Annotated in this window: 23 protein-coding genes (2 of these 23 running past the window's edge); 12 read left to right on the top strand and 11 right to left on the bottom strand. The window is 67.5% G+C overall.

The window, feature by feature from the left end; all coding sequences use genetic code 11:
• From AQ611_RS26570 to AQ611_RS20025, 6 genes are all read right to left on the bottom strand, one after another.
• Positions 1-4,540 carry the start of an SDR family NAD(P)-dependent oxidoreductase gene (locus AQ611_RS26570; protein WP_102720063.1) on the bottom strand. Its footprint begins 5,549 nt before the window's first position, so 4,540 of the gene's 10,089 nt are visible here — the first part of the coding sequence; it begins with the start codon at positions 4,538-4,540; its stop codon lies off the left edge, out of view.
• Positions 4,530-20,153 (bottom strand): non-ribosomal peptide synthetase, encoded by a 15,624-nt coding sequence (locus AQ611_RS25780; protein WP_069235803.1) that lies wholly within the window; start codon positions 20,151-20,153, stop codon positions 4,530-4,532. The genes AQ611_RS26570 and AQ611_RS25780 overlap by 11 nt, the downstream gene beginning before the upstream one ends.
• Entirely contained in the window at positions 20,150-31,267 is an 11,118-nt protein-coding gene (locus AQ611_RS20040; RefSeq protein ID WP_069235802.1) for an SDR family NAD(P)-dependent oxidoreductase, read from the bottom strand. The genes AQ611_RS25780 and AQ611_RS20040 overlap by 4 nt, the downstream gene beginning before the upstream one ends.
• A 146-nt stretch (positions 31,268-31,413) precedes the next feature.
• A complete protein-coding gene (locus AQ611_RS20035) occupies positions 31,414-33,153 on the bottom strand; it encodes a fatty acyl-AMP ligase (protein WP_146011715.1) in 1,740 nt (579 codons plus the stop codon).
• A gap of 60 nt (positions 33,154-33,213) precedes the next feature.
• Positions 33,214-34,539 (bottom strand): cytochrome P450, encoded by a 1,326-nt coding sequence (locus tag AQ611_RS20030; protein ID WP_197517154.1) that lies wholly within the window; start codon positions 34,537-34,539, stop codon positions 33,214-33,216.
• 834 nt (positions 34,540-35,373) lie between these two features.
• Positions 35,374-36,603 (bottom strand): response regulator, encoded by a 1,230-nt coding sequence (locus AQ611_RS20025; protein ID WP_231936074.1) that lies wholly within the window; start codon positions 36,601-36,603, stop codon positions 35,374-35,376.
• A gap of 147 nt (positions 36,604-36,750) precedes the next feature.
• On the opposite strand from AQ611_RS20025, the gene AQ611_RS20020 reads away from it, so the two are divergent.
• Positions 36,751-37,245 carry an acyl-CoA thioesterase gene (locus tag AQ611_RS20020; protein WP_059514284.1) on the top strand — a complete coding sequence of 165 codons (495 nt, stop codon included), beginning with the start codon at positions 36,751-36,753 and terminating at the stop codon, positions 37,243-37,245.
• Positions 37,246-37,319: 74 nt separating this feature from the next.
• Here AQ611_RS20020 and AQ611_RS20015 read toward each other — a convergent pair whose 3' ends face one another.
• Positions 37,320-38,711: a sensor histidine kinase gene (locus tag AQ611_RS20015; RefSeq protein WP_069236420.1), complete on the bottom strand. Its 1,392-nt coding sequence runs from the start codon at positions 38,709-38,711 to the stop codon at positions 37,320-37,322.
• A gap of 416 nt (positions 38,712-39,127) precedes the next feature.
• Positions 39,128-39,613, bottom strand: coding sequence for an aminoacyl-tRNA deacylase (locus AQ611_RS20010; RefSeq protein ID WP_059514291.1), 486 nt, complete (start codon positions 39,611-39,613; stop codon positions 39,128-39,130).
• A 321-nt stretch (positions 39,614-39,934) separates the two neighbouring features.
• Between AQ611_RS20010 and AQ611_RS20005 the strand changes: the two genes are divergently transcribed.
• From AQ611_RS20005 to AQ611_RS19980, 6 genes are all read left to right on the top strand, one after another.
• Entirely contained in the window at positions 39,935-40,144 is a 210-nt protein-coding gene (locus tag AQ611_RS20005) for a hypothetical protein (protein WP_059514294.1), read from the top strand.
• 190 nt (positions 40,145-40,334) lie between these two features.
• Positions 40,335-41,681: a TolC family protein gene (locus AQ611_RS20000; RefSeq protein WP_069235798.1), complete on the top strand. Its 1,347-nt coding sequence runs from the start codon at positions 40,335-40,337 to the stop codon at positions 41,679-41,681.
• A 10-nt stretch (positions 41,682-41,691) separates the two neighbouring features.
• On the top strand, positions 41,692-43,149 hold the full coding sequence (locus tag AQ611_RS19995) for an efflux RND transporter periplasmic adaptor subunit (protein WP_069235797.1): 1,458 nt from the start codon (positions 41,692-41,694) through the stop codon (positions 43,147-43,149).
• Between the two features lie 53 nt (positions 43,150-43,202).
• On the top strand, positions 43,203-46,460 hold the full coding sequence (locus tag AQ611_RS19990; protein ID WP_069235796.1) for an efflux RND transporter permease subunit: 3,258 nt from the start codon (positions 43,203-43,205) through the stop codon (positions 46,458-46,460).
• A 4-nt stretch (positions 46,461-46,464) separates the two neighbouring features.
• A complete protein-coding gene (gene irlR, locus AQ611_RS19985; protein ID WP_059514306.1) occupies positions 46,465-47,148 on the top strand; it encodes a heavy metal response regulator transcription factor IrlR in 684 nt (227 codons plus the stop codon).
• Positions 47,145-48,545, top strand: a complete 1,401-nt coding sequence (locus AQ611_RS19980) for a heavy metal sensor histidine kinase (protein WP_069235795.1) — start codon at positions 47,145-47,147, stop codon at positions 48,543-48,545. Before irlR ends, AQ611_RS19980 begins: the two co-directional genes overlap by 4 nt.
• Positions 48,546-48,665: 120 nt before the next feature.
• Here the strand turns inward: AQ611_RS19980 and AQ611_RS19975 are convergent, their stop codons facing one another.
• Complete coding sequence (locus tag AQ611_RS19975) at positions 48,666-48,941, bottom strand: DUF4148 domain-containing protein (RefSeq protein ID WP_069235794.1); 276 nt, start codon at positions 48,939-48,941, stop codon at positions 48,666-48,668.
• A gap of 573 nt (positions 48,942-49,514) precedes the next feature.
• Here AQ611_RS19975 and AQ611_RS19970 point away from each other — a divergent pair.
• The 5 genes from AQ611_RS19970 to AQ611_RS19950 all read left to right on the top strand — a co-directional run bounded on the left by AQ611_RS19970 (position 49,515) and on the right by AQ611_RS19950 (position 54,689).
• Positions 49,515-49,712: a hypothetical protein gene (locus tag AQ611_RS19970; protein WP_059514314.1), complete on the top strand. Its 198-nt coding sequence runs from the start codon at positions 49,515-49,517 to the stop codon at positions 49,710-49,712.
• 286 nt (positions 49,713-49,998) lie between these two features.
• Positions 49,999-51,036: a sugar ABC transporter substrate-binding protein gene (locus AQ611_RS19965; protein WP_069235793.1), complete on the top strand. Its 1,038-nt coding sequence runs from the start codon at positions 49,999-50,001 to the stop codon at positions 51,034-51,036.
• Positions 51,033-52,697: a sugar ABC transporter ATP-binding protein gene (locus AQ611_RS19960; RefSeq protein WP_069235792.1), complete on the top strand. Its 1,665-nt coding sequence runs from the start codon at positions 51,033-51,035 to the stop codon at positions 52,695-52,697. Before AQ611_RS19965 ends, AQ611_RS19960 begins: the two co-directional genes overlap by 4 nt.
• Complete coding sequence (locus tag AQ611_RS19955) at positions 52,694-53,725, top strand: ABC transporter permease (protein ID WP_059514320.1); 1,032 nt, start codon at positions 52,694-52,696, stop codon at positions 53,723-53,725. Before AQ611_RS19960 ends, AQ611_RS19955 begins: the two co-directional genes overlap by 4 nt.
• On the top strand, positions 53,718-54,689 hold the full coding sequence (locus tag AQ611_RS19950; protein WP_059514323.1) for an ABC transporter permease: 972 nt from the start codon (positions 53,718-53,720) through the stop codon (positions 54,687-54,689). Before AQ611_RS19955 ends, AQ611_RS19950 begins: the two co-directional genes overlap by 8 nt.
• A gap of 249 nt (positions 54,690-54,938) precedes the next feature.
• Here the strand turns inward: AQ611_RS19950 and AQ611_RS19940 are convergent, their stop codons facing one another.
• Together AQ611_RS19940 and AQ611_RS19935 are read right to left on the bottom strand one after the other, a co-directional pair.
• On the bottom strand, positions 54,939-55,730 hold the full coding sequence (locus AQ611_RS19940) for a hypothetical protein (protein ID WP_069236419.1): 792 nt from the start codon (positions 55,728-55,730) through the stop codon (positions 54,939-54,941).
• Positions 55,731-55,827: 97 nt separating this feature from the next.
• A protein-coding gene (locus tag AQ611_RS19935) for a TonB-dependent siderophore receptor (RefSeq protein WP_069235790.1) crosses the window boundary here: on the bottom strand, positions 55,828-57,671 show its 3' portion. It continues 727 nt past the right edge of the window; the window shows 1,844 of its 2,571 coding nt (coding positions 728-2,571); the start codon falls outside the window, past its right edge; its stop codon occupies positions 55,828-55,830.

Raw genomic sequence — 57,671 nt, 5'->3', positions numbered from 1 at the left:
CGCACGGGCCGCGCCATTCGACGCGCTCGATCGAGAACGGCAGCAGCGGCCGCGTGTCGTCGCCGGCGCCGGCGAACGCGGCGGTTGCCTGCAATGCGCCGTCCAGCAGCGTCGGCGGCATGCCGAACGGCGTCAACAGTGCCGCCGTCTGCGCCGCGTCCACTTCGAGCCGCGCGAGCGCGTGATCGTCGGCCGCGCGCAACGCCACGATGCTCCGGAACGCCGCGCCATAGCCGTAGCCGGCGCCGCGGTAACGTTGGTACAGCGCGTCGCCCGACACCTCCCGGCCGCAAGCGGCCGATAATGCGGCGAGATCGTGCCGGCGCGCATGCGCGTCGACGAGCGATGCGCTCGCCTGAGCATACTGTCGCTGCGCGTCGTCGCCGTCGGCGCAACGCAGCGCCCACGCGCCGGCGCCGGGTTCGCCGCGCACCTCGATATCGAGCGAGAGCGCGGCATCGCGCTGCCACGCCGGCTGCAGCCACGCGAGATTGGCGAGCTGAAGCGCGCGCGTGCCGCCCGGCCGCATGCCGCTCGATGCGGCGGCCGCCGCGAACATCTCGATGAAGGCCGCGGCGGGCAGCAGCCGTTCGCCGTCGATGCGATGATCGTCGAGGACGAATTCGCGGCCATCGAAGCGGCTGCTGAAACGCTGCAAGCCGACGCGCGACGTGTTCGTGTGCAGCAGCGGATGCAGCCGGCCCGGACGAACAGCGTCGGGCGCATACGCATCGGGCGCGGCTCCGCCCGACGGCTCGAGCAGATCGGTGACCCAATAGCGTTCGCGCGCGAACGGATACGCGGGCAACCCGATCTTGCGCGGCCGGGGCTCGTCGTACCCCGCCAGCCAATCGATTTGCGCGCCGTCGACCCACGCGCTCAACGCGGCATCCAGACCGTCGCGCGGCGAAATTGGCGGCTGGTCTGCGCGTGCCGCGCGGGCCTTGCCCGTGCGCACGTTCGCGGCGGCCGCGTCGCCCGCGACGTAGGCGGCAAGACGCGCGCCCAGATCGTCCAGCGACGACGTGATCAGCCCGAGCCGCTCGCTCATCGCCTCACGGCCGGTTTGCAGCGTATAGGCGATGCGCGGCAGTTCCGCGTCGCGCCAGCCGTTGCGCCGCACCGCGAGCAACAGCCGTTCGGCCGACTGCCGCAACGCCGCCTGCGTCTTCGCGGACACGACGATGGCCACGGGCTGCTGCGTGCGTGCCGGCTCGGCAGGCTCCGCCCGAGGCTCGACATATTCCTCGATCAGCACATGCGCGTTCGCGCCGCCCGCGCCGAACGACGAAATCCCCGCGATGCGCGGCAACTCCGTGTCGACGCCGTGCACCGGCACGACCGGCCGCGGCCACGGCGCCAGCTCGCGCTGCACGCGAAACGGGCTGTGCTCGAAGTCGATGTTCGGGTTGAGCGTCTCGGCGTGCAGCGAAGGCGCGAGCTGCCGATGCCGCATTTGCAACAGCACCTTGCTGATTCCCGCGATGCCCGCCGCGCTCTCGCAATGGCCGATGTTCGACTTCACCGAGCCGATCGCGCAGAACTGCCGATCCTGCGCGTCGCCGCCGAACGCGCGCGCGAGCCCCGCTATTTCGATCGGATCGCCGAGCGCCGTGCCGGTGCCATGCGCCTCGATGTAGCTGACCGCGCGCGGCGCGATGCCCGCCTTCGCGAGCGCGAGCGCGATCACGGCTGCTTGCGCGGCCGGATTCGGCACCGTGTAGCCGTTGGTCTTGCCGCCGTGATTGAGCGCCGACGCGCGAACGATCCCGTAAATCTGATCGCCATCGGCGATCGCGTCGCGCTTGCGCTTGAGCAGCACCGCGCCGACGCCCTCGCCGGGCACATAACCCTCGCCGCCTTCGCCGAAGCTTTCGCAGCGCCCCTTCGCCGACGCGAAGCCGCCTTGCCCAAGCATCAGGTACTTGTTCGGATGAATCGACACGTTGACGCCGCCCGCAATCGCCATCGCGCATTCGCCGTCGCGAATGCTGCGGCACGCGAGATGCAACGCGGTGAGCGACGACGAGCACATCGTGTCGAGCGCGAGGCTCGGGCCTTGCAGATTGAACAGATACGACACGCGATTCGCGATCGACGCCGGATGGCCCGGCACCGCGAACGGCTGTCCGCGCGCGGCGGACTCGGCGCCGAACAGCGGATATTCCTCGTACATCACGCCGACGAACACGCCGACGTGCCGCCCCTTGCCGCCTCCCGGCGCGCCCGGCAGGCTCGCTCGAGTGTAGCCCGCGTCCTGCATCGCCTCATACGCGCACTCGACGAACAGCCGTTCCTGCGGCTCCATGCCGACCGCTTCGCGCGGCGAGATGCCGAAGAAAAGCGGATCGAACTTGTCGACGTCGTCGATGAATCCGCCGTGCCGGCAATATGTCTTGCCGATCTTGTTGCGCTCGGGATCGTAAAAGCGCGCGTGGTCCCAGCGCTCGGGCGGGATCTCGCGAATCATGTCGCAGCCGCCGGACAAGCGTGCCCAGAACTCGTCCATGTCGCGCGCGCCCGGATAGCGGCCGGCCAGGCCGATGATCGCGATGTCGTCGTCGGAGGCGCCGGCCGCGTCGGAAAGCGCGGGCGCGGCGGCGCTCGCAGCCGGCAGCGCCGGCTGGCCGGCTCTCTGGGCGTCGAGCGGCGCGGACGCCGACGCGTCGAGCATGGCGCTTGCATCGCGCGGCTCGGGCTGTACCGGCGGCACGCGCGCGTCAGCCTCGTCGGCCTCGTTCGACGGACCGGCCATGCTCTGCCGCTCGGCCGCGATCGCGTCGCCCAGCCGCTGCGCATGCGCGCTCACGAAGTAATCGACCAGCTCGCCGAGCGTCTGATGCTCGAAAAAGAGCGTCTTGGACAAGCGGCCGAACGTTTGCTCCAGATCGTCGGTGAGACGGATGATCATCAACGAATCGATCCCGTATTGCTCGAGTTGCGCATGCTCGTCGAGCGTGCCGTCATGAAGACGCAGAATCCGGGCGAAGCGGTCTCGAAAGAAGGCGAGCGCGCGCTCGCGCAGCCCGGCGTCCGGCAATGGAGGCGATGCGGTCGGACGGGCCGGCGCGCTCGATGCGGCCGGCGTAGCTGACGTAGTTGATGCAGTTGATGCAGTCTGCACGGTCGGCGCGCGCCCGAACTGTTCAGCGCCGGCCGCCGGCCGCGATGGCGTCCCGGATGCCGCGCCATCGTCCGGCATCGACGCGCCGGCATCATCGGCCGCCTTGCGCGGCAACGTCCGGACCGCCAGGCCGTGCAGCAGCGCGACGGCCTGCCCGCGCGCGTCGAGCAAGTCGACATCGATGCGGCGCACCACGCCCGTCGCCGTGCCTGCCCGATAGCGAACCCATGCCCACAGCGGGCCGTCGGGCACCGGCGCCGCGAGTTCGAAGTGCTCGAGCGAGAACGGCACGGCGGCACCCGGATCTTCGACGTCGAGGATATCGAGGCCAAACGCCGCTTGCAGCGCCGAATCGAAGAGGCCGGGATGCACGACGAACGATTCGCCCGCTGGCATGCGTGGATCGCGCAGTTCCGCGAGCACCCCGTCGTTGCCTGCCCACAGGCGCTCGATGCACTGATGACCCGGCCCGTATTCGAAGCCAGCTTTCGCGAGCCGCGGATAGCAGTCTGCGCCGTTCAGTTCGAGCTTGGCGCGCGCGCGCAGCGCGTCGAGATCGATGCGCCCGCGCGCCGGCTCGTCGCGCGGCTCGGCGGCCTCGCCCCGGCCGTGGACGACATCCGCTCCGGCGGGGCCGTCCGACACGAGTTCGAGCAGCCTGCCGCCCGCCGCCGGCTGAATACGCACACGCACGGTCATCCCGCTCGCGTCAGCCCATGCGGGCTGCAACCAAACGACGTCGCGCAGCACGAGCGGCGGTATCGGCTGGCCGGCGGCCCGCAGCGCACGGCCGAACAGTTCGAGATACATCACGCCGGGCAGGATCGGCCGGCCGTTGACGCGATGATCGCGCAGATAGAAAGCGCTGGCGTCGAGCCGGCATTCGTATGCCGCATCGATCGGGCCCGGCCCGTCGCCCGCCGCGTCGCGCGCCGCCGGCGTGCCGGACGGCGACGCCGCCGCCCAATGACGGCGCCGCTCGAACGGATAACCGGGCAGCCTCACGCGCTTGACGCCGCCCGTCGCGCCGAGCCGCGCCCACGGAATAACCGCGCCGCCCGCCCATGCCGCGGCGAGTTCGGCTGCGCTTGCGCGGCGGCAGCGCTCGACGTCCCATTCGGGCGCGCCGGCATCGCGCGCGATGCCCCGGACGATGCCCGGATGCGCGGCGTCGGGCGCGGCGGCGAAGGCGCGAAGCTGCGCGCACAGCGCATCGAGCGATGTCGCACAGAACGCGACGCGGACCGGCAGCGCCTCGCGCCCCACCTGCAACGTATGCGCGACGTCGTCGAGCGCGAGCGAGCGGGTATGCGTCAGGTGCGCGCGCAATTGTTCGGCCATCACTGGCAGCGTGTCGGCCTCGACGGCGGACAACAGCACGAGCCGAGGCTCGCGGTCGGCAATGTCATTCAGCATGATGATTTCCCGGAAATTCTTCGAAGAGCACGTGTGCGTTCGTGCCGCCGATGCCGAACGAACTCAGTCCGGCAAGACGCGGCGCGCCGCGCTCGGACGGCCACGGCGCCGCGCTCGACGGCAGGTGAAACGGCGTGCCGTGCAGATCGATGTAAGGGTTTGGCGTCGCGCCATGCAGATTCGGCGCGAGCGTGCGGTGCCGGAGGCTCAGCACGATCTTCAGCGCGCCGGCGATTCCCGCGGCGGCTTCGAGATGGCCCACGTTGGTTTTGACGGCCCCGAGCGCGCAACGCGCAGCCGGCCCGCCCGACGCGTCGCGCCAGACTTCCTTGAGCGCGTTGATCTCGATCGGATCGCCAATCGGCGTGCCCGTGCCGTGCGTCTCGACATAGCTCACGTCGCCCGCGCGTATGCCCAGACGCCGGTAAAGCCCGGACACGAGCGCCGCCTGCGCGGCCGGGTTCGGCGCCGTCATCGAGTTCGCGCGGCCGCCGTGATTGACCGCGCTGCCGCGAATCACCGCGTGCACCGGATCGCCGTCGGCCAGCGCGGCCGCGAGCGGCTTCAGGATCATCGCGCCCGCGCCCTCGCCGCGCACGTAGCCGTCGGCGTCGGCCGCGAACGTGCGGCAGCGGCCGCTCGGGCTCAGCATCCGCGCTCTGCCCATCGACAGCGTGATGCGCGGTTCGAGCAACACGTTGACACCGCCGACGATCGCCAGACGGCAGTCGCCACGGCGAATCGCATTGATACCTTCGTGAATCGCGACGAGCGAACTCGAACAGGCGGTGTCGAGCGCGACGCTCGGGCCGCGCAGGTCCAGCAGATACGACACGCGGTTCGCGATCATGCTGTGACCGTTACCGAAATTCGCGAGCGGATCGACTTCGCCGCGCGTCATCAGCATGCTCGCGTAATCCATCGAGCTTGCGCCGACGAACACGCCCACCGAGCGCTCCGGCAGCGAACGCGGCGCATAGCCCGCGTCTTCGAGCGCATGCCAGGCCGTCTCGAGAAAGAGCCGATGCTGCGGGTCCATGTATTCGGCCTCGAGCGGCGACAAGCCGAAGAACGCGGGCGAAAATTTGTCGACGTCGTTGACGAAACCGCCCCATCGCAGCGCATCGCCGCCGGGCTGGCCCGCGTAGTCGCGCCAGTTCCAGCGTTCGGCCGGCGCCTCGCGGATCAGATCGACGCCATCGCGCAGGCTGCGCCAGAAGCTGTCCAGATCGTCGCAACCGGGCATCACGCCCGCGATGCCGATCACCGCGATCGCGCCGTCGGCCGCGGCGGGTAAAACCGGCGTGGCGCCGCGCACGCCGGGCATCGGGGCGGCCGCGAGTATCGGCGCGATGGACGCAACCGGAGCGGCGACGGGCGGCGCGACCGGAATCGCGGCGTCTGCGAGGCCCGACGTCGATGCCATCGACGTAATCGCGGCGTCTGCAGGCATCGGCTCGACGGGTTCGAAGGACGATGCCGGCGTGGCGAAGGCCGTCGGCTGGGCCGTCGGCTCGTCGATGGCCGTGGATGTCGCCGTTGCTGTCGGTCCCGACGCAGCCGCTGATATTGCCGCCGATGCCGCCCTATCGGACGCAGCAGCGGCCACGCTCGCCAGCCATTTGCGCGTGGTGCCGTGCCGGTAGAAGTCGGCGGGCGTGCCGCGCGTGCCGAAAGCGCCGTTCAACGCATCGGCCAAACGGACGAAACGGAACGAATCGAAGCCAAGCTGATGAAAGTCCTGATCCACATCGAGCGTTTCGGCCGGCACGCCAAGCACGCTCGCCACGACCGCGAGCGCACGCGCTTCGTCGCCGGACACCGCGCCGCCCGTCGCGCCGGCGTCGAACGGCAAAAGCCGCGCGTCGGCCGCGCGCACGCTGGCCCGATCGAGCTTGCCGCTCGCCAGGCGCGGCAGCGCCGCGACATGGTGGAACCGGCCGGGCAGCAGCGCCAAGGGCAGCGTGCGCGCGAGATGCGCGCGCAGCGTGGCGCCGTCTGTCGGCTCGCGCAGCTCGACGAACGCTTCGAGCGCGATACCGTCGACGCCCGGCGCGACGATCGCGTCGACGACGCTCGCGTGCGCACGCAGCGCGGCCTCGATTTCTCCAGGCTCGACCCGTTGCCCGTTGACTTTCACCTGGCGATCGCGCCGTCCGATCAGCACGAATTCGCCGTCCGAGCGCCGGTAGCCGAGATCGCCGCTGCGGAAATAGCGCTGCGGGCCGGCGCCGTCCGGGTCGACCGTGACAAAGCGTGTGTCCGACGCGGCCGATTCTCCGGCATAGCCTTCGGCGAGCGCGAGCCCGCCGACCAACACCTCGCCTTCGACGCCGTCGGCGCAGAGACAGCCGCGAGCGTCGACCACGAGCATGCGCACGCCATCGATCGGCCGCCCGATCGACACGATGCCCGACTCGTCGCGACCGACGCGCTTGCAGCTCGCGTCGGCGCTCATCTCCGACGAGCCGTACAGGTTGACGAGCACCGCATGTTCGCAGCAAGCGTGAAACGCGTCCGCCAGATCGCGCGGCAACGGCTCGCCGCTGCTGAAGCAGAGCCGCAGGCTAGCGAGCGAGCGCGCGGCCTGCGGCTCGCGCAGCAACACGCGCAGCAGCGATGGAATCGCGACGATGCGCGTCACGCGGTGCCGCGCCAGCTCGGCGGCGAACCACGCCGCGCCGCGTTCGCGCAATGGCCGGTCGCCGAGAATCAGCGTCGGAATGCCCCGCAGCAGCGGCGAGAAGAGTTCCGCGACGTGATCGACGAAATTCAGCGACGTCTTTTGACAGCAGACGTCGTCGTCCGCATAAGGAAATGCCCGCCAGCCCCATTCGAGCCGATTCAGCGTGCCGCGCACGCTGCCGCGCACGCCTTTCGGCTTGCCGCTCGAACCGGACGTATAGATCACATAGCAGCACGTCTGGCCGGCGTCGGGCTCGCCCGCGCCCGTCGACGCGTTGGGCATGCCGGGTGCGGCGCGCTCGTCGAGCGCGTCGGCGTCCACGCACGGCAACGCGCCCCAAAACGGCCCGCTTTCGAGACGGCCGCGCGCGGCCGCATCCGTTACCAGCAGCGCCGCGCCGCTATCGGCGCTCATCTGCGCCAAGCGCTCGGCGGGCAGCGCGGGATCGAGCGCCAGATAGGCCGCGCCCGTCTTCCATGCGGCGAGCGCGGCCGCGACGAACGCGAAGCCCGGCTCGAGCAGCAGCGCCACCACGCGATCCGCGCCCGCGCGCGGCGGCCATGCCGCGCGCATCGCGCGGGCGAGTCGATTCGCGTAGGCATCGAGCGACGCATAGTCGAGACGGCGCCCATCGTGGATCAACGCAGTGCCCGACGGCGTGCGCGCAACCTGTGCGTCGAACAGCGCGACGAGCGCGCGCGTATCGACAGCCGCGCGTTCGCCATCGGACGACGCCGGGCCGTCAGCCGCAGGCAGCGCCGCATCCCGCGCCGCATCCGCCGGCCACCGCGCGAGCAGCGCCAGATAGTCTGCGCGAATCGACTCGATCCACTCCGTCGAATAGACGGCCGCATCGAAGTGGCACAGCAGCGTGACGCCGCGCGCCGTTTCGAGCGCCTCGAATGCGAGAGGAAAATCGACCTGCTGGCGCACGTCCATCACCGGCCGCATCCGGACCGGCGTATCCGCGAGCCGGCGCTGCATCGGGCGAATCCAGTTTTGATACATGAACACGGCGTCGAACAGTGGCTGCTCCGGATGCCCGAGTGCCTCGTGCAGACACGCATATGGGTAATGCCCGTGCTCGAACGCGTCGAGCAATTCGCGCTGCAGCGATCGCAACCGTTCGACCGGATCGTGCGGCGCACGCGCGTCGACGGGGATGACGAGCAGGTTCACGAAATAGCCGATCAGATCCTCGAAACGTTCGTGCGGCCGCCCGAAGAACGGCGTTGCAATACGCACGTTCTGGCCATGCGCCGCGTCGCCGCGCTCGCGCAACACCGACGCGAAAGCGGCCAGCATCACGCAGTAGCGGCTCGCGCCGCTGCGCGACGCCAGTGCGTCGAGCCCGTCGAGCGTGGCGGCCGGCACGTCCGCCACGAGCGTGAGCCGGCCGCCTTCCCCGCTTGCGCACGCGTCGTGCCCGCCCGGCAATCGCAACGGCTCGCGCTCGCCGCCCAGCCGCCGCAGCCAGAACGCGCGTGCGTGCGCGCCGTCGGCGCTCGCGAGCCAGTCGCGCTGCCACGCGGCGAAAGCCGCGTAGCTTGCGCGCGTGGCCGGCAACTGCGCGTGCGCGCCCGCTTCGTAACAGCGGACGAACGCGTCGAGGAAAACCGGCAGCGAGCTGCCGTCGAAAACCGCGTGATGGAACGTGAAGAGCACCACCGTCTGATCGCCGGCCGCACCCGGCACGACGTCGACGCGCAACAGTGCGTCGCGTTCGAGATCGAACGGCTGCCGCGCGAGTTCGCGCAGCCATTGCGTCAGCGCGGCTGGCGAGCCGCTCCATCGCGGGTGCGCCGTGCAACGCGGGCTTGCGTGCGTGCCGATGCGCAACCGAAGCGCATCGCCGTCCAAATGAAAATTGGCGCTCAGCAGCGGATGCTGCTCGAATACGCGTCCGGCCGCGGCGAACACGCGCTCTGGTTCGACATCGCCGTCGATCTCGAACGCATACGGCACGTTGTAGCCGACGCGCGCCGGATAGTGACGCTGCTCGATCCACAAGCCGCGCTGCCCGATGCTGCACGGATAATCGCGTTCGCCGGACTCGTCCGGGCCACCCGGCCCGCCTGACGAAACCGCCGGTTTCGCCGTGCGGCGAAGCGTTGCGGGAAGACGTTCGGCCAGTTCCGCGAAAGTACGGCAATCCGTCAGTTCCGCGAGCGTCAGGCGGGTTCCGTATGCGTCGTTCAAGCGGTTGCGCAACATCACCGCCAGCAGCGAATCGACGCCGTACTGCCGGATCGGCCGCTCGAAATCCAGCTCCTGCGGCGCGAGTTGCAGCAGCGCGCTGAGCATCGAGCGCAATTCGGCATGCGAATCGTCGGCGGATGGCGAACCGGCGTTATCGGCGTCATTGCGCTCGCCGGCGGCGCGCTCAACGCCAAGCGACGCAGGTTCGGCCGCTGCGTCAGCCCCGCCCGGCAATGCCAGCCAGCCGGCCGCGGGCGGCAGCCGACAAATCCGCTCGTCGAACGCATAGCCCGGCAGATGCAGCCGGCGCACGCCGTCGAGCGGCGGCTGCGCGCCGATGTCGATGCCGCCGCACCACAAGCGGGCGAGCATCGCGTCGTCGCCGGTGTCGCGCACGGTCCGCACGAGGGCCTCCACGGCGGCGCTGCCCACGAAGGTCGCGCGAATCCAGTCGGCGCCTGCGGCGTCGCCGACGTGCAGACCAGCGTTAGGCTCGCCGTCGACGAATGCCCGCAGTGCGTCGATCGCGCCGCCGACATCCGGCGCGACGACGGCGAGCCGGCACGGGAACGCGGTGCGCCGCCACAGCGTCGCGGCGAGCGACGCCAGATCCGTGTCGGGCGAACGCTCGAGATACGCCAGCAGCGCGCGCGCATTACCGAGCAGCGACGCGTCGCTCTTCGCGGACAGCGGCAGCAGCCTCGGCCGGCTCGCCGTGTCCCGAGCGGGCGCGGCCGGCGCGGCGGCGCTCTCCTCCAGCACGGCGAACGCATTGACGCCGCCGAAGCCGAACCCATGCACGCCCGCCCGCCGCACCGCCGACGGGCCGGCCGGCCAATCGCGGCACGCCGCGCGGATGCTGAACGGACTGCGCTCGAGCGGCACATGCGCGCCCGGCCCTTCGAAGCCAGGCACGCCCGGCCGCACGCGCCGGCGCAGCGCAAGCGCGGTCTTCATCAGCGCGGCGATGCCCGACGCAATCTCCGCATGGCCGATCACGGGCTTGAGGCTGCCGAGCGCGCATTGGCCGTCGGACGACGGACCGAACGCCCACTTGAGCGCCTGGAATTCGATGCTGTCGCCGATCTCCGACGCGATGCCGTGCGCTTCGACATACGTCAGCGAAGCAGCCGGCACGTCCGCGCGTTCGAGCGCCTGCGCGATCGCCGTTTTCATGCCCTGCGCGTTCGGCGCCGTCAGCGATACGCCCTTGCCGCCGTGCGCGACGCCCGTACCCTTGACGATCGCGTAGACGTCGTCGCCATCCGCGAGTGCGACGTCGAGCGGCTTGAGCACGATCACGCCGACGCCTTCGGCGCGCACGAAGCCGTCCGCGCCCGCCTGAAACGAGCGCGCGCGGCCGGTCGGACTCAAGAAGCCCACCGCGCCGAGATTGATCGCGCCAAGCGGCGACAGCACCAACTGCACGCCGCCCACCAGCGCCTGCTCGCACTCGCCCGCATCGATCGCGCTCATCGCGCGATGCAGCGCGACAAGCGACGACGAGCAACCCGTGTCGCAATGCTCGCTCGGCCCGCGCAGGTTCATCAGATGCGACAGGCGGTTGGCGACCATCGACGACGACAGCGCCGACGCGACGAGCGGACTGCCCACCGGCAGCTGCGCGGTATATGCATACTCGGATGCGCCGATCGCCATGAACACGCCGGTTCGCCGCTCGGCAAACGCCTTCGGCGCGATGCCCGCGTCGTCGAGCGCAAGCCACGCGTGCTTGATGAGCAGGCGCTGCTGCGGGTCCATCACGGCGGCTTCGTAAGGAGACAGATCGAAGAACAACGGATCGAATGCATAGACGTCGTCGATGAAACCGCCCCACTTCGACAGCGTGCGCGGCGACGCGCCGTCGCTTTGGCCGAAGCACGCGCGCCAGTCCCAGCGCTCGGCCGGCACTTCGCCCGTGCAATCGACGCCTGCCTCGATGTTGCGCCAGAACGCGTCGAGCGACGGCGCGCCTGGAAATTGCCCGCTCATGCCGACGATCGCGAGATCACGGCGGCGCGGCGCGCGGGATCCGGGCGACGCTTCGCGCTCGGGCGACGCGCCCGATGCGGCGGCCACGCTCTCGGCTGCGACGCGCTCGGTCCGCGGCGCGGCCGGTTCGACGGCGCGCGCCGCCGCGTCTTCCCGCGGGCTGCGCGCATCGCCGCTCGGCCCGCGCGCGCACGATACCGACCTGTGCTCGCCGGGCGTCCCGTCGAGCCCGACGTATGCGGCTGCGGCGGTTGCCGTTGGGGCCGCGCCGGTTTCGGCGGTTTCGGCGGTTTCGGCAACTTCGGCAACTTCGGCAACTTCGGCAACTTCGGCAACTTCGGCAACTTCGGCAGCTTCGGCAACTTCGGCAGCTTTGCAAACTGCGCCGTCGCGCTCGACCGGACGTATCTCGTGCTCGCTGTGCGTGCGCACCTGCGCGACATGCCGCGCGAGCTTGTTTAGCGTGTTGAATTCGAATAACGCACCGGCGACGAGTTCGACGCCCAGCGCGTCGTTGATCTGCTGCACGAGCTTCACGCCGACGATCGAATCGAGCCCGTAATCGCCAAGCGATTCGTCCGGATCGATATCGGCGGGCCGCTGCTGCAACGCTTCGCAGATGACGCGCAGCAAGACCGCGCGCACGGCGTCCACGGCGTCGGGCGACGGCGGCGCGGCGGGCGCCTCCATCGCATGCGCGCGGCCGGCATTGCGTGCCTCGCCGCTGTCGCGGGCATCGCCGCCGGCGAGCGGAACGTCTGCCACGCTCGTCGGCGCCGCGCCGCCGCCGGCGGGAGCGGGGGCAGGATCGCCGCCGTCCGCCCAGGCGGAATCGCTGCCGTGCGCATCTTGCGGTGCGCCTGGGTCGGGCCACGCTTCGTCGTCGCGCCGCGGCCCGATTCCGTAGCCTGCGGCGTCGCCGGTCACGATTTGCAAATCGCTGCCGTGCAGCCGCTCGCAAGGAAACGCGATGCGCTCGTAGCCCTGATCCAGCAGCACGTCGCGCCAGCTCGCCGCCGACAGCGCCGGGCCGTATGGCTCGCGCAGCTCGCCGTCGCCAAAGCGCCACCAGCCCTCGAGCAGGCCGAACGTCAAATGCGAGAACAGCGAGTTCCCGGACAGTTCGAGCAACAGCAGACGACCGCCGTGCTTCATCAGCGACTGCATGTGCCGAACCGACGTCCGAATGTCCTGCGTCGCATGGACGACGTTCGCGGCGATGACGAACTCGTAGTGCTCGGCGGCGAACCCCTGTTCGAACGGATTCTTTTCAAGATCGAGAATCTTGGTCGTCAGATACGGATGCTCGCCGCGATAGCGCCGCTCGGCGCGCTGCAAAAACAGTTGCGACAGGTCAGTGAAGCAGTATTCGTCGACATGCGCGGCGAACGGCTTGAGCGCGCGCAGCACATGCTCGCTACAGCTTCCGGTTCCCGCGCCGACTTCCAGCAGCCGGACCCGCGCGTCGGGGTTCGCGGCGACGATCGCCTCGATTCTCGCCGCGACGAGTGCGGCGACAACCGTGCCGTAATAATGAACGACGGGATTTTCCTTATAGATCGATTCGACGAGCGCCATCGAGCTGGCCGAGAAAAACACGTCGGTTGCCTTCTTGCGGCCGGCGAGCACATCGGGCGTCGCTTGCAGCGCAACGTCGATGAAGCGCGTCACGGACGTCATGAACGGATCGCCCGCCATCCCGGCCCGGGTGGCTTCCCAGCGCGGCCCGCCATTCGCCGCGCGTGCCTCGAGGTCCGCCGACACGATCAGCGCGTCGCCTTCGATCATCACGTCGTCGCGATCGGCGAGAATCCTGATGCTCGCATCCACCCAGCGCACGAGATAGTTGCCGCGACCCAGCGCCGCGCGCAACGCGTCGAGCGAATAGCGGCCGCGCCGGCCGTCTGCCGCCAAGCCGGCCTCGGCGGCGAACGCGGCGATCTGCCGCCACAGCAGCGCGCAAAGCAGCGGCGCGATGTCGTCCACCCGGCCGTAAATCACATCGATCATGTCCTGGGCCTGCGTCAGCCCGGCCGGCTGCGGCGCGTCGTGCGCCGGCACGGCCGCCGGCGCCTTCGCGTGCAGCGCCATGTCGCTGAAGTGCAGCGGCGCAGCGCCGCCCGCATGGACGATGCTGAACGCCGCGAGCCGCTCGAACGGCTGCGTGAGCAGCATATCGAGCAACGCCATGCCGCTGGCCGGATCGAGCGTGCCGAATCCCGCGCGCGCCAAGTGCCGCCGCGCGCCGTGAGCGTCGTCGCGCAGCTGCGGCGTCTCCCAATGCCCCCAGTGGATCACCTTCGCCCGCCCCGCGCCGCGCTGGTTCAATTGATCCGCGAACGACGCAATGAAGGTGCCGCCCGCCGCATACGCCGCGCAGTTCGGATTCAGATAGAACTCGTTGACCGACGAGAAGAACAGCAGAAAATCGAGCGCGCCGACATCGAACGCGTCGACGAGATTCAACGCGACCGTCACCTTCGCCGATAGATTCCGCTCGAACGCGTCCGCGCTTTGCCGGTGCAGCGGCTGGTTCTCGTGCAGCATCGCCGCATGCACGACGCCATGCACGTGCGCAAAGCGCGCGCGGATTTCGTCGCGGGCGCGCGCCAATTGACGCGCATCGGCCGCATCGGCCTGGATATAGACGGGCGCAGGGCCGAGCGCTTCGAGCCGGCGGATCGCGGCGGTGATCGCGTCATCCTGCGCGCGGCGGCCGATCCACACGAGTTGCGCGCGATGCGCGCGCATCATGTGCTCGCTCCAGTCCTGGCCGATCGCGCCCGCGCCGCCTACCACCACATAGACACCGCCCTCCCGGCCGCCCGGCGCCGCCCGCGCGACGAGCGCATCGTCGACGGGACGCAGCGCCGGGCGGAACCAGTCGCCGCGGCGGCGCGCCCACGGCCGGCCGCCGCGCTCGAACGGCAGCGCGTCGAGCGCGCGCGCCGCCGCTTCGTCAGCGCCGTCAGCATCATCGAGATCGACGATCCGCGCCCGCCAATGGGGATGCTCGTTGACGACCGTGCCGACGAGGCCATGCACGCCCGCGTGCGTCGCCGTGACAGGGTCGCCCGCGAGAATCGCGACGGCCCGCCGCGTCACCACCGTCAGCTTTAACGGCTTCGACCCATGCGCGCCGCCGAGCGCGCGCAGGAACGCCGCGCCCCAGAGCACGCCCCAACGCTGCTGCGCGGCCATCTCGGCCGGCGTGCCGGGCGCGTCGTCAGGCAGCAGCCAGACCCAGTGATCGACGTCCGGATGTGCCCGCACCAGCCGCTCCAGCGCAGCGGCGTCACCGTGTTGGCCCGGATCGACGCGCCGCGCGTGCATGAACGGCAGCGGCACCTCGCGCCCGGCGCAGACCACGACCGTCAAGCCCGCGTCGTGCGTGCCGCCCGGCATGACCGCGCAACGCTCCCAGCACGGCACGGCGGCCACCACGCGGCCGCGCGCGATAGGCACAACCGACGTGTTCGATGCAACCGATGCGCGGGCCGCGGCCGCGGCCGGCGCGACGCGGGATACAGGAGCGGCCGTGCTCGACGCCGTGTCGGCATCGCGTGCGGTGAATGGCATGTCGATGAGTTCCCTTGCGGTGATGAATGGATAAGTCGGAAGATGAACGCGCGGCGGCCGCAGCGGCCCGCGCGCCCAGCGGACCTCGCCGCCCGCCGCCCAATGACGGGCGAGCGCGTGCGCATCGTCGTGCGCATCGAGCGTGCCGGCAGGCGGCACGCTGCGCTTCGTATCGCCGACGTGGACGGCCGCGTCGGCATCGCCTGCGACGAACGACGCCAGCGCGCGGCGCACGTCGTCCCAATCGCGCGCGACGATCGCCAAGCGATGCGTCCACGCGACGCGTCCGGTCTGCAGCGTGTACGCGGCCGCGCGAAAGTCCGGCAGCGGGCCGCGGCGCCGCGCGAAGGCGAGCATCTGCTGCGCGGCGGCAGCGAGCTTGTCGCGCGTCTTCGCCGACAGCACGACGCATGCCGCGCGCGCGCCGGTCGCGGCGCTCGGCGACGTTGACGTTGACGTTGACGTTGACCGCACATCGTCGGCGCTTCTGAACAGCGCGTGCGCATTCGTGCCGCCGACGCCGAACGAGCTGACCGCGGCATAGCGCGGCTTGCCGTCGCGGCTCGGCCACGCGCGCGCGCGCTCGACAAGCGCGAACGGCGAATGCTCGAGGTCCAGCCGTTTGGCGGGCGCGTCGACGTGCAGCGTCGGCGGAATCATGCCGTGGCGCAGGCTCAGGATCGCCTTGATCGCGCCTGCCAGCCCCGCCACGGTGTCGGTGTGGCCGATGTTGCTCTTGACCGAACCGAGGCCGCAACGCTCGCCGTCGCGCGCGCCCGTGCCTGTGTCCGTGCCGAACGCGTCGCTGAGCGCTGCGAACTCGATCGGGTCGCCGAGCGCCGTGCCGGTGCCGTGCGTCTCCACATAGCCGACGTCGGCGGGCGCGACGCCCGCGCGCGCGAGCGTGCCGCGGATGACCTCCGCCTGGCCGGCCGCGCTCGGCGCGAAGAAACCGGCCTTCAGCGCGCCATCGTTGTTGACCTGCACTTCATCGAGCCATGCGTAGACGGCGTCGCCGTCCGCGAGCGCGAGCTCGGCGCGCTTGAGCAGCAGCACGGCGACGCCCTCGCCGCCCACCATACCGTCCGCTGCGTCGTCGAACGCGCGGCACTGGCCGTTGCTCGAGAAATTGAGGCCTGGCTGGTGCAGATAGCCCGCCATCGGCGCGGCGAACACGTTGGCCGCGCCGACGAGCGCATAGTCGGCCGCGCCGCTGCGGATGCTTTCGAGCCCCGCCTGGAGCGCGACGAGCGACGACGAGCAATTGGACTGCACGAACACGCTCGGGCCCGTCAAGCCGAGCTTGTGCGAGATCATCGTGGGAATGCTGCCGCCCTGCGCCATCAGCCAGCGCACGTATTCGTCCGCCTCCTCGATCCAGTACGCGCCGCGTGCGGCGTCCGTGTCGCCGGATGCACCCTGTCCCGCCGACATATAAACCGCCGTGCGCGGCGCGTCGGACGGCACCTGTCCCGCATCCTCGAACGCACGCCATGCATGCATCAGCAAGTGCCGGAATGCCGGGCTCATGAAGCCGGCGTCGCGCGGCGACAAGCCGAAAAACGCGGCATCGAACGCGCCACGGTGCTCGATCACCGCTTTCGCCGGCACGAAACGTGGATTCCGGCGCGTGGCCTCCGGCACGCCGAGCGCTTCGAGTTCCGCGTCGCTCCAGCGCGTCACGCATGCGCGGCCGTTGCAGAGATTCGCCCAGAATGCGTCGACGTCCGCGCTTTCGGCGAATTCGCACGATATGCCGATCACCGCGACACTGCGCGAGCGCGCGTGGCCGCTCATCGGCGCACCGGGCGCTTGCGAGGCCGGGCTCGGCCGGGCGTCGCCGGCTACGCGGGCGGCCGTGGCCGCGCCGCCGTCGGCATCGGCTTGCTCCGTTGGCTCCGTTGGCGCTGCACGCGCGGTCGCGCCCATTTCGTCGAGCACCGCGCCAAGGCGGGCGATCGTCGGATGCCGGAACAGCAGGGTCACTTCGATCTTGCGTCCGATACGCTCGCCAAGCCGCTGCGCGACCTGCACGGCGCTCACCGAATCGCCGCCGAAATCGAAAAAACCCGCCGCGTCGTCGTCGATCGGATAGCCGAGCACCGCCTCCCAAGCCGCCCGCACGAGCGCCGCGCCCGCGCCGCCCTCTGCGCCGGGACGCGCGGGCGCGGACGCGGACGCGGCATCGTCGGCGGCCGGCTGCAGCGGCCGTTCGATCAGCGCGCGGCGATCGATCTTGCCGTTGGCGGTGGTCGGCAATCGCGTGTCGAACACGATGCGCTGCGGCACCATGTACGCGGGCAAATGCAAGCCAAGCTCGGCCTTGAGCGCCGCGGGCGACACATCGCCCGAGCGCGGCACCACATACGCGACAAGGCACGGCGGCCGCGACGGCGCTTCGTGCAGCACGACGGCCGCCGCATCGAGCGTGCCCTGCCGGATCAGGCAGGCCTCGATCTCCTCGACGTCGATCCGGTGGCCGCGCAGCTTGATCTGATGATCGCGGCGGCCGAGGCAGCGCACGTCGCCGTCGCCGTCGCGCACGGCGAGATCGCCCGTCAGAAACATCCGCTCGCCCGGATGGAACGGATCGTCGACGAACTTCTCGGCGGTCTGCGCGGGCAGCCGGTGATAGCCCGCCGCGAGCCCCGCGCCCGCGATCGCGAGTTCGCCGGGCGCGCCGGGCGGCTGCATCCGGCGGTGCGCGTTCAACACGTAAAGACGCGTGTTCGCGATCGGCGCGCCGATCGTCACGCGGGACGCGCCGTCGAGCCGCTTCGCGCTCGACCAGATGGTCGTTTCGGTCGGTCCGTACAGGTTCCAGCAGCGCGCGCCGGATGCGGCCAAGCGCGCGAGCAGCGCGGGCGGCAGCGCCTCGCCGCCGCACAGCACCTTCAATGCGGGCGACGGATGCCAGCCGACCTGGAACAGCATCTGCCAAGTCGTCGGTGTTGCCTGCATCGCGCTCGGCCGCACCGTCTCGACGAACGTCTTCAGCCGCTCGGCATCGGCCGCGACATCCGCATCGCACAGCACGCACTCGGCGCCGCGCACAAGCGGCAGAAACAGTTCGAGCGCGGCGATATCGAAGCTGAAGGTCGTCAGCGCAAGCATCGTGTCGCCCGCTTGGACGTCGAGCAACTCGCCCATCGCGCCCAGGAAGTTGTTCAGCGCGCGATGCGTGACCATCACGCCCTTGGGCTTGCCCGTCGAGCCGGACGTATAGATCAGGTACGCCAGCGCGTCGTCGTCGAGCGCGGCCCGTTCCGGCACGATGCTGTCCGCATAAGCGGCGATCCGTTCACGCTCGCGATCGACAAAGAGCGTCGGGCAGCCGGGCGTCCAGTCGCGCTCGATCGCCGCCTGCGTGAGCAGCAGCGACGCGCCGCTATCGTCGAGCATGTAGCGCTGACGCTGCGCCGGGTAGCGCGGATCGAGCGGCACGTAAGCGGCGCCGCTCAGCGCGACGCCGAGCGTCGCGCGCAGCAGATCCGGCGAGCGTTCGACGCAGATCGCAACCTTCGCGCCGGGGCCGATGCCGCGCGCGCGCAGGTAATTGCCGAGCGCCGTCGCGTCGCGCATCAGTGTCGCGTAGTCCAGCGCGACGTCGCCATGGCGAACCGCGATCTTCTGCGGCGCGTGCGCCGCCTGCCCGGCGATCCATTCGACGAAATGCGCGATGCGCGGTATCGGCCGAGCCGTCGCGTTGCAGCGCTCGATCAGCGCCCGCTCGCCGTCGGTCAGGATGTCGTGATCGGCAAGCGGCCGGGCCGGATGCGCGAGCACGCCGTCGAGCAGACGCAGAAAATGCGCGACGATCCGCTCGGCGCGCGTGCGATCGTAAAGCTCGCCCGCGTATTTCAGATTGAGCGTCGCGCCGCCCGCGCGTTCGATCACCTCGAGTTCCAGCTCGTATTCGCCCTCCTGCCGGATGTCGTCGATCATCCGGACGCCGAGCGGCGCCGCGTAATCGCGCTCGATCTGCTCGAGCCAATGGCCGTGCGCGAAATTCTGATACGCGAACGCGACATCGAAGAGCGGCCGCTGGCGCTCGTCGCGCGGCACCTTCAGGGCCTTCAGCAGCGCCGGAAACGGGTAGTCCGCGTGTTCGAGCGCGTCGAACAGCGTCTCGCGCAGATCGCGCAGGTAATCGAGCGCCGGGACGTCCTGCACGTTCCGGCTGCGGATCGGCAGCATGTTGACAAAGTAACCGACGCAGGCTTCGAAACGCGCCTCGGGCCGGCCAAGCGCCGGCATGCCGACGACGATGTCCGCGCGCTGCGCGTATCGGCTCAGCAGGCCGTTGAACACGCCGAGATACAGCACCGCCCGTGACACGTCGTGCGCGTCGCAGAACGCGGCGACGCGCGCATGCAGCGCGGGCGGCACGGCTGCCCGCAGGCTGCGGCCGTCGAACGATGCCTGCTCGCCGCGCGGCTGGTCCGTCGGCAGCGCGAGCGGCGCGGGCGCACCGTCGAGCGCGTCGCGCCAATGGTCGAGATGGCGCTCGCCTTGCGGAGCGTCGAGCATCGCGCGCTGCCAATCGACGAACTCGCGAAACGTCGCGGCGGCCGCCGCCGCGCGAGGCGGCGCGCCGCGCAACAGGTTCAGATACGCATCGAACAGGTCGTTCAGAAACAGCACGGCGGAGGTGCCGTCGAACACGATGTGATGAACGCGGATCAACGCATACCAGCACGCGTCGCCGGCGCGATGGATCTCGGCGTCGATCAGCGCATCGCCTTCGAGCGGCAGCGGCCGTTTGGCCGACGCGCGCAGGCGCTCAACCATCTCGCCGCCGCCGCCGGCGCCCGCGTCGTGCACGCGCAGGCCGAAGCCCTCGGGCGAGCGGGGTTGCAGCGCCGGCTCGCCTTGCACGTCGGCGAGCCGGGTCGTCAATAGCGGATGCGACGCGAGCGTGTGCCGATAGGCGCGCTCCAATGCGGCGACGTCAAGCGGCCGTTCGCAGCGAAACGCGAGTGGAATCACATAAGCGCCGATGTCGGGCCAAGTCTTGTGCAAGGCCCACAGGCCCTTCTGCCCGACCGACAGCGGAATCGGCGCAAACGCGAGCAGCGCGCGCTTCAGTTCGTCGGTGGAAATCTCGCCGGCCCGGTAAGCGGCGGCAAGTTGCGCATGGGTATCGACAGCATTCATTTCAGCAACTCCCTGACTTCTGCGAGCGATGGATCGAGACCGGCGATTCGATCGAGCATGTCGAGCACGCGCTCGTCCCGGAATCGCGCGAACGCGCCGGCTTCGTGCGCCGCGCGCGTGGCGGCGCCGGCGTGCATGCCGATGTGCCGGACGAGCGCCGCGATCGACGGGTTCTCATGGAAGGTTCGCGGCGTCAGCTTCACGCGAAAACGGCTCTCGAGCGCATGACCCAGCTTGAGCGCGAGCACGGAATCCATGCCGTACTGGCGCAACGGCTTGTCGTCGAGAATCTGCGACGGCGCGAAGCCGAGCTGGCGTTCGACGAACCCGCGCAGGAACGCGCGGACGGTTTGCGCGTCCGCCGGATCGGCCGCCGATGACGGCGTGGCGGTTGGAAGCGACGACGATAGCGATGACGTCGCCGCTTCCGGCGCGATCGGTGCCGAAGCGGGCGCGCCGCCATCGGCTCCATCGGCGGCCGCGGGATCGCGTGCGGCCCAGCATGAGATGCGCGCGAACGGGGTCGTCGGCAGCGTGATGCGGCGCCCCACGTCCGGGCGGCCGCCGTCGAGCTGCGCGCCCGCGGCCCAGGCCGCCGCGACCTCGCGCAGCGCATCGACCGTCGGCTGAGCGGGCCACACGATGCGCCTGCGCGGATCGAGCACCGGGTGGTCGCCGCGATAGCCGTTGGCCACACCGGCGGCCGATGCATCGAGTGCCGCGCGCAGTTCGTCGCGCGACGTCACCACCCACGCGACGCGCGATTCGAGCTGCGCGCGGCCGGCGAGCAGCGTAAACGCGATGTCCTCGATCCGCGGCGGCTCGGGGGCGTCGAGGGTTTGCCGCAGCGCGGCTTCGAGCTGCGCGAGCCGCGCCGCGTCGGGCGCGGACAACACGACGAGATGCGCGCGGCCCGCACGCGCCGCCGCAGCAGCCGGTCGCGGCGGCGCCTCCTCGACGATCGCGCACGCGTTCGCACCGTTGATGCCGGTCGTGCTGACGAAACCGTAGCGCGCGCTGCCCGCCGGCGCGTCCCATGCTTGCCGGCGCCGCACGGGTGCGACAACGCCCGGCGCCGAGAAATCGACGTATTCGTTCGCCGTCTCGAAGCCGTGCAACGCTGGCACGCTGCGATGGCGCAACGCCGTCATGAGCGCGAGCAGATCGACGACGCCGGACGCCGCGAAGCTATGGCCAAGCACCGGCTTGGTCGACGTCAATGCGCACGGCGCGCGGAACACCTGTTGCAACGCGTCGATCTCGACGGAATCGCCCAGCCGCATGCCGATGCTGTGCGCGAGCACCACCCCGACGTGCTCGGCGGCCAGTCCGGCCGTATCGAGCGTGGCGCGGAAAAGCCGCACCTGGCTCGCCGGATTCGGCGCGAGCATGCCGTTGGTCCGGCCGTCGTAATTGATCGCGGTGCCGCGAATCACGCCGTGGACGCGGTCGCCGTCGGCCAGCGCGCGCGACAGCGGCTTGAGCACGACCGCCGCGACGGCCTCGGCCGGCACGAGGCCCGTCGCGCGATCATCGAACACGCGGCATGCGGGCTCGGCCGCAAGCGCGATCGCAGCGGCGAGGCTGCCGAGTTCGCGCGCGGACGCCATCACGCTGACTGCGCCCGCCAGCGCGACCGAGCATTCACCGTTCTGCAGCGCGCGGCACGCCTGATGCACCGCGACGAGGCCCGACGAACACGATGCGGTGACGCTGCAATTCGGCCCTTTCAGATCGAGCGCATAGGCGATCCGCGCCGGCAGCGTCGCATTGCGGTTCGCGGTGATGTATTCCCGGCGCGCGAGCTGCTCGCCATACAAGCTTTCTTCCGCGCCGACGAACACGCCGCAATCGCTGCCCCGGATCGCGTCCCCGACATAGCCCGCATCCTCGAACGCATGCCAGGCCGTTTGCAGGAACAGGCGCTGCTGCGGATCGATCTCGGCCGCCTCGTTCGGCGACAGCTCGAAGAACAGCGGATCGAACATCTCGACGTCGTCGAGAAAGCCGCCGTACAGCCGCTCGCGCGCGGCGAAGCCCAGGCTCGACGCACGCGGGCCTTCGAGCGTCGAGGCGGCGCGAATCCCCGACATGCCGTCCGCCCAGTTGCGCCACAGCGCATCGATCGATTCGGCCCCCGGAAAGCGGCCGCTCATGCCGATCACCGCGATCGGCTCGTAGCGCGGCGCGGCGCGGGGAGCGTCGCGTGCCGCCACATCCGGCGCCACATCCGGCGTCGCGGATGCGTCATCGCGCACCGGCGAATCCGGCGTCGCATCCGCCGGCGCCGGCGCATCGCGGCGTGCATCGGGATGCGACCGCTCGGCGGCTGCCGTCCCCGGCGGCTGCGCCGAGTGAGCCGAGACGCATGCCTGCGCGAGATGGCCAATGAGATCGTCGACGCTCGGGTTGGCGAAGAACGTCGCGGGCGTCACGCGCACCCCGAGCGTTTCGCCCAGCCGCTTGCCAAGCGCCGCGAGGCGGATGGAGTCGAAACCGAGTTCGACCCAGTTGAGCCCGGTGCGCACGCGCTCGGCGGGCAACTTGAGTTGGGTTTCGATGGCGTCGAGGACAATCGCGCGCAGCGTCGCCTCGTCGGCGTTCATCGCGGCGGCTGGCACCGGCGACGCGGGCGGCGCATCCGCTCCGGCCGCGGCCGCTTCGTTCAACGCTGCCGCTTCGTTCAGCATGCCCGCGCGGCGGCGCAACGGATTGCCGTCGCCGACGAGCACGATCGCCTGGCGCGGCGACGCGGCGAGGATGCGCTCGAAACATGCCAGCCCCGCGTGCGTCTCGAGATAATCCTGGCCGCTGCTCGCGAGATAGACCCGCTCGCGACGTTCGCCGCCCAGCCCCATCGAACCGTCGCGCCACAGCGGCCAGTTGATCGCGATATGCCGGGTGGGACCGTCCGGCTGCGCAAGCGCATGCGCGGTCTGGAAGCGGTTGGCGACCGCGTAGCTGCACGAGCCGAAATCGCCGAGCACGGCGGACGACGACGAAAACTGCACGAGCCAGCGCCAGCCTTCGCGCTCGGCAAGCCGCGTCAGCACGCGCGCGCCGTGGACCTTCGGCGCGAGCACGCGCCGGTAGTCGTCGAAATCGATCGATTCGATCGTCGTTGTCGGCGCGATGCCGGCCGCGTGAATCACGCCGTCGATCCGGCCGAACCGCGTCTTCGCCAATTGGATGGCGGCTCGCATCGCCACTTCGTCGCCCGCGTCCGCCTGCACATACAGCACGCGCCGTTCACCGCGATCGCAAGCATCGAGCTTGCGATTCTGCTCCGCGTCCAGCGCGGAGCGGCCGGTCAGCACGACGTTCGCGCCCTGTGCATGCAAGTGACGCCACAGCAGCGTGGCGAGCGCGCCCATGCCGCCCGTGACGAGCCAGGTCTGCCCGGCGCGCCCCGCATGCGGCCCGGACGGCGCATCGGGCAGCGCGAGCGGCTCGACGTCGGCGACATGACGCACGCCGTCCCGGTACAGCACGCTCTGCATCTTCTGCGCGCGCGCCTCGGCGATCGCGCGTCGCGCGAACCAGTCGGCAAACGGCGCACCGCCCGACGCCGCCGTATCGTGACACGCAAGCAGCGCCGCATCGGTTTGCGGCAACACCATCGGCAGCGACCGGCAGAGGCCGATCCAACTGTCCACCTGGGGTTGCAGACGCGTCTGCTTGCAGCGCGCGAGCAGCAGCAAACGCGCAACGGGCAGGCCGGCCGCGATCATCCCCTGGATCGTGTACAGCAGCGCATGATCGCGTTCGCAGTAGTAGACATCGCACGCGGCGAGCGCGTGATAGCAGACGTCGACGGCCGGCCAGCGCTCGCGCACCGCCGCGAATGCGTCGCGGTAATCGTCGGCGGCCTCGCCGCGCAGCGCGATCCGGTCCGGGCTTGCGGCGGCGGCATCCGCGCAGACGATGAACAGCACGTCGGCGCCGGGATGCCCTTGCGCGACGACGGGCGCCAGCGCATCCGCCGCCGCGGACGTATCGACGATGCACAGCACGCGCCGCGCGGCGTCGGCTAACGCCGCGCCGGGCGCCTGCGGCCGCCAGGTTTCCCGGTACAGGTACACCGGCGCGGCATCGGCCGGCGGCGCGGCACACGGCAGGCTTGCCTGCGGCGGCGCGACGCGATCGCGCGGCTCATCGGCCTGCGCCTGCGCCAGCGCCTGCGCCGTCAAGTGGCGGATATCGTGGCTCGGCGCGAGCCAATAGCGTTCCCGCTTGAACGGATAGGTCGGCAAGCTGATCCGGCGCGGCTCGCGGATATGCCATGCGTTCCAGTCGACGCGCTCTCCGGCCGCCCAGTCGGCGACGAGCCCATTCAGCGAGCGCGCATCGCCGGGCGCGACGACGCGCGCTTGCGTCGACGCGCGATCGCGCGGCCGCCCGCTGCCGAACGCGAGCCCATCGAGCGTCGCCCAATCGGTGTCGACGATGCGCGCGAGCCATGTGGCCAGCGCGCCGATCGAGTCGACGACGAAGCCGAGCCTCACATCGAGCATTTCCCGGCCGACTTGCAGCGTGAACGCGATCGCATGCAGCCTGTCGTCACCGAGCGCCTCGTCGCGAATTTGCGCGAGCAGCGCGCTCGCGCGCTCGCACACTTGCTCGCGGCTCTGCGCGGACAATACGATCGCCTGAGGCCCGGGCGCCGCCAATGACGCGTCGTCCGGCAAATTCGCCTCCGCGATGACGGCGTGCGCGTTCGCGCCGCCCGCGCCGAACGACGACAGCCCCGCGATCCTCGGCAGCGTCCATGCGCGGCCGTCACGCTCGACGGTCGGCCGCGCCCACGGCTGCGCGTGCAGCGGCAAGCGAAACGGCGTGCGCGCGAAGTCGATGCGCGGATTGACCGGCTGCGCGTGCAGCGTCGGCACGAGCGTTCCATGCTTCATTTGCAGCAGAATCTTGGTCAGTCCGGCGAGACCCGCCGCGCTCTCGGCATGGCCGATGTTCGATTTCACGGAGCCGAGCGCGCAGGTCGAACCGTCCCGCCGCACGCCGCCGTAGATACCGGTGAGCCCCTTGACCTCGATCGGATCGCCCAGCGCGGTGCCGGTGCCATGCGCCTCGACGTAGCTGATGCTGTCCGCGTCGACGCCCGCGCGCGCCAGCGCGCGCTCGATCACCGCGCTCTGCGCGCGCGGGCTCGGCACCGTATACCCCGACGTGCGCCCGCCGGCGGCGACCATCGTCCCCTTGACGACGCCGTAGACGTGATCGCCGTCGCGCTTGGCCGCGCGCAGCGGCTTCAGAAGCACGACGCCGACGCCCTCGCTGGCGACGAAGCCGTCCGCGCCGTCACCGAACGCGCGACATGCATCGCCGCGCGACAGCATCTGCATGTACGACAGGCTGGCCAGATGCGCCGGATCGGTAATCAGATTGACGCCGCCGACGAGCGCGCTCGCGCACGTGCCGGCGTGCAACGCCTCCGTCGCGAGATGCAGCGCCGTCAGCGACGACGAGCACGCCGTGTCGATCGTCATGCTCGGCCCTTGGAAGTCGAACACGTAAGACACGCGATTCGCGATCGACCACGCGCGCGGCGCGAGCGGATAGTCGCTGTTCATCGCGCCCGCGAACACGCCCACCTCGCCCGCCGCGTTGAGGCTCTCGGGCGTATGGCCCGCATCCTCGATGCATGCATACGCGTATTGCAGGAACAGACGTTCCTGCGGGTCGATCAGCTCGGCTTCGGCGGGCGCGATATGGAAAAAGTCGGGATCGAATTCGTCGTGCCCGTCGATGAAGCCGCCCCAGCGCGAATAGGAACGGCCGACTGTCTCCGGATCGTCCGTATGTAGTGCGCGCCAATCCCAGCGGCTAGCGGGAATCTCGCGAATGCAATGCACGCCGTCGCGCAGATTCGCCCAGAAGGCGCGCAGATCCGAGGCCTCCGGATAACGCCCGGACACGCCGACGATCGCGATGTCGTCGTCGCGCTCGAGTGCGAGGAGCGGCGGCGCCGCGTCCTGGCGGGAAGGCACCGGGGTTGTCGTCGGCAGCAGCGGCGGCGATGAATCGCCGCCGACGGCCGCCGCTTCCGGCGGCCCGGACCTCGCATCGCGTCGAGCTTCAGTTTCGCTACCGGCCTGGGCGCCGGCGTATAGCACCGCGCAACGCGCCGCGTCGCGCTCGAGGAAGTGATCCGCCAATTCCTCGATGGTTTGCAGATCGAACAACAGCGTGCTGTCGACGCCGTCGAACACCGCGCCGAGCGCATTCGTGATGTGAACGCCGGAAATCGAATCGACACCGTAGTGCACGAGCGGCGTGCTTTCGTCCAGCGCGTCGAACGGCACTTCGAGCGCGTTCGCCACCAGCGTCTTCATGTAGGCGATCATCGCGGCGCGCGGCGCGTCCGCTACGTGCCCGGTGACATGCGCATGCGGGCCGATTTCGTCGCTTCGTACCGCGAAGGCGTCCACGGCAGAGCGCGCCGCCGGGTCGGCGGATTGCGCCGCGGGTTCGGCCGACTCATGCGCGGGGAACGCATCCGGATGCGTCGCAAGAAAATGATCGGCGAGATCCTCGATCGTTTGCAGGTCGAACAGCAGCGTGCTGTCGACGTCGCCGAACCGTTCGTTCAGCGCGCTCGTGATGTGAACGGCGGAAATCGAATCGACGCCATAGCGCACGAGCGGCGTGCTCTCGTCCAGCGCGTCGAGCGGCACCTCGAGCGCGCGGCTCACGAGCGCCTTCATATACGCGAGCGCGGCGCCGCGACGCTCGCCGCCGCCAGATGCGGTTGCAGCCGGGCCGCGCGCCGGCGGGGATGCGTTCGCCAACGGCGCGGCGGCGGCCGGCAGCGGCGCCCGCGCGTGCGACGCGTTCTGCACGGCGGCAAGCGCGACGCCACGCTCGCCAAACGCGCGCGCAACGCCGCCATCGTCGACGCGCAGCGCCGCGAGTTGCCGCTGCGCGTCGTCCAGCACACGCGCGACGTCACGGCGCGGATGCGCGCGCCCGTCCACGATTTCGACGGCCTCATCGAGCCGTGCCGACGGAATGATCGCGACACGCGCCAGCTCGAACATCCGGATAAAACCCATCTGCGGCAGCGAGCCGCGCAGCAGCTGCTCGAGCGCCGCCATGCTGTCCGCGATCCGCACCGACGCCACGCCGATCGCCGCCATGCGCCTGCGGTAATGTTCGGAAGCACCCGCGCCGAACTCGCTCCAATAGCCCCAGTTCATCACCTTGACCGGGAACCGGCCGGCGCGGCCCAGATAGTGCGCGAACGTATCCTGGAACACCGAACCGGCCGCGTAGTTGCTCTGCCCCGGCATCTTCAGATAACCGGCAAGCGACGAGAAAAACAGCATGAAATCGAGTGCATCGCCGCCGAACGCGCTCGCCACGTTGACGCTCGTCGCCACCTTCACGTCGAGCACCTGCGAGAACTGCGCCTCGTCCATCGTCATGATGCCCTGGTCGCGCAGCACGATGGCCGAATTGATCACGCCATGCACCGCGCCGAAGCGCGCGACGATCTCGTCGCGAACGCGCGCGAGCGCGTGCGCGTCGGTCGCGTCGACCTGCCAATAGGCGGGCTGGCGGCGCGCGGCCGCGAACCCGGCGAGATCCGCTTCGACACCCTGCGCGAGGCCGCGCCGGCCCAGCCACACCACCTGCGCGTCGTAACGGTCGATCAGATAGCGGCTCAACACCCTGCCGATGCCGCCCGCCCCACCGACGATCACGTACACGCCGCGTTGGCGAAACACCGGCGCTTCGTCACGCAGCGTCTCGCAACACGGCAGAAGCTGCTGCCGATACCATGTCCCCGCGCGCCGGCTCCACGCCTCGCCGTCCCGATCGAACGGCATCGACAGAATCTCGTGCATCGGCCGTGGCTCGGAGAGATCGAGATCGACGAGACGGAACCGCCACGCGCGCATCTCCTTCGCGAGCACGCCGACGAAACCATGCACCGACGCATGCGTCGGCTCGAGCGGCTCGTCATCGAGCACCGCCTGCGCGCCATGGGTGACGATCGTGAACGCGAGCGGCTTGGTGAGATAACCCTGTGCGATCAGCGCCTTCGCGAGCCGGAACAGCACGCCTACGCCGTGCTGCTGCATCCGTGCGATGTCCTCGCCTGCGCCTGCGGACGGCGCAATCCATACGATCTCGTCGACGGGCCCTTCGCGCTCGAGCAGTGCCGCGCATGCGTCGATGCTGCCGAGCGCGTCGTGCCCGACGCGCACCCGACGCGCTCCGTATTGCGCCAGCTCACGATCCGCCGCGTCGTCGCCGCCGATCTGCCAGACGAGGGCCGGACGCGCGCCCGTCTGCGGTTGCCATGCGGCGCGCACCCAGCGCATCGCGAGCGGCACGTTCAGCTCGCCGCGAGCGGCGGTGCCGTCGGCGGCGCCGGACGGCGCATCGGCCGCGCGCACCCGCGCGAAATTCCGGATCTTCAACGTATCGAAGCACGCGCACAGCTCGCCTTGCGCGTCGAGTAGCGCGATGTCGAACGTATCGTCGCCTTCCGCGCGCGACGCGATGCACCACATATCGGTGCCGCAGCGCCGATGCAGATCGGCGCGCGCGAGCGAGAAAGGCACCGGCACCCAGTCGCGCGCATCGTCGAGATAAAAACCGATGATCGACTGCAGCGCGCCGTCGCCGATCGACGGATGCAGCCAGTAGTTGTCGTCCGTCTGCGGCCGCGACAAGCGCGCGACGACGTGTCGCGGCCCCGCATGCAGCCCGGCGATCACCTGGTGCGCGGGGCCGTATTGCAGGCCCACGGCGGCGAATCGGCGGTAGCAGGCGTCAGCGCCGTAGGTTTTGTCGCAATGGCGCGCGATGAATGCGTTCACGTCGATGCGCGCGGGCGCCGCTTGCGTCAACGCGTCGACACGGCCCGTCGCACAAACGGACGGCGTGCCGTCGCCGATGCGTTCGACGACGAATGCACCGCGCTCGCCGTGTTGCGCGGAAAATGCGATGCGCATCGCGAGCGCCGCACCGTCGGCGCGCGCGGGGCGCATCCACGTCACGTCGGCGACGCGCGCGGCCGGCCCGGCGTTCATTCGCGCGGCGAACGCCGCGCGCGCCATTTCCAGATAGGCAACGGCGGGCAACATCGGCCGGCCGTCGACCTGATGATCCGCAAGAAACGGCTCGCTGACGCTGAAATGCGAGGCAAACGCGTCGCCGGCCGGCTCGCGCCGATGAAGCAGCGGATGATCGTCGTCACGCGCCTCGCTCGACGATGGCGCAAGCCCGGCGGCCGGCAAACGCGTATCCGTCTTCATCCAGATCTTGGCGCTTGCAAACGGATAAGTCGGCAAGCTGATCCGGCGCGGCCGCGCGTCGCGATGCAAATCGGCCCAGCCGACCTGCGCACCGTCCACCCACGCGCGCGCGATCCGCTGCGCATCCCGCTCGGCGGCGGGCACCGCAGCCGTTTCCGCACGGGCTTTGCCGGCATGCACATGCTGCGGCAGCGCGTCCCCGGCGACGTATGCGTCAAGACAGGCCTGCGCATGCGCAACGTCATGAGCGACAAACGCGACGCGATGCAAAAACGCGTCGCGCCCGACCTGCAACGTGTAGGCGCAATCGTGCAGCGCGCCGTCGCCGGCCGCGCCCCCTTCGCGCAAAAACGTCAGCAACTGCTGCGCTCGCGCGCGCAACGCGGCCGGATTCGGCGCGGACAACACGATAATCGGCGGCAGCGCCGCCGCCGTCCGGAATGCCGCATGCGCCGTTTGCGGCACATGCTCGGCGACGATCAGGTGCGCATTGGAGCCGCCCGCGCCGTAGGACGACAGGCTCGCGAGCCGTGGCAATTCCCGGCCCGCCGCGTCGACGGCGCGCGGCCATTGCGCGAGTGAGCGCTGCAAGTAGAACGGCGACGCGGCGAAATCGAGCGCCGGGTTGATCTGCTGCGCATGCAGCGACGGCACGAGCATGCCGTTTTTCATTTGGAGGATCACTTTCGTCAGCGCGGCGATGCCCGCCGCGCTTTCCGAATGCCCGATGTTCGATTTCACCGAGCCGAGCGCGCAGAACTGCTTATCGGACGTATACGCGGAAAACGCGTCGGTCAGCCCTTGCAGTTCGACCGGATCGCCGACAGGCGTGCCCGTGCCGTGCGCCTCGACGTATTGGATGTGACGCGGGTCCACGCCCGCCAGCTCGATCGCCTCGTGAATCAGTGCCGCCTGCTGCCGCGCATTCGGCACGTAATAGCCCTTCGAGTGCCCGCCGTGATTGATCGCGCTCGCCTTGATCACCGCGTGAATCCGGTCGCCGTCGCGCAGCGCCTTGTCGAGCCGCTTCAGCACGACGATGCCGACACCCTCGCCCGGCACGTAACCGTCGCCGTCCGCCGCGAAGCTGCGGCAGCGGCCGGTCGCGGCGAGAAATTTGTTCTCTTTCAGCAGCCGATATTTGTTCGGGTGGATCGACACGTTGACGCCGCCCGCGAGCGCCGCCTCGCATTCGTCGAACATCAGGCTGCGGCACGCGAGATGGATCGCCGTGATCGACGACGAGCACATCGTGTCGAGCGTGAGGCTCGGCCCTTGGAAACCGCCGAAGTAGCTGACCCGGTTCGCGATCGACGCGGCGATGCCGGTCGCGGCCGTCGGCTCGCTCGCGAAGGACGCCTCCACGCCATAGAGCTGATATTCCTGATACATCGCGCCGGCGAACACGCCGACACGGTTATGCTCGTGCGCGCCGCCCGGCTCGCCCCGCCCGAGCGTCGCGCAGGTGTATCCGGCGTCCTCGATCGCCGCATACGCGCATTGCAGGAACAGGCGCTCCTGCGGGTCGAGCTTCGCCGCTTCGCGCGGCGTAATGCCGAAGAACAGCGCATCGAAGCTGTCGACGCCGTCGAGAAATCCGCCCCAGACATCGCCGAAACCGCTCAGTTGCGGGTGGTCCGCCAACCAGCGGCCGGGCGGCAGCGGCGACACGCAGTCGCGTCCGTCGACCAGATTGCGCCAAAAGGCGTCGAGATGCTCGGCCATCGGGTAGCGTCCCGCGAGGCCGATGACCGCGATGTCACGCCGCGCGCGATCGGCCGCCCGCGCTGCATCGATCGTGTCGATCGCGGGAAGAAGAGTCGGCTTGTTCATGATGTCCACCAGTAGTCCGGAAGAGGTGTTGCGCGACGACGCAGCGACAGCCGCGCGCCGTAAGCCCCGGAGCGCGGCGGCGCGCAAAGTCAAACGAAATCGCGAAAAGGAAGGCCCGTGTGGGAAAGCGCGTGTGGCGCCGGGCGTCAGCCCGCGCCGTTCCAGTAGGCGAGCACCTTGAGTTCGCCCGCTTCGAGCGCCCGACGGCACGCCTTGCGGCGCACCTTGCCGCTCGACGTCTTCGGCAATTGCCCCGGCGAGACGAGGAATACCGAATGCGGATTGACTTCGTGTTTGAGCCAGATTTCTTTTTGGATGTCCGTCACGACATCGTTCAGATTGCCGTGACGCTCGACACGCTCGATCTCGGCGACGATGACCAGGTTCTCGCGCTCGTCGTGGTCCGCGACGAACGCCGCGCAGCCGTTCGGAACCACCTTCTCCTGGGTCGCCGTGACCGTCTGCTCGAGATCTTCCGAGTAGTAGTTCCGTCCCGAGATCACGATCATGTCCTTCAGACGCCCCGTCACGTACAGTTCGCCGTCCAGCAGAAAGCCGAGATCGCCCGAGCGCATGTAGGCGCGGCCGGCAACGCCGTCGCGCACTGTGCGGAACACCGCCTCGCTCAGCTCGGGACGCCGCCAGTAGCCCTGCGCGACGCTCGGCCCGGCGACGCAGATCTCGCCGACCCGGCCGTCCGCGCAAGGCTCGCCCGACGCCGGATCGACGATCAACACGTGCTGGCCGCCCGTTACGCGGCCGATGCATGCAATCGAGCGCCAGCGCGCCGCGTCGTCGCGCGCCATCGGCGATGCGTCACGCGCGGGCGCCGCGCGGCGTTCATCCTGCAGAATTTGCCGATCGACGTCCAGCCCGTGCGCCAATGTGTTCGGCTCATGCCCCGCGACCAGCAGCGTGGCCTCGGCCAGCCCGTAGCACGGCGCCATCGCCAAAGGCTCGAAGCCCGCGGCCGCGAAACGCTGAGCGAACGCGTCGATCGTCTTTTGCCGCACAGGCTCCGCGCCGTTGAACGCGAGCCGCCAGCGGCTCAGGTCGAGCGTCGCGATTTGCTCGTCGGTCAAGCGCTTGCAGCACATCCCGTACGCGAAGTTCGGGCCGCCGCTGATCGTCGCGCGATGGCGGCTCACCGCATCGAGCCACACGAACGGATTCTGCGCGAACGATTCGGGCGGCATCAGCACGCACGGATAGCCGCCCGCCACCGGCGCGAGCAGGCCGCTGATGAGCCCCATGTCGTGATACGGTGGCAGCCAGCTCACCATCGTGCCGCCGGGCTCGCCGCCCAGCCACGCGTTGAGCATCTCAAGATGATGGGCGAGATTGCCGTTCGAGATCATCACGCCTTTCGGATCGCCTGTCGTACCAGACGTGTACTGCAGGAACGCGAGCGCGTCTGCGCGCTGCGCGGCCGGGGTGCCTGGCTCGGCATCGCGAAGCGCATCGCCGTCGACGGCGACGAGCATCGATTCGGATACGCCTTGCTCGGCAAAGAACGCGCCGCACCGCTCGATGCTCTGGCGGCTGGACAATACGACGCTCGCGCCCGCGTCACGCAGCACGCTGACGATCCGAGCGACGTGAAGACGGTTTCTCGGCGGGTAAAGCGGCACCGCGACCGCGCCGGCATGCAGGCAACCGAAGAACGCAGCGACGTAATCCGGCCCCGGCTGACATAGCAACAGCACGCGCGCGCCCGCTGGCACGCCGCGCGCGCGCAACATCGCCGCCACGCCGGCCGCCGCGCGCTCCAGTGCGTGATAGCTCAGCGCCGAGAGCGGCGCACCCGTCGTCGACAGAAATTCGAACGCCGTTTGTTCGGGCGTCGCCGCGGATCTCGCGCACAAAGTATCGATGATCAGTTGCATCTGATAATCCTTTTGGTTTCCGCCGGCGGGAGCGATCACGCCCGTCGGTCATGGGTCATCCTAAGAATCGTTCGCCGCGCAGGCGAAGACCCTTGGTACATTGAGCGCGTCGATGCGGCGTGTGAGAACGATTTCCACCGGCCGTTCGGGCCGTAACGCGACCGTGAACGCCCAGCCGGGGTCCGCCTGAGCATGCGCGAGCCGCAATTCGAAGCGTTGCAGCAGCATCGCGTAGACGATCGTGAGTTCCATCAGCGCGAAGTTCATCCCGACGCAAGCTCTCGGCCCCATGCCGAACGGGAAATATGCGCCGCGGGCGATGCGCTTCGTGTTTTCGGGCGCGAAACGATCGATGTCGAATCGATCGGGATCGGGATGCCAGCGCGGATCCCGATGAACCTCGAAGTTTTGCAGCGCGACAAACGAGCCCTCAGGCACGTCCCAGCCGCCGATTTCGACGTCGCGCACCGCCTGGCGCATGAAGAGCGCGGGCGCGACGGGATAAAGACGCATCGTTTCGCGAATCGTCTGGCCGAGCACCGGCAGTTTCGCGATGTCGTCGTAGCCCGGCATGCGGCCTTCCAACACCGCATCGACCTCGGCCATCGCACGCGCGGCGAGTTCGGGGCGGGACGCAAGCACCCAGCCGATCCATTCGAGCGTGGCGACGGTCGTTTCGTGACGCGTGAGGAACAGCGTGATCGCCTGATCGAAGATTTCCTGTTCGTCAGGCCGCCCGCCCTGCGTGCCCTGTCCTTCGAGCAACAGCGAAACCCAATCGTGATAGCCGCCGGGATGCTGCCGGCGGTCGGCCATGCATTGACCGATCAGCCGTCGCAGCATCACAAGATGCCGGCTGCGCTCGGTCGGAAACGGCAGCCAATCGGGCCACTGAACCGGCATGAACATATCGCGATACGCGGCTTCGGCAAGCGACGTCACCGCGCGGTCGACATCGCCGCCGGAAAATTGCGCCGCATTGCGAAACATGCTGCCGAGAATCACGTCGACGGCCAACTCGCCCATCGCGGCACCATAGCGAAACGGCACGTCGACAGGCAGCTTTTCCAGCGCGGTATCCGCCGCGCCGGCGACCTGCTTCGCGAATTCAGCCAGCGCCCGCGTAGAGAACACCGGCTGCAAAAAACGCCGCTGGCGGCGCCATACATCGCCTTCCGACGTCAATACGCCATGTCCGTGGGTCTTGGTGAAAATGCGGATTCCGGTTTTCCAGCGAATAAATGCATCGTCGTTGTCGACAAGTACTTCGCGGATCAGATCTGGATGAAAAAAACTGAAATATCGACGCCCCAGTATTCGTAGATGAACGGCATCACCGTAGCGTCGATGTAAATTCGAGAAAAATTTCAGGAAATTCCGCCTCATTGCGTAAATGTGCGGCACGCCCAGCCATCGATCTCTCGGACCGTCTGGTATTTTCAGCGTCTTCATTGCACTACCAGCCTTCTTAGCTATAACTTGCACCCGAAAATCAGCGGACACAACCGCGAGCATGCCTCGTCATTCGCATGTCTTGACACTCCAGGGACAAGATGCAAAAAGGCACTGAATCGCACGCATCAACTCGCCAGCACGTTCATTCGATTTACCCCGACGATTCATCAACAATCATTTCAATTATAAATCCGTTAATTACCAATCAATCACCCAAAATCCTTCAAAGCGATGCTATCAGTACAATTTTGAAAATTATTCAAACAAAATTGAAATTAAATTACCCTTACTATTTTACTTTCACAACCAACGACATGGCCAAGTTTATCTTTTTCACACGCAAACAAAATTTATCGAATGTGTTCCGTTACTTATTAATAAAATGTGCCATGCGCACGATTTTTTCTTTTTATGAAATTTATATTTTCAAAAATCGCCGCGAGGCTATACGTATGTCGCGAATCTTCGAAAGGGTCTGACGGGATCCGGGGAGGAGGGGCGCTCCGCACCGGCTATGGGTGCGATGTGAGCAGCACCAGCGGCAAAAAACCGCAGTGTGTTACGTCACGTCTGGCATCAGGCAAATTCCGGCGCGCCTGAGACAAGCACGCCGATGCATGCCTGATCGACGAAACCGAATAAAGCGCGTTGAACCGATGCGATTGCAACGACGCAGAGCCGGTGTGGCGCGTTTCTCTTATCAACCGCTCTCAGAGCGTCGCGGCAACGTGCGCGCCACCGGCAACACTGCGATCGAACTCCCGATCAGCGCCGTTGCCCGGCATGCGCTGCACGCCAGCGAGCAAACGTCCACGTGTCGACGTCGAGCACCGGCGCATCCACCGGGCTCCAGCCATAAAAAGCGCCATCCCAGCCGGGGATGGCGATCGGCAAGGTCGATCGAATCGACATCATTCCGGAGCGGTAAGCCTGAAATGGCCAGAACAGCGGCATCACACGGCGCGCCTCCATCTCGCGCCGCATATCGGCATCTCCGCCCTCATCGGTCAGAACGTCGCACTGGAACGCCCATTCGTCGTCGTCCCACGCAAGAAAAACGCTCGGTTGGCCATGAGCATCGAACATCAAAACGACATTTTGTTCAGGACGCCAGTAATACTCGACGATGCGCTCGCGCTCGACAATCGTGCGCATCGCCGCGATCGCCCTGGCGTCGCAATACGCCGATCCAATGCCGTGCACGCCGATGTGTCCTCGTTCGGCGCAGTGCCGCACCTTTGCGTCGGCAAGCGCAGCAGTCAGCTTGCGGGTCATGTCCGGCGCGGATTTCTTCAGATACAAATCGATCAACCCGTCGTTGAATGCATCGACGGCTTCACGCTCGCTCGCCACACTGGTAAGCAGGATTTTCGCGCAGGCAACGTCGCCGAGAGAAGCAAGGAATTCGACGCCATTGATCTCGCCCATTTGATAATCGACGACGATTGCCGCCACTTCGTCGAATCGGGCGGCGTCGGTCAGCGGGTCCTGGCCGAACGCATTGAGGCCTTTCTTTTCGAACTCCGAATATTCAGCGCCCGATAAACGCTGTGGCGTCGCACGACGGCCATGCTTCAACATGAAATTCAACGCTTCGTCCGGCGCGTTAAAAAAATGGTGCAGATGTTCGTTGCGGAGGATTCCGCGCAGCGCGTCGAGAAAATCGGGATTGTCGTCAAGAAAAACCACCGACACGGGGTAGAACACCGGTTGCTTGGCAAAGCGGCTCATAGCGGGCCCGAAGAACGTGAATAGAACAAGGCCCATGTCGTCATCAGGCGGCGATTCCGCGCAAGAACCCTCTTTCTGGAAGCAAATTATCGAACATCTCGACGACCGCCGGCAACTACGCGCCCCCTTCCCGCGCACGGATACGCCCGATCCGCGCCGTCTGCCGCGGTTCGCGGCGCGCCTGACGAGCGGATCAATGCCACAGCACCGGGTAAATGCCGACGCGCCGACCAGCCAGCACGGTCTAGGCCAACCGCGCAGCATGATTGTTCCAGATATGGCGCTTCGAAATCCCGAAACGGCTGTAAAGGCCTGCCCCCCCCTCTGCGTGCCGCGAATCCAAAATAAGACATGCCCTCATCTCGAAGGCGTGCGCCGCTGCCGCAAGCAGCTGTTCCTCAGGAGCATTCCATGTTGTCCAAAGACGCAATCCCTCAAGCCCTGTTTCGTCACACCGCGCTGCTGTCGTCGGAAATCCAGACGACGACGCGCAAGACGTTTCATCACGTTATCGATATTTATCTAAAGGATTCCAATGCGTTCATGAACACCTACTTCTCCCGATATTTCGAATGGCAAGGCATATGCCGTGAGCGCTGGTTTCACGAATGCGTCGACGGCAATCTGCTGGCCGCCGGCGGCACATTCATCACGAAGCGCGCGCACCAGGAATACGTGCAGGAGACGTTTCCGTTTCAGCGCGTCGACTGCTATCTGAATACCTTTCAAATCAGGCAATGCTCGGCGTACCTGCTGTTCCGTTTCTACGTGGATGGGCGTCCCGTTTCGCTCGGCTACCAGCAAATCCTGTTCGCGGGACCGGACAAGCGCATTCGGCGCTTCCCGGCGGGCGTGCTCGAGCGAGTCAAGGAATATGAATTGAGCCTGCCGTCATTCGATAACTAACCGGCCCCGGCTGGCATCGTCCAGCCCGGCGCTCTCGCGCCGGGCATGCCGATGCGGGATCGCACCGACCCCGATCATGCAGCCGTCTGCGGTTCCGGCAATTTGAGCGTGAAGGTGGTCGGCGATCCCGGGATCGATTCGCATGAAATATTGCCGCCGAACACTTCGCATACACGGCGGCAAAACGCCAATCCGAGCCCGGCGCCACGGCCGTGCGATTTAGTGGAGAAAAACGGATCGAAGATGTGCGGCAGCACGTCGGCCGCGATGCCGGGCCCCGTATCGCAGATGCGCAATGCGCAATATCCGCCCGCGCGCTCGGCGCTGATCTCGACGCGGCTGCCCTTTGTGCCCGTCGTTGCGTGCAATGCGTTCTTCAGCAGATTGAATACGACGAACAGCATCAACGAATCCGAGCCGAAGAAGCGCAGTTGCGGGTCGATCGGCATCACATGGATGCGCTCGCGCTCGCCGGAGGAAAACGGGTAGCTGGCCAGCGCCGTATCGATGCATTGTCGGATCGAATGCGAAGCGAAGGTGCGACGGTCCACGCGGTTGATCGTAAACATCGCAAGAGACATTTCCACCATCGCGTGCGTGCTGTCGACCTGCCGGCGAATCGCGGCAACCAGCGAAGGAAGACGCTCGAGCTGCCCCGGTTCGAAATCGCCGTCGACGAGCCGGTGCTTCACCGCAAGCCGATATCCGCTGAGCAACGCCGGCAGCGCACTGCCCAGTTCCTCGCCGTACATGCCGATCGCCGCAAGCGGCGTCGCGACCTCGTGCGCGACGGTTGCCGCCACCAGAAACGGACGCATCAGCCGGTAACGCACGATCGTTACCGCAAGTATGCCGAGGCTGATCGCGATGAAAATGACGCCCGGCGGATAGAACGGATAACCGTAGTTGACGGCATAGTCGATCGCGGCGAGCGAATACAGGCTCAAGCTGAGCAAGCATAGATTGAAGAGCCTGCGCTGGTCGCGCGTGCGCGCCGCGCGCCGCGCGCCGATCAGCAGCCATGCACTGCGCAGGGCGAGCGCCATCGTTTGCAAGACATGGACGGGATGCAAACGCCCGGCTTTCGGATAATCGCCGAAAGCATAGCGGCGAAAGCCGTCGACGACTTCGTCGCCCGTCAGCAGCAACACTGCCAGCATCACGCACAAGCCATACGAAGCGAGCAGCAACGGACGTTCATCGCGCCTGCCGACCACTTCCGTCATGAAGTGATAGAACGTCGTCGGCAAAAACAGAATGAAAACGTAGCCGATCTTCACCAGCGCGGCGGCAATGGCCGGCTGGGTGGTCTGGAACAAAAACGACCAGGTTCCCTGCCATGCGAACGTCGCCATGCACATCAGCACGAACGGTATCGATCGCCGTGTCATGCCGTCGGTCAGCCACACATAGGCGCCAAATCCGAGAAAGAGCGCAGACACAAACGCTGGCAGGATCGAATACATGCAGCTCGGCTCCGTTTTTGCTGGTTTTTCGTCGTGGGTCGAAACGCATCCGGCCAAAAAGATGCCTTGGGCGCCCATGCACGCCGTCATGCCCCGCTGACCTGCGTGTGATCACAAGCCTCTGACGGGCGAACGTTGGCGGCGCCGGCGCCGAAACGAATTTCAAATCGGATCGAGTATATGACAGGCCGCGCTTGGGCGATTACCGCGCCGTCCGGTTCGCTGATCCGGATTCGACGCCCGACGGCACCGATGTGCATCGAACCACGCACAGGCGCGCCGTTGCGGCACTCCTGCGGATAACCGGCGCGCGGCGTGCCACGGCACGGCCACCTGCCGCGACCGCCTGCGTGGACGGCCGGTGCGCGCGCCATTGCATTCGGATGACGAAGCGCCTGACGCCGCGAATGCGACGCTCATCCCGACACGTGCCGGATTCTATGCGCGAAGCTCGCACGCTCGGCCCGGTCCATTAACGCGAGAAATTCGTCGCGCTCCATATGGATCAATTCCCGATGATCGCCGGCTTCGAAATAAATATCAGGCTGCCGCGCAAGGCTTTCGTCGAGGAAAGTCTGCATGCCGTATGCCATGCACACGGGCGGCACCGCGCCCCAATCGCAATCGTTGAAAAGCACCCGCAACTCGCTTTCCTTCGCGAGCACCAGATGACGCCCGGTGCGGGTCCAAAGCTCGGACAGCCGTATCGCATGCGTTGCCGGCAGCACCGCGGCGACATAGCCGTCCTCGTCCTCCAGCAGGACTGTCTTCGCGAGACGCTCGCCGGGAATATGCGCGGCCGACGCCGCCTCCATATTCGAATAGCTGTACGGGTGATAAATGATTTCGTAGCGCGAAGCTTTTTCGCGCAAGCAGTCCTGCAACCTGGTCGACATTGACATCGCACACCTCGTCTGAAAAAAAGCGCCGCATCTTGTGGCGGCCTCATACACGCGATATTTCCAGCATAGGTCGCATTCGCCAACATGAATAACGGCAACGTTGCCGGCATCAACCCGGCTCCGATCCCTTTTTCAGTCGCCGGCCGCGTGCGCGGATGAACGGCTCCCCCGCCCGCACACCGGCACGGGCCTCGTGGATGCTTGGGTGCCCCCGCGCGCAGTTCGTGTCCAAATTTTCATGTTGCGGTCATCGCCACGCTTCGCGCGCGCGCCAAACTGAGGCCATGCCCTGAACCAGGGTCACCAAGGAGCGACACACTCATGAAACCTCTTGCCTTCGCCGCCGCCGCGGCCATGCTCGCGGCAGCATCGGGTTCCGCGTTTGCGCACGGCATGCCCGAGCGCGTGTTCAAGGAGCACAAATCGGTTCGCAGCGAAAAACCGGCGCCGAGCCGCGACGCCCCCTCCTCCAACTGCGAAGCGCCAAGCTGCCAGGCAGCCGACGATGCGCCCGGGCAGCAAGCGGATTGATCGGCAAATCGACCGATCGCGCCTGTATCGGCGCTGCATCGCCTTGCAAACGGCGGCCCCTGCGGGCCGCCTCTTTCGTATGGGCGCACGCCCGCCTGCGGCGAACATGACGGAAATATCATGTTCATCTCATGTTTGCATCGCACCACGTCCGTAGCATCGATCGCGTTTCTCCAGGACACGATCGACCATGCTCAAGCGTATTCTCGCCGCGGCCTTGTCGGTCGCGATCGCGGCGCCGACGGCCCGGGCATTCGCCCAACCCGTTTCGCTCCAGGTCGCGCCCGTCTTGCCCGCCACCGCCGCGCCATCCGACGAAGGGCCGCCTACCTCTGCACCGGCCGCCGCGCCCCGTGCGCTGTCGCTTGACGACGCGCTCAGTCTCGCCGCCGCGAACAATCCGCTACTGCGCAGCGCGCGTGCCGAAGCAGATGCGTCGGTGGGCACGCTGATCCAGGCAGGTGTCCGGCCGAATCCCAGCGTATCGGTGCTGCAGGAAGGTTTCAGCGCGCGGGAGCGCACCACCACCGGCATGATCAACCAGACGATCGAGCTTGGCGGCAAGCGCCGCTCCCGGCTCGACGCCGCGTCATACGGCCGCGAATTCGCGCTCGCGTCGCTCGACGTCCGCACGGCGGCGCTGCGGGCCGACGTGACGAGCGCGTTCTACGCACTCCTGGCTGCGCAGCGGCAACAGCAAGTCGCGGAGGAATCCGCGACGATCGCCGCCCGCTCCGCCGAGCTGGCCGACAAGCGCGCCCGCGCGGGCAAGGTGTCGCCGGTCGAGGCAACCAAGGCGCGCGTCGCACAGGCGGGAGCGCAGATCGAGCTGATGAGCGCACAAACGCAAACGGCAGCAGCGCTTGCCCGGCTCGTCAACGTAACCGGCAGCGCGGACGTGCGCGGCCGCACCGCAACCGGCGATCTCGAAGCCGTGCCCGACGTCGAGCCACTGAGCGAGTTGCTCGCCCGGCTCGACGACGCGCCGCTCACGCGCGCGGCAAAAGCCGACATGCAGCGCAGCAACGCGCGCATCGCGATCGAGCAGGCCAAGCGCATTCCAGACATTACCGTCAGCGCGGGGTTCAAGCGCGTCGTCGCGGCCGGTTCGCCGTATAACCAGGCCGTCGTCGGCGTGTCGATTCCGCTGCCGCTGTTCGACACCAACCGGGGCGCGCTGCTCGAAGCGGTGCATCTGGCCAAGAAAGCCGATGCCGATTTCGACAGCGCGCGCGCGCGGCTGCGGCTCGAGCTGACGCAGGCGTATGCGGATTACGAACGCGCGACAGCACAGGCCCGGCGTTTGAAAGACGACGTATTGCCCGCCGCGCGGCAAGCGCTCGACGCGATGTCGCGCGGCTATCAACTCGGCAAGTTCGGCTTCCTCGACGTGCTCGACGCCCAACGCACACTGTTCGCCGAACAGTCTCGCTACGTGAAGGCGCTCGCCGACGCTCAACAAGCCCGCACGGATCTCGACCGGCTGGTGGGCGCATCGCAGCCGGCCCCGTCCCGCCCTCTCGCCCAACTTCCTTGACACTTTCGCCATGCGACGCAAGAACCTGATTCTCTCCGCCGCGCTCGCCGCTTGTGCGCTCGCCATCGCCGTGGCAATCGCACGCATTCCGTCCCAACCGGCCGCGCCCGGCCCGGGCACGGCACCCGACGCGCGCGGCGCACAGCCCGGCCAGGATGGCAGGGTGGTGCTCACGCAGGGCCGGCTGGCGGTCAACATTCAGTTGTCGGAAAAACCGGGCGACGCGCGCCTCATTGTCGTCCCTCTCGTCGACGGCAAGCCTGTCGCAAAAGGCGCCGCCGTTTCCGGCACGTTGACGCGCTACGACGGCAGCCGCATCGCGCTGCGCTTCACGCAGTCCGCCGCGCGCTTCACGTCCGAGCCGGCGATCGCCAAGCCGCACGTCTTCGACGCTGCGATCGAGGTGAAAGCCGAAAACCTGGCTGCGACGTTTGCGTTCTCACGAACCGATGGCGCGATCGCGCTGACCCGCGAACAAATCGGCGCGGCCCGGATCGGCGTCGCGCAAGCCGGTCCCGCGCAGATCGTCGACAGTTTCCAGCTTCCCGGAGAAATCAAGTTCAACGAGGACCGCACCGCGCATATCGTGCCGCGTGTGGCGGGCGTCGTCGAGCGAGTCGGGGTGTCGGTCGGCGAACAGGTATCGAAGGGTCAGGTGCTGGCGGTGATCGCGAGCACCGATTTGTCGGACCGGCGCAGCGAGCTGCTCACCGCGCAAAAGCGGCTGACCGGCGCACGGCAGGTCTACGAGCGCGAGAAGAAACTGTGGGAGGAGCGCATCTCGGCCGAGCAGGATTATCAAGCCGCCCAGGTACAACTGCGCGAGGCGGAAATCGCCGTGCAGAACGCCCAGCAGAAGTTGTCGGCGATCAATGCGCCGGCGTCCGGCGCGCTCAATCGCTATGAATTGCGCGCGCCGTTTGCCGGCACGATCGTCGAGAAGCACGTCGCGCCCGGCGAAGCGGTGAGCGCCGACGCCAATCTGTTCGTGCTGGCCGATCTGGCAACGGTTTGGGCCGAGATGGCCGTGCCGCCGCAGCGGCTTGGCGACGTGCGCGTCGGCAAGCAGGCGACTGTGAGTGCAGCCGCGTTCGAATCGCAGGCGCGTGGTCAGATTGCATACGTGGGCGCCCTGCTCGGCGCGCAGACCCGCACCGCCCCCGCGCGCGTCGTGCTGCCGAATCCGGGCAGCGCGTGGCGTCCCGGCATGTTCGTCAACGTGGCCGTCGATGCGGGCGCGCAAACGGTGAGCGTCGCGGTCGAGACCGACGCGCTGCAAACCGTCGACGGCCAGCCGACCGTATTCGTCGAATCGAAGCGCGGCTTCGTCGCGCAGCCCGTCGAAATCGGCCGCCGCGACGGCAAACGCACCGAAATCGTGCGCGGCCTGGCCGCGGGCCAACGTTATGCGGCGGCGAACAGTTTCGTGCTGAAAGCCGATCTCGAAAAAAGCGCGGCCGACGACTGAGCCGCGCCCGTCCGCGCGGCCGTCCGTGAATTCATCGCATTGGATTTCCCCTCATGTTCGAACGCCTGATTCGCTTTTCCATCGCGCACCGCTGGCTCGTTCTGCTGGCGGTGCTCGGTCTCGCCGCGCTCGGCGCATACAGTTACCAGCGGCTGCCGATCGACGCCGTGCCCGACATCACCAACGTTCAGGTGCAAATCAACACGCCTGCCGCCGGCTATTCGCCGCTCGAAGTCGAGCAACGCGTCACCTACCCGCTCGAGACGGCCATGGCGGGCCTGCCGCATCTCGAGCAAACGCGTTCGATCTCGCGCTACGGCATCTCGCAGATCACCGTGATCTTCAAGGACGGCACCGACATCTATTTCGCGCGCCAGCTCGTCAATGAACGATTGCAGCAGGCGAAGGACCGCTTGCCGGAAGGCGTCGCGCCGACCATGGGTCCGACGTCGACCGGGCTCGGCGAGATCTATATGTGGACGATCGAGGCCGACGCGAATGCGCGCAAGCCCGACGGAACCCGCTATACGCCGACCGATCTGCGCGAATTGCAGGACTGGGTGGTCCGGATGCAGCTGCGCAACGTGCCCGGCGTGACCGAGGTGAACTCGATCGGCGGCTACGTGAAGGAATATCAGATCGCCCCCGATCCGGCCAAGCTGATGTCGTATGGATTGTCGCTATCGGACGTGATGCGTGCGGTGCAGGCGAACAACGACAACGTCGGCGCCGGTTATATCGAAAAGCGCGGCGAGCAGTACCTGGTGCGCGTGCCGGGCCAGGCGCGCTCGCTCGACGATCTCGCGAACATCGTGCTGACCAATGTGGGCGGCGTGCCGGTGCGCATGCAGGATGTCGGGCGCGTCGAGATCGGCCGCGAACTGCGCACGGGCGCGGCCACCGAAAACGGCCGCGAAGTCGTGCTCGGCACCGTGTTCATGCTGATCGGCGAAAACAGCCGGACGGTGGCGAAAGCGGTGTCGAAAAGAATGGAGGACGTGAACCGGTCGCTGCCGCCCGGCGTGCGCGCGATCGCCGTATACGACCGCACGGTGCTCGTCGACAAGGCCGTCGCGACCGTCAAGAAGAACCTGCTCGAAGGCGCGCTGTTCGTGATCGCGATCCTGTTTCTGTTTCTCGGCAACCTGCGAGCGGCGTTGATCACCGCGCTCGTGATTCCGCTCGCGATGCTGATGACGTTTACCGGCATGGTCAACGCCAAGGTCAGCGCGAACCTGATGAGCCTCGGCGCGCTCGATTTCGGGATCATCATCGACGGCGCGGTCGTGATCGTCGAGAACTGCGTGCGGCGTCTGTCCCATGCGCAAGCCGCGCTCGGCAGGCCGCTCACGCGCGACGAGCGCTTTACCGAGGTCTATGCGGCGTCGCAGGAAGCGCGCCGCGCGCTCATCTTCGGGCAGATCATCATCATGGTCGTCTATTTGCCGATCTTCGCGCTCTCGGGTGTCGAGGGGAAGATGTTCCATCCGATGGCGACGACCGTCGTGCTCGCGCTCGCCGCCGCGATGGTGCTGACTGTCACGTTCATCCCGGCCGCGGTCGCCGTGTTCATCGGCGAGAAGGTCGAGGAAAAGGAAAACCGGCTGATGAGCTGGGCGCGCCGGCTGTATGGCCCGGTGCTCGACTATTGCCTGCGATATACGCGGCGCGTGCTGATCGGCACCGGCGTCGTGGTGGTCGCAACCGCGCTGGTGGCCTCGAGGCTCGGCAGCGAATTCATTCCAAGCCTGAACGAAGGGGATTTCTCGGTGTCCGCGCTGCGCATTCCCGGCACGAGCCTCACGCAGTCGCTCGACATGCAGCGGCAGATCGAGGCCACGCTGAAGGCGCGCATCCCCGAAATCGAACGCATCTTCGCACGCACCGGCACCGCCGAGGTCGCGACCGATTTGATGCCGCCGAACCAGTCCGATGCATACATCATGCTCAAGCCCACGCAGGCTTGGCCCGATCCGGCCAAGCCGCGTGACGTGCTGCGCGCGCAAATCGAGGCCGAACTCGACAAGATTCCAGGCAATGTGTACGAATTCTCGCAGCCGATCCAGCTTCGCTTCAACGAGCTGATCTCCGGTGTGCGCAGCGACGTCGCGGTAAAGCTGTTCGGCGACGATATGGCCGTGCTCGACGCGAACGCGAAGCGCATCGCTGACGCCCTGCAGCAAGTGCCGGGCGCGACCGAGGTCAAGGTCGAGCAGACCACCGGCCTGCCGGTGCTGACGATCCAGCTTGATCGCGGCAAGCTCGCGCGCTACGGCATCAACATTGCCGACGCGCAGGCCACGATCTCGGCCGCGATCGGCGGCAAGGCCGCGAGCACGCTGTTCCAGGGCGACCGGCGCTTCGACATCGTCGTGCGCCTGCCCGAAGAGCTGCGCTCGGACCTGGACGCGATCAAGCGGCTGCCGATCGCGCTGCCGGCGGCGGCCGCCGCACCCACCGCATTCCCGCTCACGCAGGCAAGCGGCCCGGCAGCCGCCAACACGCCGCCCGGCGCCGGGTTCGTGCCGCTGTCAGAAATCGCGACGATCACGCTCGCGCCGGGCCCAAACCAAATCAGCCGCGAAGACGGCAAACGGCGGATCGTCGTCAGCGCGAACGTGCGAGGCCGCGATGTCGGCTCGTTCGTCGCCGACGCACAGGCCAAGCTGCGCGCCGAGGTGCCGATCCCGCCTGGCTATTGGATGACGTGGGGCGGCCAGTTCGAACAGTTGCAAAGCGCGAGCGAGCGGCTGAAGATCGTCGTGCCGGTGGCGCTGCTGATGGTGTTCGTGCTGCTGTTCGCGATGTTCAACAACGTTAAGGACGGGCTGCTGGTGTTCACCGGCATTCCGTTCGCGCTGACGGGCGGCGTCATGTCGTTGTGGCTGCGCGGCATTCCGCTGTCGATCACGGCGGCCGTCGGTTTCATCGCTCTGTCGGGCGTCGCGGTGCTCAACGGGCTCGTCATGATCGCGTTCATCCGCAATTTGCGCGAGCAAGACATGCCGCTCGACGCGGCCGTGCGCGAAGGCGCACTGACCCGCCTGCGCCCCGTGCTGATGACGGCGCTCGTCGCATCGTTGGGATTCCTGCCGATGGCGTTCGCGACCGGCACGGGCGCCGAAGTCCAGCGCCCGCTCGCGACAGTCGTGATCGGCGGCATTTTGTCATCGACCGCGCTAACGCTGCTCGTTTTACCGGTACTCTATCGCGTAGCGCATACCCTATCGCTGCGCACGGTGCTCGGCGGGCGTGCCGGGCGGCTGACGGCCGCCATGTCGCCGCGCCGTCAACGCGAATCATCGAGGTGAAATCATGCGAATACTGATCGTCGAAGACGAGCCGAAGACCGGCATCTATCTAAGCAAGGGGCTGACGGAGGCAGGGTTCGTCGCCGATTGGGTAGACGACGGCGTAACCGGGCTGCATCAGGCGCAGACTGAAGACTACGATCTCATCATTCTCGACGTGATGCTGCCCGGCCAGGACGGCTGGACCGTGCTGGAGAAACTGCGCCGCGAGCGCTCGACGCCGGTGCTGTTCCTGACCGCGCGCGACGATGTCGGCGACCGCGTAAAAGGCCTCGAACTCGGCGCGGACGATTATCTCGTCAAGCCGTTCGATTTCGTCGAGCTGGTCGCGCGCGTGCGTTCGATCCTGCGCCGCGGCCAGGGACGCGAATCGACGATCATGAAGATCGCCGATCTCGAACTCGACCTTACGCGGCGCAAAGCAACCCGTCAGGGCGATGTCGTGCTGCTGACGGCGAAGGAATTCGCGCTGTTGTGGCTGCTGATGCGGCGCCAAGGCGAAATCCTGCCGCGCGCGACCATCGCATCGCAAGTGTGGGACATGAATTTCAACAGCGATACGAATGTCGTCGACGCGGCCATCCGCCGGCTGCGCGCGAAAATCGACGATGCATACGAACCCAAGCTGATTCATACGGTGCGCGGAATGGGCTACGTGCTCGAGGACAGGAGCGCCGCGAGCCGATGATCAGACGCATCCTGCCTCGCACGCTGCGCGCCCGGATGACGGCGCTGATCATCCTCGCGACATCGGCAACGCTCGCGCTGAGCGGCATCGCCCTGTATGGCGCGCTGCGCAACCGCATCGAAAGCACGTCGGCGCATGAGATGGCCGCGACGCTCGATGCCATTCGCACGCATCTTGCCGACATCGGCGACATCAACGACATCGCGCTCAACGCGGGCCTGTGGACCGATCAATTGCACGGGCATCAGAACCTGGACATGGCGATCATCGACGCCGACGGCCGCAAGCTCTTCAGCACGCGCGGCTTCGTTGCCGCTTCGCCGCGCACGGCCTGGCCGTCATCGCCGGCGACGAGCGAATCGTCGTCGCCCGGCCTGACGTTGCACTATCTCGGCGCCAGTGTGCCGCTACGCCATGCCGACAACCGCACGGTCAGCGTCGTCGTCCAATACGACGGCAAAAACGATCGCGCGCTGCTGCGCGCGTATGCGTATACCGTCGTGCTGATCGAAGTGCTCGGCGTCATGCTGAGCGCCGCGCTCGCCTACGGCATCGCGATGCTCGGGCTGAGCCCGCTGCGCCAGCTCGCCGCGCGCGCCGAGCAAATGTCGACGAGCCGCCTCGCGCAGCCGTTGCCGGCGCTCGATACGTCCGGCGAATTGAAGGAAATGGAGCACGCGTTCAATGAAATGATCGCGCGTCTTAACGATTCGTTCGCACGCCTGAGCCAATTTTCATCGAACCTCGCGCACGACATGCGCACGCCGCTGACGAACCTGCTCGCCGAAGCGCAAGTCGCGCTGTCCAAGCCGCGCACGGCGGATGAATACCGCAGCGTGATCGAATCGAGCATCGACGAGTATCGCCGTCTGTCGAGGATGATCGAGGATATGCTTTTTCTCGCGCGCTCGGACAATGCCGAAAGCAATCTGGCCATCCGCACGCTCGATGCGGCCGAGGAGGCCGAGCGCGTTGCCGGGTATTACGAGGCGGTCGCGGAGGATGCGACGGTCAGCATCGTGGTGCGCGGACAAGCGCGCGTGCAGGCGGACCCGCTGCTCTATCACCGCGCGCTCAGCAATCTGCTCAGCAACGCGCTGAATCACGCGCCGCATGGCACGACGATCACCATCGAATGCCAGCAGACGGACGACTTCACGACGATCAGTGTCTCGGACACCGGCCGCGGCATCGAACCGCAGCATCGCGAGCATATCTTCGAGCGCTTCTATCGCGTCGATCCCGCCCGGCACAATTCGGCTTCCGGCACGGGGCTCGGGCTCGCGATCGTCCGTTCGATCATGCAGGACCACGGCGGCACGTGCGGTGTCGACAGCGAACCGCACGTGCGCACGACCTTCTGGTTGAAATTTCCGGCCAATCCGCGCTCAGCATGAGCGGTGCGCGATCCGGCCGCGAGATCGGCGCGGTACGCGCGCTTCGGTATCGCAGCCGCGAATCCGGAACACGCGCGTCGCGCGCCGGCTAGCCGCAGGCAAACGAGCGGCGCGCCGGACTCAGCGTGCGGCGGCTTGCTTGTCGTGCTCATCAAGCGTCGCACTCGGCTTGCCGCCATGAACGGAAACCGCATGCGTCGCCTGGTTTCGCTTGATGAGCGCCTTGCTCGGCGGGTAGTCGTTCTTGCCTGCGGGCACGATGCCTTCGTGTTGCGCCTGGACCAGTTCCTGTTTGACCTCGGCCCGCGTCTTGCCCTGTGCCCATGCAGCCTGCGTGGACACCAGCATCGACAGCGCAATCGCCACGCTTCCCGCCACAATCGTTTTCGTCTTCATCGTTCGTTCTCCATCGAGTAGAAGCTGTCAAGTGACAGCGCCTCCACTATGAAGATCGGTCAGCACGCCAAGATGAAAGCCGGATGAGAATTTCGTCATGAAGCATTCGGCATGCGTGACAGAAATTTCATGTTCGCGTCAGCTTCACGCTTCGTTTGCTCGCTATGATTCGTCCTACCCATCCATACCACACACGACGACGAGGAGATTCAAGCGAGTCATTGTGTTCTCCCCGAACACGCGAGGCGCGTGGCGTTCCCCCAAATGCCGCACGCCGTCTGTGCCGGACAGCTTCATGCTGTCCGGCATTTTTTTGACTGGTCGCGCAATGGCGGGCATGCCATGTGAGGCGGACGTTGCAACGCGGCGCGCCATGCCCACGGCAATGGATGGCCCGCACGAGCTGGCAAGTGGCTTGCCGTCCGGCCATCGCGCGATAAGCCGGTGCGCGACGTTGGACACCGGCGTTGCATATCACCGCTCGCCGACAATTTTGTCATGTTGCGCTCATGCTCGCGTAGAGAGCCTACCCGCAATATCGATGCATCGATCCAAACAGAGCAAGAGACCACGATGAAAACGTCGATCATCGTCATCGCGGCGAGCATCGCGCTGACGGCCTGCGCCCCGCTTTCCGGCAAGCATCGGGACGGCACGATGCTCTCCGGCACGTCGACGCCCGTCACCGTCGACTATGCGGGCCGCGCGTGCGTCAATCAGAATATGTACGTGAAAATGCAGCCGTGCATTTTTCCGCGCGAGCGGCGCTGACGGCACGTGCACGCATCGCACGCGCGGCTGCCGGGCACCCGCCGCGCAGCGCGGCAATACGCCACTACACGGCGAGACAGCGGCCCATTCGGAAACCGATACACGCGCATACAAGCGGCCAAGCCACTAAATCGCAGCGGCCGCGCCCGCATCCGCGAAGAACGGATCGCCCGCGCAATTGCCGATAATCGATAAAGAAAGCACGAATCCATCGTTCCATTCGGCGAGACGCTTGCACAAAATGCTTAGCTCGTCTCAACGTCTGTTACCGGATTTTCGTCGAAACATGGCCAAACCGCGCTCGCCGTTCGCCCGCCTGCTGCCCGCGTTGCTGCGTACCGCCGCGCTTGCGGCCGGCCTGATCGCCGGTTTTGCCCAGGCGGCCGCGCCAGACAGCCCCGATACCGCACGCCTGACGCTCGCGGGCAAACGGATCGGCATCACGGCCGCCGGCACCGATCACTATTGGGATCTGCAAGCGTATCAAGGCGCGGTCGACGAGGTAAAACGTCTCGGCGGCACGCCCGTCGCGCTCGACGCGGGACGCAACGACAGCCGCCAGATCGCCCAGATTCAAACGTTGATCGCGCAAAAACCCGATGCGATCATCGAACAGCTCGGCACCGTCTCGGTGCTCGAGCCGTGGCTGAAAAAAATCCGGCAGGCCGGCATTCCGCTCTTCACGATCGACACTGCATCGCCGTCCAGCTTGAATGTCGTCACGTCGGACAACTTCGTGATCGGCTCGCAGCTCGCACTGCAACTCGTCAACGACATTCGCGGCGAAGGCAATATTCTCGTCTTCAACGGCTTTTACGGCGTCCCGGTATGCGCGATCCGCTACGATCAATTGAAGGCCGTGCTCAAGTGGTATCCGAAGGTGAAGATCATCGAGCCCGAGTTGCGCGACGTGATCCCGAATACCGCGCAAAACGCCTATGCGCAGATCAGCCAGTTGCTGCAGAAATATCCGAAGGGCTCGGTCGCGGCGATCTGGGCCGCGTGGGACATTCCGCAGATTGGCGCGACGCAGGCCGTCGACGCCGCGGGCCGCCATGAAATCCGCACGTATGGTGTCGACGGCAGCCCCGATGCGATCACGCTCGTCAGGAATCCGAAATCGAGCGCGGCGGCCGTCGTCGCGCAGCAGCCGGCGCTGATCGGCCGGACCGCCGTGCGCAACGTCGCGCGTTATCTTGCCGGTGACCGGTCGTTGCCCGCATATACGTTCGTGCCGTCGGTGCTCGTGACCAAGGACAATGCAAACGCCGTGCAACGCACGTCCGGGCAGGCGCCGGCCAGCGCCGAGGCTGCCCGGCGATGACGTCGGCATCGGCTCCGCTCGCGCTCGACGTATCGCGCGTCAGCAAAAGCTTCGGCGGCGTAGCCGCGCTGCGCGGCGTATCGCTCGCGGTGCGGCGCGGCACCGTGCATGGGTTGATCGGCCAGAACGGCGCGGGCAAATCCACGCTCATCAAAATCCTCGCCGGCCTTCACGCGCCGGACCAAGGCAGCATTCTCGTCGGCGGCGCGCCGCTTGCGGCCCGCCGTGGCGCGCGTGCGCACGCGCAGGCGGCGAGCATCGGTTTCATTCATCAGGAACGGTTGCTGCCCGCGACGTTCACGGTCGCCGAGGCACTGTTCTTCCCGCACCCGCCGACGATGCTGAGCGGCCGATCTCGGCTTAGCCGGCTGCTGCCGCTCGACATGCGCAGAATGCGCCGCGAAAGCCGCGCGGTATTAGATGAGCAGTTCGGCATCGATCTGCCGCCCGATCGCCTGATCGGCGAGCTGTCTGTCGCCGAGCAGCAAATCGTGCAGATCACGAATGCACTGTTGCGGCGCAGCGAGATTCTCGTGTTCGACGAACCCACTGCCGCGCTCGTATCGGGCGAAATCGACCGGCTGCTGAAAACGATCGAGCGGCTGCGCGACGACGGCCTCACGATTCTTTACGTGTCGCATTATCTCAACGAGATCCCCCGCATTTGCGATCACGTGAGCGTATTGCGCGACGGGGTTGACGTCGCGCATCTCGACGCACGCGCCACCTCGCACGACGCACTTGTCGCCGCGATGCTCGGCACACCATCGGCAGCCCCCGTTCGACGCCACGATGCAGCCAGCAAGCCAATCGCGCCGCGCGTGCCGAGCGGGCTCGCGCTCGACGCACGCGGGCTGACGCTGCCCGGTCGCTTCGGCCCCCTGTCTTTCACCGTGCATCGCGGCGAAGTCGTCGGGCTGACCGGCGTGCTGGGCTCCGGCGGCAAGGAAGTGATCCGCGCGCTGTTCGGCCTCGAGCGCGGCGTGCGCGGCGAACTCGCGGTCGACGGCCGGCCCGCGAAGCTGCGCCGGCCGCACGACGCGCTCGCGCACGGCATCGCGCTCGTGCCGGAGAACCGCATCGCGCACGGTGTCGCGGGCACGCTGCCGGTTCGCGAAAACATCGTGCTCGCCAGCCTGCCGCGCGTGTCGCGTTTCGGCTTCGTGCGCGAGCGCCGCGCCGCCCAGGTAGCGCAGACGTTGATCCGCCGGCTCGACATCCGTCCGGCTCGCGCCGATTGGCCGGCCCGCTTTCTGTCCGGCGGCAACCAGCAAAAAGTCGCGCTCGCGAAATGGCTCGGCCGCGCCTCGTCGGTCTATCTGCTCGACGAGCCGACGCTTGGCGTGGACGTCGGCGCGAAAGCGCAGATCTACCGGCTGATCGACGAACTCGCTCGTGCGGGCGCGGCGGTGCTGCTGTTCACGACCGATCTGACCGAGTTGCTCGACGTAACCGATCGCGTTTATGTGATGGCGCGCGGCCAGATCGTTGCCGAGCGCGCGTCGTTACAAACGACCACGCAGGACATACTCGGATGGGCAACGCTGGCGCGAGGCGAGCGCCGCGATGCCGGCGGCAGGCCGGATGAAGCTGCGCAGACGGCGGCGCAAGCGGTGCAGCACTCGGATGCCGCGCCCCCAGCCAGCGGTGCAACGGCATGAGCGGCGCATTCAAGCTCGGCTCGTCCCGCGCCGCCGCGCCCCGCCGTAGCCATCGCCGCCTGGGCCGCCGCTTCGCGCTGCAAGGCGCCGCGTGGCTGACGCTCATACTGGTTTTCGCCGGCTTGAGCGCCAGCTCGCCGTTGTTCCTGAGCGTCGCGAACCTTGGCAATGTGTTGCAGCAAAGCGCCGTGACCGGATTGCTCGCATTTGGGCTGACGATCGTGATGATCGGCGGCGGCGCGGATGCGATCAAAGGCGGCCTGGATCTGTCGATCGCCGCGAATTTCGGCTGGTGCGCGGCCGTATTCGCCGTGCTCACGCGCAACGGTTACGGCGACGCCGCCGCATTCGCCGCCACCTGCGCGGCCGGCGTGGCGATCGGCGCATTGAACGCCTGGGCGGTCACATCGTTGCGCATCCTGCCGCTGCTCGCGACGCTGACGACCATGAACATCTGCGCGGGCCTCGAACTCGTTCTGACCGAAAACACGCCGGTTCCAAGCACGAGCCCGCTCGCGGCCGCGCTGCTCGGCAACGGACCGTTTGACCTGCCGTGGCTCGCATATGTGCTGATGGCCGGCGCGGCGGCGCTCGCCGTTCTCATCCATCGAACGCGTTACGGATTGACGCTCCATGCGGTCGGCACGCACCGCACGGCAGCACTCGCCGTGGGTGTCGACGTCGATCGCTACGTGGCATCGAGCTATCTGGCCAGCGGCTTGTCGGCCGCATTCGCCGCGCTGGCATCGTGCGCGCTGCTGAGCGGCAGCGCACCCGGCGCGGGCGATAATCTGCTGCCGGTCGTCGCGGCGGTATTGCTCGGCGTCGTGTTCTCGCGCCGGCTCGTGCCGACGATCCCCGGCACGCTTGCCGCAGTGCTGTTCGTCGGCATGCTCGCGAACGGCTTTCAGTTGAACAACGTCTCGAGCTACTGGGTCAGCGGCATCGAAGGCGCGCTGATTCTTTGCGTCGTCGCGGCCGTCGCGTTGCTGCGTCGGCGCCATTCGGAGGGACCATTCGATGCATGACCTCGCCGATCGCCTGCAGCGCTTCGCCGCCGTCGGCGCACTCGCCGCGGTGCTCGTCTTCTTCGCAGTCGCGGCGCCCGGATTCGCGACACTCGCGAACGTCGAGCGGGTGCTCGTCAATCATTTCGCATTGCTGGCGATCGCCGCGCTCGGCATGACGCTCGCGTTGTCGATCGGCGCGATCGATCTATCGCTCGGCACGGCGGTCGACGTGGCAAGCCTCGTGTGCGTATCGGCGCTCGCGCATCATGCCGGTTTCACGAGCGCCGCGTTCGCCGGGCTGGGTGCGGCGCTCGCCGTCGGCACGCTCAATGCGCTGCTCGTCACCCGCCTCGGCATCGCGCCGTTTCTTGCCACGCTCGGCACGCTGTTCATCGGCCAGACGATCCAGCAGCTCGCGACCGGCGGAGGGCAACCGATCTACCTGTTGAGCGCCGCGCCGCCGAGCGCGTTCGACGCGCTCGCGCACGGCGCGTTCGCCGGCGTCGCGCTGCCGCTGTGGATCGTCGCGGCGCTTGCGATCGCGCTCCATCTTGTGCTCGAACGCTCGACGTTCGGCCGCCAGGCGCGCACGCTTGGCGCGCACCCTGGCGTCGCCCGCTATTCGGGATTGCGCATCGGTGCCCTGACGGCCGGCGTATTCGTCGTGAGCGCACTGATCTATGGGATTGCGGGGCTCGTGTTGTCGTCGACGGTCAAATCGTATGCACCGCAGGCAGGCAATGCATATCTGTTGAATGCGATCGGCGCGAGCTTCATCGGCGCGACATTGTCCGCGACGCATCGGCCGAATGTCGCTGGCACGATGGTCGGCGTGCTGCTGATGAGCTTTGTCGCAAACGGGCTGCTGCTGATCGGCTGGAATTTTTATTGGCAGCAGGTCGCAACCGGTGTGCTCGTATTCGCGGTGCTTGCGTTGGGTTCGGCGTTCGGCCGCGGGCGGCACGTGCGGCAAGCGGCGTGACCGGGACGGCAACGGCGCGGAATTGGCCTGCCTGCAAGCGCCGCGCGCTGACAAACAAGCACGTCGAACAGCGCTCGTGCACCGCGCCGTGTACCGGTCAAGCCACGAAGCTGGCGCCGCTTCGCGGCGATGACCTGCGTGCCGCTTTCGCAAAATTTCGCGAAAGCTCAATCCAAGCGCCGAACCTTATAAGCGGAGTGGCGTGCGCGACTGTTTTCCGTATCGCCGCCAACGCCGCCGAGCGCTGAATCACTCCATCAAGCAGCGCGCGCTCGCCGCCCAATCGAGCGCGGCATCGAACAGTGCGACACCCTCCGGCGACAAATTGCCGAACGTGTCGTTATCCAGCAGGAACATCACGCGGCGCTCGGGAGCGAGTGACTCGTAGTCCATCGTCGCGCCCTTCTCGTATGCAAAAATCGCGGCCTTGCCCGGCTCGCCATAGACCGTCGCGATGATCGTCGCGCCGAGCCCCGGCTTGCCCCAGCTCATCGGCATCCGCTTGCCGTAGACGTTGATCTTGCCGGCGGGCAACCCTGCCGCAATCGGATGCGGCGCGTTGACGAGCCACAGATAACGCTCGTTGGCTGTCGCGCCGAAATCGATATCGTGTCGCTTGCCCGTCATCGCGAGGCTGTCGAGCATGTCGTTTTCCCACGTCAGCAGCGGCTTGGCGAGCGTGCGCCAGCCGCTGCCGACCCGTTTGCTCGACACCGTCGACGAGATGATCACGAGATCGGCGTCGGCGGCTGCGTCGACGGGTTGCGCCTCGTCCACCAGGCGCACGTTATAGCCGCGCGCCTCCAGATGCGTTTTCACGCGCTGATCGGTCGCGAGATTGGGCCCGGCGAGCTGCACGAGCATCGCCACCCGCTTGCCCGCGCCCGGCGCGGCGCAATGCGCTCCAGCCAACGCGGTTGCGGCCGCCGAAGCGGCGCGCGCCCCGCCCGGCGCGGCAACCGCGCATGTAAGCACCGCGCACGACAGCGCACGCAGCAGCGTGCGGCGTGCCTTCATCCGAGGATCGAATCGGTTTTTCATGAATTGCCTCTGTTCTGCGCGCGGCCCGTTTGCAACCCGCCGCGCCATTGATCGATTGGGATCGCGAAATAAATCCGCCGGCGATACGAAGCCGCGCTCAAAATTCCAACGTCGTCAGCAGCGACACCTGCCGTGCATCGCCGATCGACACGAAATACCGGTTCACGCTCGACGGATAGTAGGTGCGGTTGAACAGATTCTTCACGTTGAGCTGGAGCTGGAGCTTCTGCTTGCCGATGCGCGTGTCGTAGGTCGCAAACGCGTCGGCGGTCGCATAGGCGGGCAGCGTGAAGCTGTTGGCCGAATCGCCCGGCCGGGCGCCGACGTAGCGGCCGGACGCGCCCAGACGCAGATCGTCCCCGCCGAACACCGTGCCCACGTCGTAGGCCGCCGTAATCGACGCGGTATGCCGCGCGACGTTCCATAGCCGGTTGCCGGCATAGAGAGGATCTTCCGTCGTCTTCGCATCGAGATACGCGTAGCTCGCCATCACGTTCCAGCGCGCGCCGAGTTGCCCCGACACGTCCAGCTCGACGCCGCGCGAGCGCGCGCGGCCCGACGCGCGCCAGTCGGTCTGCCCGGTCGCGTCGTTGAATTGCGAAACGAGCACGTTCTTCTTGTCGATGTCGAATAGCGCCAGCGTGCCGGCCATGCCGTTCTTCATGTCGAGCTTCGCGCCAAGCTCCCACGACGTGCCCTGCTCAGGCGGCGTCGACGCGCCGATCACATAGCCGCCCGCCATCGGCGCGATCTTCGACGTGGGCTTCAGCGATTGCGTATAGCTGCCGTACAGCGACAGCGCGTCGCTCCACTTATAGACGACGCCTGCCCGCGGCAGCCATTTCGTGCCGGAAATGTCGGTGTTCGCGTTGAATGGCCGGCCGCGCCCCGCGACCTGGTTGTAGCGCAAAAAACGCGCACCGCCGACGACGATCCACTTGTCGGTCAGATGCACGCTGTCCTGAAAAAACAGCGACTGGTCGTGCAGTGTATCGGTCTGGTCGCTGTCCGATGCGGACACCTGGCTCGACGGCGAAATCCGCCCATAGACCGGATCGCGGTAATTGAACGGTGTCTGGATCGGCTGGCGCAGCAGATCGGCGCGATAGATCCGCCGGTATTCGCTATCGACGCCGATCTGCACGTCGTGCCGCATACCGGCGAGCGTCAAATGCCCATCCACATACGCGATCGCATAGCTGTCGACGCTGCGCGCGCCGTGCGTCGCATCGTTGCTGCGCGTCAGCGTGCCTTTGACGGGGTCCACTCCGGTCACGCGGATCTGATTGGCGTCATAGACTTCCCGGTTGTAGCTGTATCCGAAATGCGCATTCCAGTCCGGGGCGAGCTGGTGATCGACCGTGAGCTGCGCCAAATTCGATTCGCCGCGCATATCGTTGAACGGCTCGTCTAGCCGGGTGCGGCTGGAAATCGCCAGCGGCGCGTTGGTCCGCGGATCGAGCGCCGTGCCGCGGTCGAACGGCATCAGAAATCTCCGGTACTCATATGACAGCACGACCTGCGTATCGCGCCCGTACCAGGCGAGCGAAGGCGCGACGAGCGTTTCGCGATGCTCGCCATAGTTGCGCCAGTACAACTCGTCGGTCTGATCGACGATCAGCCGGTACGCAAGCTTCGAGTCGCCGAGTGCGCCGGTCGAGTCGAGCCCGATCTCGCCGCCGTTTTTGCCGTGCCCGTATGTCGAGCCGCCCGCCCAGAGCGCGTGACGGCGCGCGAGCTGCGGCTGCTTGGTGACGACGTTGATCACGCCGCCAGGGTCCATGATCCCGTACAGCAGCGATGCCGGGCCTTTCAGCACCTCGACACTGTCCGCCGTCGCATTCAGCGAGCGGCCCTGAACGATCGGCATCCCGTTGCGCATCACCGAGCCGTCGCGGTTGTCGCCGAAACCGCGCTTCATCACTGTGTCCTGCGTGCTGC

This window comes from Burkholderia singularis (genome assembly GCF_001718875.1).
Taxonomy (GTDB): domain Bacteria; phylum Pseudomonadota; class Gammaproteobacteria; order Burkholderiales; family Burkholderiaceae; genus Burkholderia; species Burkholderia singularis.
Note: the sequence above shows the minus strand (reverse complement) of the source record. Positions and strands in the feature narration are given on the sequence as shown.

What these genes read in the sequence shown, in the direction of transcription:
- AQ611_RS20000 (WP_069235798.1), top strand. Translation starts at nt 40,335, where the DNA reads ATGCTCAAGCGTATTCTCGCCGCGGCCTTGTCGGTCGCGATCGCGGCG.
- AQ611_RS19980 (WP_069235795.1), top strand. Translation starts at nt 47,145, where the DNA reads ATGATCAGACGCATCCTGCCTCGCACGCTGCGCGCCCGGATGACGGCG.
- AQ611_RS19955 (WP_059514320.1), top strand. Translation starts at nt 52,694, where the DNA reads ATGAGCGGCGCATTCAAGCTCGGCTCGTCCCGCGCCGCCGCGCCCCGC.
- AQ611_RS19970 (WP_059514314.1), top strand. Translation starts at nt 49,515, where the DNA reads ATGAAAACGTCGATCATCGTCATCGCGGCGAGCATCGCGCTGACGGCC.
- AQ611_RS19995 (WP_069235797.1), top strand. Translation starts at nt 41,692, where the DNA reads ATGCGACGCAAGAACCTGATTCTCTCCGCCGCGCTCGCCGCTTGTGCG.
- AQ611_RS20030 (WP_197517154.1), bottom strand. Translation starts at nt 34,539, where the DNA reads ATGAGGCGGAATTTCCTGAAATTTTTCTCGAATTTACATCGACGCTAC.
- AQ611_RS19950 (WP_059514323.1), top strand. Translation starts at nt 53,718, where the DNA reads ATGCATGACCTCGCCGATCGCCTGCAGCGCTTCGCCGCCGTCGGCGCA.
- AQ611_RS19965 (WP_069235793.1), top strand. Translation starts at nt 49,999, where the DNA reads ATGGCCAAACCGCGCTCGCCGTTCGCCCGCCTGCTGCCCGCGTTGCTG.
- AQ611_RS20020 (WP_059514284.1), top strand. Translation starts at nt 36,751, where the DNA reads ATGTTGTCCAAAGACGCAATCCCTCAAGCCCTGTTTCGTCACACCGCG.
- AQ611_RS20015 (WP_069236420.1), bottom strand. Translation starts at nt 38,711, where the DNA reads ATGTATTCGATCCTGCCAGCGTTTGTGTCTGCGCTCTTTCTCGGATTT.
- AQ611_RS19990 (WP_069235796.1), top strand. Translation starts at nt 43,203, where the DNA reads ATGTTCGAACGCCTGATTCGCTTTTCCATCGCGCACCGCTGGCTCGTT.
- irlR (WP_059514306.1), top strand. Translation starts at nt 46,465, where the DNA reads ATGCGAATACTGATCGTCGAAGACGAGCCGAAGACCGGCATCTATCTA.
- AQ611_RS20025 (WP_231936074.1), bottom strand. Translation starts at nt 36,603, where the DNA reads ATGCTGCGCGGTTGGCCTAGACCGTGCTGGCTGGTCGGCGCGTCGGCA.
- AQ611_RS20040 (WP_069235802.1), bottom strand. Translation starts at nt 31,267, where the DNA reads ATGAACAAGCCGACTCTTCTTCCCGCGATCGACACGATCGATGCAGCG.
- AQ611_RS20035 (WP_146011715.1), bottom strand. Translation starts at nt 33,153, where the DNA reads ATGCAACTGATCATCGATACTTTGTGCGCGAGATCCGCGGCGACGCCC.
- AQ611_RS25780 (WP_069235803.1), bottom strand. Translation starts at nt 20,153, where the DNA reads ATGAATGCTGTCGATACCCATGCGCAACTTGCCGCCGCTTACCGGGCC.
- AQ611_RS19960 (WP_069235792.1), top strand. Translation starts at nt 51,033, where the DNA reads ATGACGTCGGCATCGGCTCCGCTCGCGCTCGACGTATCGCGCGTCAGC.
- AQ611_RS20010 (WP_059514291.1), bottom strand. Translation starts at nt 39,613, where the DNA reads ATGTCAATGTCGACCAGGTTGCAGGACTGCTTGCGCGAAAAAGCTTCG.
- AQ611_RS19940 (WP_069236419.1), bottom strand. Translation starts at nt 55,730, where the DNA reads ATGAAAAACCGATTCGATCCTCGGATGAAGGCACGCCGCACGCTGCTG.
- AQ611_RS20005 (WP_059514294.1), top strand. Translation starts at nt 39,935, where the DNA reads ATGAAACCTCTTGCCTTCGCCGCCGCCGCGGCCATGCTCGCGGCAGCA.
- AQ611_RS19975 (WP_069235794.1), bottom strand. Translation starts at nt 48,941, where the DNA reads ATGAAGACGAAAACGATTGTGGCGGGAAGCGTGGCGATTGCGCTGTCG.